Source organism: Streptomyces sp. NPDC107471 (assembly GCF_055582845.1).
Map to the genome: position 1 here is coordinate 802575 of NZ_JBVJPC010000001.1, position 57671 is coordinate 860245.

The 57671-nt window shown below is 70.9% G+C and carries 51 protein-coding genes and 1 tRNA gene (2 of these 52 cut by a window edge); 33 read left to right on the plus strand and 19 right to left on the minus strand.

The window, feature by feature from the left end:
* Both ACZ66S_RS03525 and ACZ66S_RS03530 read right to left on the minus strand, forming a co-directional pair.
* Positions 1-1146, minus strand: partial view of an acyl-CoA dehydrogenase family protein gene (locus ACZ66S_RS03525; RefSeq protein WP_469899349.1) — the 5' portion only. 12 nt of this gene lie to the left of the window's left edge; the window shows 1146 of its 1158 coding nt (coding positions 1-1146); it begins with the start codon at positions 1144-1146; its stop codon lies beyond the left edge, outside the window.
* A 96-nt stretch (positions 1147-1242) separates the two neighbouring features.
* Positions 1243-1836, minus strand: coding sequence for an SACE_7040 family transcriptional regulator (locus ACZ66S_RS03530; RefSeq protein ID WP_469899351.1), 594 nt, complete (start codon positions 1834-1836; stop codon positions 1243-1245).
* Between the two features lie 97 nt (positions 1837-1933).
* Between ACZ66S_RS03530 and ACZ66S_RS03535 the strand changes: the two genes are divergently transcribed.
* The 12 genes from ACZ66S_RS03535 (at position 1934) to ACZ66S_RS03590 (ending at position 17515) form a co-directional block, all read left to right on the plus strand.
* Positions 1934-3550 carry a carboxyl transferase domain-containing protein gene (locus tag ACZ66S_RS03535; protein WP_469899353.1) on the plus strand — a complete coding sequence of 539 codons (1617 nt, stop codon included), beginning with the start codon at positions 1934-1936 and terminating at the stop codon, positions 3548-3550.
* Positions 3551-3556: 6 nt separating this feature from the next.
* On the plus strand, positions 3557-5476 hold the full coding sequence (locus ACZ66S_RS03540) for an acetyl/propionyl/methylcrotonyl-CoA carboxylase subunit alpha (protein WP_469899355.1): 1920 nt from the start codon (positions 3557-3559) through the stop codon (positions 5474-5476).
* Positions 5473-6393 (plus strand): hydroxymethylglutaryl-CoA lyase, encoded by a 921-nt coding sequence (locus tag ACZ66S_RS03545; RefSeq protein WP_469899356.1) that lies wholly within the window; start codon positions 5473-5475, stop codon positions 6391-6393. The genes ACZ66S_RS03540 and ACZ66S_RS03545 overlap by 4 nt, the downstream gene beginning before the upstream one ends.
* Positions 6394-6400: 7 nt before the next feature.
* The gene (locus tag ACZ66S_RS03550; protein ID WP_469899358.1) at positions 6401-7561 is read left to right on the plus strand and encodes an acyl-CoA dehydrogenase family protein; all 1161 of its coding nucleotides are present in this window, start codon (positions 6401-6403) and stop codon (positions 7559-7561) included.
* A gap of 130 nt (positions 7562-7691) precedes the next feature.
* Complete coding sequence (locus ACZ66S_RS03555) at positions 7692-8738, plus strand: ABC transporter substrate-binding protein (protein ID WP_469899360.1); 1047 nt, start codon at positions 7692-7694, stop codon at positions 8736-8738.
* Positions 8739-8772: 34 nt separating this feature from the next.
* Positions 8773-9639 carry a siderophore-interacting protein gene (locus tag ACZ66S_RS03560; RefSeq protein WP_469899362.1) on the plus strand — a complete coding sequence of 289 codons (867 nt, stop codon included), beginning with the start codon at positions 8773-8775 and terminating at the stop codon, positions 9637-9639.
* Between the two features lie 143 nt (positions 9640-9782).
* Positions 9783-11249, plus strand: coding sequence for a lysine decarboxylase DesA (desA, locus tag ACZ66S_RS03565; RefSeq protein ID WP_469899363.1), 1467 nt, complete (start codon positions 9783-9785; stop codon positions 11247-11249).
* Entirely contained in the window at positions 11233-12510 is a 1278-nt protein-coding gene (locus ACZ66S_RS03570; RefSeq protein WP_469899364.1) for a lysine N(6)-hydroxylase/L-ornithine N(5)-oxygenase family protein, read from the plus strand. The genes desA and ACZ66S_RS03570 overlap by 17 nt, the downstream gene beginning before the upstream one ends.
* A complete protein-coding gene (locus tag ACZ66S_RS03575) occupies positions 12507-13040 on the plus strand; it encodes a GNAT family N-acetyltransferase (protein ID WP_469899366.1) in 534 nt (177 codons plus the stop codon). The genes ACZ66S_RS03570 and ACZ66S_RS03575 overlap by 4 nt, the downstream gene beginning before the upstream one ends.
* Entirely contained in the window at positions 13037-14809 is a 1773-nt protein-coding gene (locus ACZ66S_RS03580; RefSeq protein ID WP_469899367.1) for an IucA/IucC family protein, read from the plus strand. Before ACZ66S_RS03575 ends, ACZ66S_RS03580 begins: the two co-directional genes overlap by 4 nt.
* 139 nt (positions 14810-14948) lie before the next feature.
* A complete protein-coding gene (locus tag ACZ66S_RS03585; protein WP_469899368.1) occupies positions 14949-16598 on the plus strand; it encodes an RICIN domain-containing protein in 1650 nt (549 codons plus the stop codon).
* Between the two features lie 23 nt (positions 16599-16621).
* Positions 16622-17515 carry a DUF4429 domain-containing protein gene (locus ACZ66S_RS03590; protein ID WP_469899370.1) on the plus strand — a complete coding sequence of 298 codons (894 nt, stop codon included), beginning with the start codon at positions 16622-16624 and terminating at the stop codon, positions 17513-17515.
* Between the two features lie 17 nt (positions 17516-17532).
* Here ACZ66S_RS03590 and ACZ66S_RS03595 read toward each other — a convergent pair whose 3' ends face one another.
* Entirely contained in the window at positions 17533-19095 is a 1563-nt protein-coding gene (locus ACZ66S_RS03595) for a purple acid phosphatase family protein (RefSeq protein ID WP_469899371.1), read from the minus strand.
* A 165-nt stretch (positions 19096-19260) separates the two neighbouring features.
* On the opposite strand from ACZ66S_RS03595, the gene ACZ66S_RS03600 reads away from it, so the two are divergent.
* Together ACZ66S_RS03600 and glmS are read left to right on the plus strand one after the other, a co-directional pair.
* The gene (locus tag ACZ66S_RS03600) at positions 19261-19518 is read left to right on the plus strand and encodes a hypothetical protein (protein WP_469899372.1); all 258 of its coding nucleotides are present in this window, start codon (positions 19261-19263) and stop codon (positions 19516-19518) included.
* A 13-nt stretch (positions 19519-19531) separates the two neighbouring features.
* A complete protein-coding gene (glmS, locus tag ACZ66S_RS03605) occupies positions 19532-21349 on the plus strand; it encodes a glutamine--fructose-6-phosphate transaminase (isomerizing) (protein WP_469899373.1) in 1818 nt (605 codons plus the stop codon).
* 144 nt (positions 21350-21493) lie between these two features.
* On the opposite strand, the gene ACZ66S_RS03610 is transcribed toward glmS, so the two are convergent.
* Positions 21494-22060: a GPR1/FUN34/YaaH family transporter gene (locus ACZ66S_RS03610; RefSeq protein ID WP_469899374.1), complete on the minus strand. Its 567-nt coding sequence runs from the start codon at positions 22058-22060 to the stop codon at positions 21494-21496.
* 116 nt (positions 22061-22176) lie between these two features.
* The gene (locus ACZ66S_RS03615; RefSeq protein WP_020123262.1) at positions 22177-22704 is read right to left on the minus strand and encodes a universal stress protein; all 528 of its coding nucleotides are present in this window, start codon (positions 22702-22704) and stop codon (positions 22177-22179) included.
* A gap of 335 nt (positions 22705-23039) precedes the next feature.
* On the opposite strand from ACZ66S_RS03615, the gene ACZ66S_RS03620 reads away from it, so the two are divergent.
* From ACZ66S_RS03620 to ACZ66S_RS03635, 4 genes are all read left to right on the plus strand, one after another.
* Positions 23040-23345, plus strand: coding sequence for a hypothetical protein (locus ACZ66S_RS03620; protein WP_469899376.1), 306 nt, complete (start codon positions 23040-23042; stop codon positions 23343-23345).
* Positions 23346-23722: 377 nt separating this feature from the next.
* Complete coding sequence (locus tag ACZ66S_RS03625; protein WP_365449952.1) at positions 23723-24949, plus strand: GlxA family transcriptional regulator; 1227 nt, start codon at positions 23723-23725, stop codon at positions 24947-24949.
* Positions 24950-25052: 103 nt separating this feature from the next.
* Positions 25053-25655, plus strand: coding sequence for an oligoribonuclease (orn, locus tag ACZ66S_RS03630; RefSeq protein WP_356099243.1), 603 nt, complete (start codon positions 25053-25055; stop codon positions 25653-25655).
* A gap of 76 nt (positions 25656-25731) precedes the next feature.
* Positions 25732-25807: transfer RNA gene (locus ACZ66S_RS03635), tRNA-His, on the plus strand.
* A gap of 49 nt (positions 25808-25856) precedes the next feature.
* Here the strand turns inward: ACZ66S_RS03635 and ACZ66S_RS03640 are convergent.
* Positions 25857-26732: a LysR family transcriptional regulator gene (locus tag ACZ66S_RS03640; protein WP_469899378.1), complete on the minus strand. Its 876-nt coding sequence runs from the start codon at positions 26730-26732 to the stop codon at positions 25857-25859.
* 176 nt (positions 26733-26908) lie between these two features.
* Between ACZ66S_RS03640 and ACZ66S_RS03645 the strand changes: the two genes are divergently transcribed.
* Positions 26909-27805, plus strand: a complete 897-nt coding sequence (locus ACZ66S_RS03645) for an SDR family oxidoreductase (protein ID WP_469899379.1) — start codon at positions 26909-26911, stop codon at positions 27803-27805.
* Between the two features lie 133 nt (positions 27806-27938).
* Here the strand turns inward: ACZ66S_RS03645 and ACZ66S_RS03650 are convergent, their stop codons facing one another.
* Positions 27939-28994, minus strand: a complete 1056-nt coding sequence (locus ACZ66S_RS03650; RefSeq protein WP_469899380.1) for a LacI family DNA-binding transcriptional regulator — start codon at positions 28992-28994, stop codon at positions 27939-27941.
* Between the two features lie 355 nt (positions 28995-29349).
* Here ACZ66S_RS03650 and ACZ66S_RS03655 point away from each other — a divergent pair, with 355 nt between their 5' ends.
* From ACZ66S_RS03655 to ACZ66S_RS03670, 4 genes are all read left to right on the plus strand, one after another.
* Positions 29350-30675, plus strand: a complete 1326-nt coding sequence (locus ACZ66S_RS03655) for an ABC transporter substrate-binding protein (RefSeq protein ID WP_469899382.1) — start codon at positions 29350-29352, stop codon at positions 30673-30675.
* Positions 30672-31700: a carbohydrate ABC transporter permease gene (locus tag ACZ66S_RS03660; RefSeq protein WP_469899384.1), complete on the plus strand. Its 1029-nt coding sequence runs from the start codon at positions 30672-30674 to the stop codon at positions 31698-31700. Before ACZ66S_RS03655 ends, ACZ66S_RS03660 begins: the two co-directional genes overlap by 4 nt.
* Positions 31697-32590 carry a carbohydrate ABC transporter permease gene (locus ACZ66S_RS03665; protein WP_469899385.1) on the plus strand — a complete coding sequence of 298 codons (894 nt, stop codon included), beginning with the start codon at positions 31697-31699 and terminating at the stop codon, positions 32588-32590. The genes ACZ66S_RS03660 and ACZ66S_RS03665 overlap by 4 nt, the downstream gene beginning before the upstream one ends.
* A 120-nt stretch (positions 32591-32710) precedes the next feature.
* Positions 32711-34150 carry a GH1 family beta-glucosidase gene (locus ACZ66S_RS03670; protein WP_469899386.1) on the plus strand — a complete coding sequence of 480 codons (1440 nt, stop codon included), beginning with the start codon at positions 32711-32713 and terminating at the stop codon, positions 34148-34150.
* 76 nt (positions 34151-34226) lie between these two features.
* Here ACZ66S_RS03670 and ACZ66S_RS03675 read toward each other — a convergent pair whose 3' ends face one another.
* Together ACZ66S_RS03675 and ACZ66S_RS03680 are read right to left on the minus strand one after the other, a co-directional pair.
* Positions 34227-34646, minus strand: a complete 420-nt coding sequence (locus ACZ66S_RS03675; RefSeq protein ID WP_469899387.1) for a PIN domain-containing protein — start codon at positions 34644-34646, stop codon at positions 34227-34229.
* Complete coding sequence (locus tag ACZ66S_RS03680; protein ID WP_469899388.1) at positions 34643-34852, minus strand: type II toxin-antitoxin system VapB family antitoxin; 210 nt, start codon at positions 34850-34852, stop codon at positions 34643-34645. Before ACZ66S_RS03680 ends, ACZ66S_RS03675 begins: the two co-directional genes overlap by 4 nt.
* A 142-nt stretch (positions 34853-34994) precedes the next feature.
* Between ACZ66S_RS03680 and ACZ66S_RS03685 the strand changes: the two genes are divergently transcribed.
* Positions 34995-35324 carry a trypco2 family protein gene (locus ACZ66S_RS03685; protein ID WP_469899389.1) on the plus strand — a complete coding sequence of 110 codons (330 nt, stop codon included), beginning with the start codon at positions 34995-34997 and terminating at the stop codon, positions 35322-35324.
* Between the two features lie 20 nt (positions 35325-35344).
* Positions 35345-39112 carry a tetratricopeptide repeat protein gene (locus ACZ66S_RS03690; RefSeq protein WP_469899390.1) on the plus strand — a complete coding sequence of 1256 codons (3768 nt, stop codon included), beginning with the start codon at positions 35345-35347 and terminating at the stop codon, positions 39110-39112.
* Between the two features lie 111 nt (positions 39113-39223).
* Here ACZ66S_RS03690 and ACZ66S_RS03695 read toward each other — a convergent pair whose 3' ends face one another.
* From ACZ66S_RS03695 to ACZ66S_RS03725, 7 genes are all read right to left on the minus strand, one after another.
* The gene (locus ACZ66S_RS03695) at positions 39224-40537 is read right to left on the minus strand and encodes a glycoside hydrolase family 36 protein (RefSeq protein WP_469899392.1); all 1314 of its coding nucleotides are present in this window, start codon (positions 40535-40537) and stop codon (positions 39224-39226) included.
* Positions 40538-40563: 26 nt separating this feature from the next.
* Positions 40564-41451 (minus strand): carbohydrate ABC transporter permease, encoded by an 888-nt coding sequence (locus ACZ66S_RS03700; protein ID WP_469899394.1) that lies wholly within the window; start codon positions 41449-41451, stop codon positions 40564-40566.
* A complete protein-coding gene (locus ACZ66S_RS03705; RefSeq protein ID WP_469899395.1) occupies positions 41448-42425 on the minus strand; it encodes a carbohydrate ABC transporter permease in 978 nt (325 codons plus the stop codon). The genes ACZ66S_RS03700 and ACZ66S_RS03705 overlap by 4 nt, the downstream gene beginning before the upstream one ends.
* A gap of 13 nt (positions 42426-42438) precedes the next feature.
* Entirely contained in the window at positions 42439-43743 is a 1305-nt protein-coding gene (locus ACZ66S_RS03710) for an ABC transporter substrate-binding protein (RefSeq protein WP_469899397.1), read from the minus strand.
* Between the two features lie 204 nt (positions 43744-43947).
* A complete protein-coding gene (locus ACZ66S_RS03715) occupies positions 43948-45348 on the minus strand; it encodes a glycoside hydrolase family 18 protein (RefSeq protein ID WP_469899398.1) in 1401 nt (466 codons plus the stop codon).
* A gap of 74 nt (positions 45349-45422) precedes the next feature.
* Positions 45423-46820: a sensor histidine kinase gene (locus ACZ66S_RS03720; protein ID WP_469899399.1), complete on the minus strand. Its 1398-nt coding sequence runs from the start codon at positions 46818-46820 to the stop codon at positions 45423-45425.
* On the minus strand, positions 46817-47521 hold the full coding sequence (locus ACZ66S_RS03725; protein ID WP_469899401.1) for a response regulator transcription factor: 705 nt from the start codon (positions 47519-47521) through the stop codon (positions 46817-46819). The genes ACZ66S_RS03720 and ACZ66S_RS03725 overlap by 4 nt, the downstream gene beginning before the upstream one ends.
* Positions 47522-47619: 98 nt before the next feature.
* Between ACZ66S_RS03725 and ACZ66S_RS03730 the strand changes: the two genes are divergently transcribed.
* On the plus strand, positions 47620-48126 hold the full coding sequence (locus ACZ66S_RS03730; protein ID WP_469899403.1) for a hypothetical protein: 507 nt from the start codon (positions 47620-47622) through the stop codon (positions 48124-48126).
* 1 nt (position 48127) lies between these two features.
* On the opposite strand, the gene ACZ66S_RS03735 is transcribed toward ACZ66S_RS03730, so the two are convergent.
* Together ACZ66S_RS03735 and ACZ66S_RS03740 are read right to left on the minus strand one after the other, a co-directional pair.
* A complete protein-coding gene (locus ACZ66S_RS03735) occupies positions 48128-48979 on the minus strand; it encodes a spermidine synthase (protein ID WP_469899404.1) in 852 nt (283 codons plus the stop codon).
* Positions 48980-49063: 84 nt separating this feature from the next.
* A complete protein-coding gene (locus tag ACZ66S_RS03740) occupies positions 49064-49444 on the minus strand; it encodes a hypothetical protein (RefSeq protein ID WP_469899406.1) in 381 nt (126 codons plus the stop codon).
* Positions 49445-49709: 265 nt separating this feature from the next.
* Here ACZ66S_RS03740 and ACZ66S_RS03745 point away from each other — a divergent pair, with 265 nt between their 5' ends.
* Positions 49710-51116, plus strand: coding sequence for a tetratricopeptide repeat protein (locus ACZ66S_RS03745; protein WP_469899407.1), 1407 nt, complete (start codon positions 49710-49712; stop codon positions 51114-51116).
* Between the two features lie 152 nt (positions 51117-51268).
* Here ACZ66S_RS03745 and ACZ66S_RS03750 read toward each other — a convergent pair whose 3' ends face one another.
* A complete protein-coding gene (locus ACZ66S_RS03750; protein WP_469899409.1) occupies positions 51269-51862 on the minus strand; it encodes a histidine phosphatase family protein in 594 nt (197 codons plus the stop codon).
* Between the two features lie 209 nt (positions 51863-52071).
* On the opposite strand from ACZ66S_RS03750, the gene ACZ66S_RS03755 reads away from it, so the two are divergent.
* From ACZ66S_RS03755 to ACZ66S_RS03780, 6 genes are all read left to right on the plus strand, one after another.
* On the plus strand, positions 52072-53025 hold the full coding sequence (locus tag ACZ66S_RS03755) for a phosphatase PAP2 family protein (RefSeq protein ID WP_469899411.1): 954 nt from the start codon (positions 52072-52074) through the stop codon (positions 53023-53025).
* Positions 52976-54097, plus strand: a complete 1122-nt coding sequence (locus ACZ66S_RS03760) for a hypothetical protein (protein WP_469899413.1) — start codon at positions 52976-52978, stop codon at positions 54095-54097. The genes ACZ66S_RS03755 and ACZ66S_RS03760 overlap by 50 nt, the downstream gene beginning before the upstream one ends.
* Positions 54088-55680: a hypothetical protein gene (locus ACZ66S_RS03765; RefSeq protein WP_469899415.1), complete on the plus strand. Its 1593-nt coding sequence runs from the start codon at positions 54088-54090 to the stop codon at positions 55678-55680. Before ACZ66S_RS03760 ends, ACZ66S_RS03765 begins: the two co-directional genes overlap by 10 nt.
* On the plus strand, positions 55677-57032 hold the full coding sequence (locus tag ACZ66S_RS03770) for an AAA domain-containing protein (protein WP_469899416.1): 1356 nt from the start codon (positions 55677-55679) through the stop codon (positions 57030-57032). Before ACZ66S_RS03765 ends, ACZ66S_RS03770 begins: the two co-directional genes overlap by 4 nt.
* A gap of 111 nt (positions 57033-57143) precedes the next feature.
* Entirely contained in the window at positions 57144-57512 is a 369-nt protein-coding gene (locus ACZ66S_RS03775) for a hypothetical protein (protein ID WP_469899418.1), read from the plus strand.
* Between the two features lie 148 nt (positions 57513-57660).
* On the plus strand, positions 57661-57671 hold the start of the coding sequence (locus ACZ66S_RS03780; RefSeq protein WP_469899420.1) for a bifunctional DNA primase/polymerase. The gene runs 577 nt beyond the window's last position; 11 of the gene's 588 nt are visible here — the first part of the coding sequence; it begins with the start codon at positions 57661-57663; the stop codon falls past the right edge of the window.

The following is a 57671-nucleotide window of genomic DNA, read 5'->3' on the forward strand; positions in this document are numbered from 1 at the left end:
GTCCTTCGCGATGATCGTCTTCATGATCTCGCTGGTGCCGCCGTAGATGCGGTTGACGCGGTTGTCCGCGTACAGGCGGGCGATCGGGTACTCGTTCATGAAGCCGTAGCCGCCGTGCAACTGGAGGCAGCGGTCGATGACGCGGTGCGCGACCTCGGTGCAGAACAGCTTGGCGCTGGCGGCCTCGGCCGGGGTCAGCTCACCGGCGTCCAGGGCCTCCAGAGCGCGGTCGGCGACGGCCTCGGCGGCGTCCACCTCGGCCTGGCAGGCGGCCAGTTCGAACTTGGTGTTCTGGAAGGAGGCGACGGGCTTGCCGAAGACCGTGCGGTCCTGCACGTACTCCTTGGCGAACCGGACGGCGGCCTTGGCCTGGGCGTAGGCGCCGAAGGCGATGCCCCAGCGCTCGGAGGCCAGGTTGTGGCCGAGGTAGTAGAAGCCCTTGTTCTCCTCGCCGAGGAGGTCCTCGACGGGGACCTTGACGTCGACGAACGCCAGCTCGGCGGTGTCGGAGGTCTTCAGGCCGAGCTTGTCCAGCTTGCGGCCGATGGAGTAGCCCTCGGACCTGGTGTCCACGGCGAACAGGGAGATGCCGTGGCGGCGGTCCTCGGCGGTGGGCGCGGAGGTGCGGGCGCAGACGATCACGCGGTCGGCGTGCACGCCACCGGTGATGAAGGTCTTGGAGCCGTTGAGGACGTAGTGCGTGCCGTCCTCGGAGAGCTTGGCGGTGGTCTTCATGCCCGCGAGGTCGGAGCCGGTGCCCGGCTCGGTCATCGCGAGGGCCCACATCTCCTCACCGGTGACGAACTTCGGCAGGAAGCGCTTCTTCTGCTCGTCGGTGGCGAGCATCTTGATGTACGGCAGGCCGAGCAGGACGTGCACACCGGAGCCGCCGAACTGCACGCCCGCGCGTGCGGTCTCCTCGTACATGACGGCCTCGAACTTGTACGAGTCGATGCCGGCGCCGCCGTACTCCTCGTCCACGCGGATGCCGAAGATGCCGAGCTCGGCGAGCTTGTAGTAGAAGTCGCGCGGGGCCTGGCCGGCCTGGAACCACTCGTCGTAGACCGGGACGACCTCGGCCTCGATGAAGGCGCGCAGGGTCTCCCGGAACGCCTCGTGGTCCTCGTTGAACACAGTACGGCGCACCGCCGCCACCTCCAGGTACGTGTCTAAGCGCTTGCTCAGATCATCAAGGTACCGGCGGGTAGGGAGAGGCGTCCAGAGCTGCTCCCGTAACGCTCGTCACGCCGCCGCGGCCGCGAACGCCCCCCTGGCCATGCGGTGCAGCAGCTCCGCCGTGGCGCCGCGGCCCGGGAGGGAGCCGGGGCGGCCGAGGTGCGGGGTGGAGTTCAGGAGGCCGAAGACGGAGTGCACGGCCGAGCGGGCCGCGGGTTCGGCGAGGCCGGGGTAGACCTCGCGCACGCTCTCCACCCACAGCTCGACGTACTGCCGCTGGAGCTGGCGCACGAGCTTGCGGTCGCTGTCGCGCAGGCGGTCCAGCTCGCGGTCGTGCAGGGTGATGAGGGGGCGGTCGTCCAGCGCGAAGTCGATGTGGCCTTCGATCAGGGAGTCGAGCAGCGCCTCGGGGTCGCCGCCGTCCGACTCGGCGACCCGCCGCTTCCCGCCGGTCAGGAGCTGGCCGCTGATGCCCACCAACAGCTCGGCGAGCATCGCGTCCTTGCCCGCGAAGTGCCGGTAGAGCCCGGGACCGCTGATGCCGACCGCCGCGCCTATCTCGTCCACGCCCACGCCGTGGAACCCACGCTCGGCGAACAGCCGCGCGGCCTCCCTGAGAATCTGCTCGCGGCGGCTGGGGGCGTCGGTTCTGGTGGCCATGGAAGCAATTCTAGACAGGGAGGTTAGCGGTCGTTAACCTGAGGGAAATGGTTAACGCTCATTAACAGGCGATCACTGGGTGAGGGGACCGCGGGACATGGATCAGGCACCCGAGCTGACGAGCGCGGCAGACCCCGCGTCGGCGGCCTGGAAGGCCAACGAGGAGGCCCACCGGGCCCTCGTGGACGAGCTGCGGGACAAGCTCGCCGCCGCCGGGCTGGGCGGCGGGGAGAAGGCGCGCGCGCGGCACACCGCGCGCGGGAAGCTGTTGCCCCGGGAGCGGGTCGACACCCTCCTCGACCCGGGCTCGCCCTTCCTGGAGCTGGCCCCGCTCGCCGCCGACGGGATGTACGACGGGCAGGCCCCGGCCGCCGGCGTGATCGCCGGGATCGGGCGGGTGAGCGGGCGCGAGTGCGTGGTCGTCGCCAACGACGCCACCGTCAAGGGCGGCACGTACTACCCGATGACGGTGAAGAAGCACCTGCGGGCCCAGGAGGTGGCGCTCGACAACCGGCTGCCCTGCATCTACCTCGTGGACTCCGGCGGCGCCTTCCTGCCCATGCAGGACGAGGTCTTCCCGGACCGCGAGCACTTCGGGCGGATCTTCTACAACCAGGCCCGGATGTCCGGCGCGGGCATCCCGCAGATCGCCGCGGTGCTCGGCTCGTGCACGGCCGGGGGCGCCTACGTCCCCGCCATGAGCGACGAGGCGGTCATCGTCCGCAACCAGGGCACGATCTTCCTCGGCGGCCCGCCCCTGGTGAAGGCCGCCACCGGCGAGGTCGTCACCGCGGAGGAGCTCGGCGGCGGCGAGGTGCACTCCCGGATCTCCGGTGTCACCGACCACCTCGCCGAGGACGACGCCCACGCGCTGCGGATCGTGCGGAACATCGCCGCGACCCTGCCCGCGCGCGGACCGCTGCCGTGGTCCGTCGAGCCCGCGGTGGAGCCCAAGGTGGACCCCCACGGCCTGTACGGCGCGGTGCCGGTGGACTCCCGCACCCCCTACGACGTCCGCGAGATCATCGCGCGCATCACCGACGGCTCCCGTTTCGCCGAGTTCAAGGCCGAGTTCGGGCAGACCCTGGTCACCGGCTTCGCCCGGATCCACGGCCACCCCGTCGGCATCGTCGCCAACAACGGCATCCTGTTCTCCGAGTCCGCCCAGAAGGGCGCCCACTTCATCGAGCTGTGCGACCAGCGCGGCATCCCGCTGCTGTTCCTCCAGAACATCTCGGGCTTCATGGTCGGCAAGGACTACGAGGCCGGCGGCATCGCCAAGCACGGCGCCAAGATGGTCACCGCGGTCGCCTGCACGCGCGTGCCCAAGCTGACGGTCGTCGTCGGCGGTTCGTACGGCGCCGGGAACTACTCGATGTGCGGCCGGGCCTACTCCCCCCGCTTCCTGTGGATGTGGCCCAACGCCAAGATCTCCGTCATGGGCGGCGAGCAGGCCGCCTCCGTCCTCGCGACCGTCAAGCGGGACCAGTTGGAGCAGCGCGGCGAGAACTGGTCGGCGGCGGACGAGGACGCCTTCAAGGACCCGATCCGCGCCCAGTACGAGCGCCAGGGCAACGCCTACTACGCCACCGCCCGGCTCTGGGACGACGGGGTCATCGACCCGCTCGACACCCGTCAGGTGCTCGGCCTGGCCCTGACCGCATGCGCCAACGCGCCGCTGGGCGACCCCCAGTTCGGCGTCTTCCGGATGTGAGGACCCATGTTTGACACAGTGCTTGTCGCCAACCGGGGCGAGATCGCGGTCCGCGTCATCCGCACGCTCAGGGCCCTGGGCGTGCGCTCCGTCGCCGTCTTCTCCGACGCCGACGCCGACGCCCGGCACGTCCGGGAGGCCGACACCGCCGTACGCCTCGGACCGGCGCCCGCCTCGGAGAGCTATCTGTCCGCCGAGCGGCTCCTGGAGGCGGCCGCCCGCACCGGCGCCCAGGCCGTCCACCCCGGCTACGGCTTCCTGGCGGAGAACGCGGCCTTCGCGCGCGCGTGCGCCGACGCCGGGCTGGTCTTCATCGGGCCGCCCGCCGACGCCATCGCCCTCATGGGCGACAAGATCCGCGCCAAGGAGACCGTGCAGGCGGCCGGAGTGCCCGTGGTCCCCGGCGGCCGGGACCCCGAACTCGCCGGGGCCGCGCGCGCGTTGGGCGCCCCGGTGCTGCTGAAGCCCAGCGCGGGCGGCGGCGGCAAGGGCATGCGACTGGTCCGGGACCTGACGGTCCTCGACGAGGAGATCGCCGCCGCCCGCCGCGAGGCCCGTGCCTCCTTCGGCGACGACACCCTGCTCGTGGAGCGGTGGGTCGACCGGCCCCGGCACATCGAGATCCAGGTGCTGGCGGACGGCCACGGCAACGTGATCCATCTCGGTGAGCGCGAGTGCTCCCTCCAGCGCCGCCACCAGAAGATCATCGAGGAGGCGCCCAGCGTCCTCCTGGACGAGGCCACGCGCGCGTCCATGGGCGAGGCGGCGGTCGAGGCGGCCCGCTCCTGCGGCTACCGGGGCGCGGGCACGGTGGAGTTCATCGTGCCGGGCGACGATCCGTCGTCGTACTACTTCATGGAGATGAACACCCGCCTCCAGGTGGAGCACCCGGTCACCGAGCTGATCACCGGCCTGGACCTGGTGGAGTGGCAGCTCCGGGTCGCGGCGGGCGAGCCGCTGCCGTACGGGCAGGAGGACGTCCGGCTGACCGGGCACGCGATCGAGGCCCGCGTCTGCGCGGAGGACCCTGCAAAGGGCTTCCTCCCGTCCGGCGGCACCGTGCTCCGGCTCCACGAACCCCAGGGCGACGGCGTCCGCACCGACTCCGGGCTCAGCGAGGGCACCGAGGTCGGCAGCCTGTACGACCCGATGCTGTCCAAGGTCATCGCGTACGGCCCCGACCGGGAGACCGCGCTCAGGAAGCTGAGGGCGGCCCTCGCGGAGACGGTGACGCTCGGCGTGCAGACCAACGCGGGGTTCCTGCGCCGGCTCCTCGCCCATCCGGACGTGGTGAAGGGCGAGTTGGACACCGGGCTCGTCGAGCGGGTGGTGGACGACCTGGTCCCCACGGACGTACCGGAGGAGGTGTACGAGGCGGCGGCTGCCGTACGGCTCGAAGCGCTGCGGCCACGGGAAGCGGGCTGGACCGACCCGTTCTCGGTGCCGAGCGGCTGGCGGCTGGGCGGCACCGGTTTCACGAAGGCCGTCGCCTTCCCCCTGCGGGTGCAGGACCCGGTCGAGCACACCCCCCGCGGCACCCACGCCGTCACCGCCGACAAGGTGACCGTCACCCTCGACGGCGTCCGCCACACCTTCCACCGGGTCGCCGACTGGGTGGGCCGCGACGGCGACGCCTGGCAGGTCCGCGACCACGACCCGGTGGCCGCGTCCCTCACCCGCGGCGGGCACGCGGGGGCCGACTCCCTCACCGCCCCCATGCCCGGCACGGTGACCGTCGTGAAGGTCGCGGTCGGGGACCAGGTGGCCGCCGGACAGAGCCTGCTCGTCGTCGAGGCGATGAAGATGGAGCACGTCATCTCCGCCCCGCACGCCGGCACCGTCGCCGAGCTGGACGTCGCGCCGGGCACGACGGTCGCCATGGACCAGGTGCTCGCGGTCATCACCCCGGTGGAGGAGGAGGAATGACGCTCCCCATGGTCGTACCGGAGGCGGGGCTCCCCGCCCGCGTCCGCATCCACGAGGTCGGAGCCCGCGACGGCCTGCAGAACGAGAAGTCGACGGTGCCGACCGAGGTCAAGGCGGAGTTCGTGCGCCGCCTGGCCGACGCGGGGCTCACCACGATCGAGGCCACCAGCTTCGTCCACCCGCGGTGGGTGCCCCAACTCGCCGACGCCGAGCAGCTCTTCCCGCAGGTCAGCGATCTTCCCGTGGACCTCCCGGTGCTCGTGCCGAACGAACGCGGCCTGGACCGCGCCCTCGCCCTGGGCGCGACCCGCGTCGCCGTGTTCGCGAGCGCCACCGAGTCCTTCGCCAAGGCCAACCTCAACCGCACGGTCGACGAGGCGCTGGCGATGTTCGACCCGGTCGTCGCGCGGGCCAAGGCGGCGGGTGTGCACGTCCGCGGCTATCTGTCGATGTGCTTCGGCGACCCGTGGGAGGGCGCGGTCCCGGTCCCCCAGGTCGTCAAGGTGTGCCGCGCCCTGCTCGACATGGGCTGCGACGAGCTGAGCCTCGGCGACACCATCGGGGTGGCGACCCCGGGCCACGTGCGCGCGCTGCTGACCGAACTCGACGTCCCCGTCGAGAAGGTGGGCGTGCACTTCCACGACACCTACGGCCAGGCGCTCGCCAACACCCACGCCGCCCTCCAGCACGGCGTCACCACCGTGGACGCCTCCGCGGGCGGCCTCGGCGGCTGCCCGTACGCCAAGTCCGCCACCGGCAACCTCGCCACCGAGGACCTGGTGTGGATGCTTCAGGGCCTCGGCATCGACACCGGTGTCGACCTCGGCCGTCTCGTCGCCACCAGCGCCTGGATGGCCGAACACCTGGGCCGACCCAGCCCGTCCCGCACCGTCCGCGCCCTCTCCCACCAGGAGTGACCCACCCATGGACCACCGCCTCTCCCCCGAGCTGGAAGAACTCCGCCGTACGGTCGAGGAGTTCGCCCATGACGTAGTGGCGCCGAAGATCGGCGAGTACTACGAGCACCACGAGTTCCCGTACGAGATCGTCCGCGAGATGGGCCGCATGGGCCTGTTCGGGCTGCCGTTCCCCGAGGAGTACGGCGGGATGGGCGGCGACTACCTGGCCCTCGGCCTCGTCCTTGAGGAACTCGCGCGCGTGGACTCGTCGGTGGCGATCACCCTGGAGGCCGGCGTCTCGCTCGGCGCCATGCCGCTGCACCTGTTCGGCACCGAGGAGCAGAAGCGCGAGTGGCTGCCCCGGCTGTGCTCGGGTGAGATCCTGGGCGCCTTCGGCCTCACCGAACCGGACGGCGGCAGCGACGCGGGGGCGACCCGTACGACGGCCCGGCTGGACCCGGACACCGACGAGTGGGTCATCAACGGCACCAAGTGCTTCATCACCAACTCCGGCACCGACATCACGGGGCTGGTCACCGTCACCGCGGTCACCGGCCGCAAGCCCGACGGCAAGCCGCTGATCTCCTCGATCATCGTCCCCTCGGGCACGCCGGGCTTCACGGTCGCCCCGCCGTACTCCAAGGTCGGCTGGAACGCCTCGGACACCCGGGAGCTGTCCTTCTCCGACGTCCGGGTCCCGGCGGCGAACCTGCTGGGCGAACAGGGCCGCGGCTACGCCCAGTTCCTGCGGATCCTCGACGAGGGCCGGATCGCCATCGCGGCGCTGGCGACCGGGCTCGCGCAGGGCTGTGTGGACGAGTCGGTGAAGTACGCGAAGGAGCGGGTGGCCTTCGGGCGGCCCATCGGCGCCAACCAGGCCATCCAGTTCAAGATCGCCGACATGGAGATGAAGGCCCACACGGCCCGCCTCGCCTGGCGGGACGCGGCCTCACGTCTGGTCGCCGGTGAGCCCTTCAAGAAGGAGGCGGCCCTGGCCAAGCTGTACTCCTCCACGGTCGCGGTGGACAACGCCCGTGACGCCACCCAGATCCACGGCGGGTACGGCTTCATGAACGAGTACCCGGTGGCCCGGATGTGGCGCGACTCCAAGATCCTGGAGATCGGCGAGGGCACCAGCGAGGTCCAGCGGATGCTGATCGCACGGGAGTTGGGGCTGGTGGGCTGACCCGCAGCGCACAGAGCGTCCACAGCTTCGACGGGGCGGCGCCCCGCCCTCTGGACATTCGATGAGGTTAGGCTAACCTACCTTCGAACTTGTCCGGCGGGCGCTCAGCCCCGTTCGAAAGCAGCCACACATGTCCAACGCAAGAGCCGCCCACCTCACCCGCCGTGGCATCCTCGCCGCGGGCGGCGCACTCGGCCTCGGCGCCGTGCTCGCGGCCTGCGGTGACGACGACTCCAGCAGCGAGGGCTCTGGCAAGGAGACCACGGCCGCGAAGTCCGGGGCGTGGACCTTCAAGGACGACCGCGGCACGACCGTCAAGCTCGACAAGGTCCCCACGAAGATCGTCGCCTTCGTCGGCGTCGCCGCCGCGCTGCACGACTACGGCATCGAGGTCAAGGGCGTCTTCGGACCCACCAAGACCAAGGACGGCAAGGCCGACGTCCAGGCCGGCGACATGGACGTCAGCAAGCTGACCGTCTTCGGCAACGTCTGGGACCAGTTCAACGTCGAGCAGTACGCGGCCTTCGCGCCCGAGGTCCTCATCAGCACGACCTTCGACAGCGCCGGCACCCTCTGGTACGTCCCCGCGGCCTCCGCCGCCAAGATCGCCCAACTGGCGCCGAGCGTGGCGGTCTCCGTGTACGACCGTCAGATCACCACGCCCCTCCAGCGGGTGTGGGAGCTGGCCGAGTCCCTGGGCGCCGACATGACGGCGGCGAAGGTCACCGACGCGAAGAAGCGGTTCGAGGCGGCGTCGGAGCGGCTGCGCACCGCGGCCAAGGCCCACCCCGACATCAAGGTGCTCGCCGGGTCCGCCGCCCAGGACGTCTTCTACGTCTCCGGCACCAACCTCTCCATCGACCTCGAGTACTTCAAGGCGCTCGGCGTGAACTTCGTGGAGCCGCCGGCCTCCGTGCTCAAGGCGAGCGGCGGCTGGTACGAGTCGCTGAGCTGGGAGAACGTCGACAAGTACAAGGCCGACATCATCATGATGGACGACCGTACGGCGACGATCCAGCCGGCCGACATCACCGAGGCCACCTGGAAGCAACTGCCCGCGGTGAAGGCGGGGCAGGTCATCGCCCGTTCTCCCGAGCCGATCCTGTCGTACGACAAGTGCGTGGCGATGGTGGAGAACCTCGCGAAGGCGATCGAGACCGCGAAGAAGGTCGGCTAACCCCTCACACCTTCCTGAGCATCAGGAGCCCTGTATGACCACGGCCGTAGCCGCCCCGTTCCGTTTCTTCTCCCTCCAGGTCGTGCGGACGAGGCGGCTCGGCCCGTCTCTCGTCCGGGTCGGCTTCGCCGGGGAGGATCTCCGGCACTTCTTCTCCGACGGGCACGACCAGTCGCTGTCCCTCTTCCTCCCCGCCGCGGGCCGGATCGAGCCCGGTGTCCCCGTCGAGCTCGGGGACGCGTGGTGGCAGGCCTGGCGGGAGCAGCCGGACGAGGTGCGGGCCGTGATGCGGTCGTACACCCTCCGGGGACTGCGGCGCGATCCGGACGAGATCGACATCGACTTCGTGCTGCACGAGCCTGCCGGACCCGCCTCCGCCTGGGCCTCGCGCGCCCGCGTCGGCGACCGGGTCCAGTTGCTCGGGCCCGCCGTCGCCGACAACCGGGCGATCCGGTTCCGGCCGCCCGGGGACACCGATCTGGTGCTGCTGTGGGGGGACGAGACCGCCCTTCCCGCCGTCTCGGCGATCCTCGAAGCCCTCCCCGCCGGGCAGCGCGCCCGTGTCTGGCTGGAGGTGCGGGACGCCGGGAACATCCAGGACCTCGCGACCGAGGCCGACGCGGAGATCACCTGGCTGGTGACCGGCGGGAGCGGCGTCGCGCTCCCCCACGGCCCCGAAGGCGCGGGAGACGCCCCCGCCCCCATGGCGCTCGACACCCTTCGGGCCGCCCAACTCCCCCCGGCCGAGCGGCCGTACGTGTGGATCGCGGGCGAGTCAGGGTGTGTGAGGCGGCTGCGGCGGCACTTCGTCCACGAGCGCGGGATCGACCGCCGCCGGGTCACCTTCGTCGGCTACTGGCGCCAGGGCCTGACCGAGGAACAGCTCCGGGCCGCGGAGTAACTCCCGCCGACGTGACGGCGGTCACGGGTGGGGCAGGTTTCGCCTCAAGTTAATTAGGTTAGGCTTACCTAAGTTGAAGCCCCGGGTATCCGCCCCGCTCCTGCCCCGTCCCGTACGGATCGTCCCCACCGGAGGACCCCCACATGCGCTCGCACCTGCTCAACGACACGACCGCGGAGAGCTACCGCCGCTCCGTGACCGAAGGAATCGAGCGGGTGGCGGCCAAACTCGCCACCACCACACGGCCGTTCACCGGCGTCTCCGTCGACGCCCTTTCCCCCCGCATCGACGAGATCGACCTCGACAAGCCCCTGCTGGACACGGCGGCGGTGCTCGACGAGCTGGAGGACGTCTACCTCCGGGACGCGGTCTACTTCCACCACCCCCGCTACCTCGCCCACCTCAACTGCCCGGTCGTCATCCCGGCCGTGCTCGGTGAGGCCATCCTCTCCGCGGTCAACTCCTCCCTGGACACCTGGGACCAGTCGGCCGGCGGCACCCTCATCGAGCGCAAACTGATCGACTGGACGACCGCGCGCATCGGCCTGGGGCCGGTCGCCGACGGCGTGTTCACCTCGGGCGGCACGCAGTCCAACCTCCAGGCCCTGCTCCTCGCCCGCGAGGAGGCGAAGCCCGGGCGGGACGGGTGGGAGGGCCCCGCCTCCTTCGCCGACCTGCGCATCTTCGCCTCCGAGGTCAGCCATTTCAGCGTCAGGAAGTCGGCCAAACTGCTCGGTCTGAGCCAGGACGCCGTGGTCTCGGTCCCCGTCGACCACGACAAGCGGATGCAGACCGTCGCCCTCGCCCGTGAGCTGGAGCGCTGCCGTCGCGAGGGCCTGGTCCCGATGGCCGTCGTCGCCACCGCCGGCACCACCGACTTCGGCTCCATCGACCCGCTGCCCGAGATCGCCGAACTGTGCGAGCAGTACGGCACCTGGATGCACGTCGACGCCGCCTACGGCTGCGGACTGCTCGCCTCGGTCAAGTACCGGGACCGCATCGACGGCATCGAGCGCGCCGACTCGGTCACCGTGGACTACCACAAGTCCTTCTTCCAGCCGGTGAGTTCGTCCGCCGTGCTGGTCCGCGACGCGGCCACGCTGCGGCACGCCACCTACCACGCGGAGTACCTCAACCCGCGCCGCATGGTGCAGGAACGTATCCCTAACCAGGTGGACAAGTCCCTGCAGACCACCCGGCGCTTCGACGCCCTCAAGCTGTGGATGACCCTGCGCGTGATGGGCGCCGACGGCATCGGGCAGCTCTTCGACGAGGTCTGCGACCTGGCCGTCGAGGGCTGGCGACTGCTCGCCGCCGATCCCCGCTTCGACGTCGTGGTCGAGCCCTCGCTCTCCACGCTCGTCTTCCGCTACATCCCGTCCTCGGTCACCGACCCGGCCGAGATCGACCGGGCCAACCTGTACGCCCGCAAGGCCCTGTTCGCCTCCGGCGACGCGGTGGTCGCGGGCACCAAGGTGCAAGGCCGCCACTACCTGAAGTTCACCCTTCTCAACCCCGAGACGACGGTCGAGGACATGTCCGTCGTCCTCGACCTGATCGCCGGCCACGCCGAGCAGTACCTGGGAGAGTCCCTTGACCGCGCGTCCTGAAAACCCCGCCAAGACCCACGACTTCGTGGGCATCGGGCTCGGGCCCTTCAACCTCGGCCTGGCCTGTCTGACCGAGCCCATCGCCGAACTCGACGGCGTCTTCCTGGAGTCGAAGCCCGACTTCGAGTGGCACGCCGGCATGTTCCTGGACGGCGCCCACCTCCAGACCCCGTTCATGTCGGACCTGGTCACGCTCGCCGACCCGACCTCGCCGTACTCCTTCCTCAACTACCTGAAGGAGAAGGGCCGGCTGTACTCGTTCTACATCCGCGAGAACTTCTATCCGCTGCGGGTGGAGTACGACGACTACTGCCGCTGGGCCGCAAACAAACTGAGCTGCGTCCGCTTCGGCACGACGGTGACCGAGGTCCGCCACGAGGACGAGCTGTACGTCGTGACGACGGCAGACGGGGACGTCCTGCGCGCCCGCCACCTGGTCCTCGGCACCGGCACCCCGCCGTACGTCCCGGAGGCCTGCCGGGGGCTGGGCGGCGACTTCATCCACAACTCCCGCTACCTGCAGCACCGGGCGGAGCTGGTGAAGAAGGAGTCCATCACCCTGGTCGGCTCGGGCCAGTCCGCCGCCGAGATCTACTACGACCTCCTCTCGGAGATCGACGTCCACGGCTACCGGCTCAACTGGGTGACCCGCTCGCCGCGCTTCTTCCCCCTCGAATACACCAAGCTCACGCTGGAGATGACCTCCCCGGAGTACATCGACTACTACCGCGAGCTCCCCGAGGCCACCCGCTACCGGCTCACCGCCGAGCAGAAGGGCCTGTTCAAGGGCATCGACGGCGACCTCATCAACGAGATCTTCGACCTGCTCTACCGGAAGAACCTCGGCGGCCCGGTCCCCACCCGGCTGCTCACCAACTCCTCGCTCGACAGCGCCCGCTACGAGAACGGCACGTACACGCTGTCCTTCCGCCAGGAGGAGCAGGAGAAGGACTTCGAGATCGAGTCGCAGGGCCTGGTCCTCGCGACCGGCTACAAGTACGCCGAGCCGGAGTTCCTGGCACCGGTCAAGGACCGCCTGGTGTACGACTCGCACGGCAACTTCGACGTGTCCCGCACCTACGCGATCGACGTGACGGGCAGAGGTGTCTTCCTGCAGAACGCCGGCGTGCACACCCACAGCATCACCAGCCCCGACCTGGGCATGGGCGCCTACCGCAATAGCTGCATCATCCGGGAGCTGCTCGGCACCGAGTACTACCCGGTCGAGAAGACCATCGCGTTCCAGGAGTTCTCCGTATGACCTTCACCTTCCGCCCCCTCGACCCGCTGAAGGACGCCGAGCTGCTGCACGGGTGGGTCACCCACCCCAAGGCCGCGTTCTGGATGATGCAGGACGCGAAGCTGGAGGACGTCGAGCGGGCCTACATGGACATCGCGGCCGACGAGCACCACCACGCGCTGCTGGGCCTGGACCAGGACGGCGAGCCCGCGTTCCTGATGGAGAAGTACGACCCCGCCCACCGCGAGCTGGTGGGACTGTACGAGCCCCGGCCCGGTGACATCGGCATGCACTTCTTGACCCCGGCGACCGACCGGCCCGTCCACGGCTTCACCCGGTCCGTCATCACCGCCGTGATGGCCCACCTCTTCGCGGACCCGGCCGTCGAGCGGGTGGTGGTGGAACCGGACGTCTCCAACAAGGCCGTCCACGCCCTGAACGAGGCGGTCGGGTTCGTGCCCGAGCGCGAGATCCAGAAGCCGGAGAAGAGGGCCCTGTTGAGCTTCTGCACCCGGGAACAGTTCCGGCTCGCGACGGGAGCGGCCGCATGAGCCTCGCCGACACCGTGGCCCACCTCTCCCCCGAGCGCTGGGAGGTGGCCAACCGCCTGCTGATCCGCAAGGGCCTCGCCGAGTTCGCGCACGAGCGGCTGATCGAGCCCGAGGAGACCGACAAGGACCAGTACGTCGTCCGCAGCGACGACGGCAAGACCCGCTACGACTTCACGGCCGTGCGCCGGGCCCTGGACCACTGGCAGGTCGACGCCGACTCCATCACCCGGCACCGGGACGGCGCCGAACTCCCCCTCGCCGCGCTGGACTTCTTCATCGAACTGAAGGACACCCTCGGCCTGAGCGACGAGATCCTGCCGGTCTACCTGGAGGAGATCTCCTCCACCCTCTCCGGCACCTGCTACAAGCTCACCAAGCCGCGCGTCCCGGTCGCCGAGCTCGCCAAGAGCTCCTTCCAGGACATCGAGACCGGCATGACCGAGGGCCACCCCTGCTTCGTGGCCAACAACGGCCGGCTCGGCTTCGGCATCCACGAGTACCTCGCGTACGCCCCCGAGACCGCGAGCCCGGTCCGCCTGGTCTGGCTCGCCGCCCACCGCTCCCGCGCCGCGTTCACGGCCGGGGTCGGCATCGAGTACGAGACCTTCGTACGCCAGGAGCTGGGCGAGGACACCGTCGAGCGCTTCCACGGCGTCCTGCGCGGCAAGGGCCTCGACCCGGCCGACTACCTCCTCATCCCCGTCCACCCCTGGCAGTGGTGGAACAAGCTCACCGTCACCTTCGCCGCCGAGGTCGCCCGCGACCTGCTGGTCTGCCTCGGCGAGGGCGACGACGAGTACCTGGCCCAGCAGTCCATCCGGACCTTCTTCAACAGGTCGCACCCGGAGAAGCACTACGTGAAGACGGCCCTGTCCGTCCTCAACATGGGCTTCATGCGCGGACTGTCGGCCGCGTACATGGAGGCGACCCCGGCCATCAACGACTGGCTCGCCCAGCTCATCGAGGGCGACCCGGTGCTGAAGTCGACGGGCCTGACGATCATCCGCGAGCGGGCCGCCGTCGGCTACCGGCACCTGGAGTACGAGGCCGCCACGGACCGCTACTCGCCGTACCGCAAGATGCTGGCCGCGCTGTGGCGCGAGAGCCCCGTCCCGTCCCTCCAGGACGGCGAGTCGCTCGCGACGATGGCCTCCCTGGTCCACGTCGACCACGAGGGCCGGTCCTTCGCGGGCGCCCTCGTCGAGCAGTCGGGGCTGACCCCGACCGACTGGCTGCGCCGCTACCTGCGCGCCTACTACACCCCCCTCCTGCACAGCTTCTACGCCTACGACCTGGTGTTCATGCCGCACGGCGAGAACGTCGTCCTGGTCCTGAAGGACGGCGTGGTCGAGCGGGCGATCTACAAGGACATCGCCGAGGAGATCGCGGTCATGGACCCGGAGGCGGTGCTGCCGCCGACGGTCGAGCGGCTGCGGGTGGAGGTCCCCGACGACAAGAAACTGCTGTCGATCTTCACGGACGTCTTCGACTGCTTCTTCCGCTTCCTCGCCGCGAACCTCGCCGCCGAGGGGGTTCTGGAGGAGGAGGACTTCTGGCGCACGGTCGCCGAGGTCACCCGCGACTACCAGAACTCGGTGCCCGAACTGGCCGACAAGTTCGCCCAGTACGACATGTTCGCGCCCGAGTTCGCCCTGTCCTGCCTCAACCGCCTCCAGTTGCGCAACAACCGGCAGATGGTGGACCTGGCCGACCCGTCCGGCGCGCTCCAGCTCGTCGGCACGCTGAACAACCCCATCGCCGGCCTCTGAGCACGACTCCGAAAGCCAGGCGCGGCCCGGGAGTACGGTCCTCCCGGGCCCCGTCTGTTTCCGGCTCTTCTCGTGCCTCTTGAGCACACCGCGTGCACAGTCTCGTCATAGTGAGTGCCACTACGGTCCACATCTTGCCGTGACCGCGCTCCTTGGGGGAGACGAGACGATGATGTCCGAGCACACGCCACAGCAAGCCCCGCACGATACGGCGACCGGCTTCCCGGCGCAGGACGCGGCGGCCGTACGCGCCTACGCGGGCGCGTTCTGCGGCAGGCCGGCCGCGGCGGCGGACCTCGCCACGGCGGTGCTGACCGGCCGGCCGGGACCCGCGGCCCGCACGGACCTCCTCGCCGACGTGCGGCGGACGGCGTTCGGGTGGCTGCGGGACGACCGCGCCGGACATCTGCGCCCCGGGTTCCGGGACTGGGCCCGGTGGGCGGGCGGGACCTTCGGCACGCAGGACACCCTGCGCCGCGTCGAGCACGACGCGCTGCTGCTGCGGGCCTTCGCAGAGCTGGCCGAGCAGTCGCGGGCCGCCCTGTGGCTGTGCCTCGCGGAGGACGAACCAGCCCTCGCCGCCCATGTGTTGAGCACCTCGGAGGAGTTCGCGGCGGCCATGGCCGAGTCGGCCCGCTCCCGCCTCGCCGACACCTTCCTGCGGCTGCGCGCCGAGCACACCGCGGACGCCCGCTGCGTGCACTACGGCGGCATGCTCGGCGCCATCGCCCGCGGCACGCACCGCGAGACCCCGGCCGACCTCGAACAGCACCTGGAGACCTGCGAGTTCTGCGCCCACGACATCGCGTTGCTGCGCACGCTCACCTCGGGCGGTACGCGGGAGTTACGGCCCCTGCTCGTCGACCGGCTCCTGGTGTGGGGCGGGCCCGCCTACCGCTCGGCGAGGGCCGGGCGCGCCGACGGACCCGTTCCGGCCCCGGTGGAGCGGACCTCGCGGTCCGGGCCCGGTGCCTGGGCCAGAGCGGCGTTACGGGGCGGGGCGGCGTTACGCGGCGGGGCGGGACCCGGGACCGGACCGGACACGGGCCCGCGACCCCCCGAGGCCGGATCGCCCGCCACCCCCTCGGACCCTCCGGCGCCCCGGAGCGCCACCGACGCCTCTGACGTCGCACCGGCCCCGCGCCGTCCCGTGGTCGCCCTGGCCGTCGCCGTCGTGGTGACGGCCGTCGCCACCGGCGTCACGCTGAACCTGCTGTCCGACACCGGGTCGGGAGCCGCCGTGAACTCCTACGTCCCGCCGCCCGCCGGGCCCACGCCGGCCCCGTCGGTCTCCTCCTCGGCCTCCCGGGGCACGGGCACCGTGCTCGCCACCGTCCCGCTGAAGAGCGCGGCCGCGACCGGGAGCTGTGTGCGCGCCGCCGCCGGTGACTCCCCGGACGACGTCCCCGCGCCGGCCGTCTGCGACGGGGGCGCGGAACAGCGGTGGCGGGTCGTCGACATCGGGGGCGGGGCCGTCGGCCTGCAGCACGTGGCGTCGGCGTTCTGCCTGGACATCGCGGGCTACCGGGCCGTGGGGGACCCGATGCAGATGCGGCCGTGCGCCTACCGGCTGGGCGACACCGCCCCCTACCCGGAGGACCAGGCGTTCCTCCTCCGGGCCCGCCCGGACCGCACCTTCACGCTGCTCTGCCAGGACAACCCGGCCATCGCCGTGGGGGTCACGAACGGCGAGGTCCGCATGCTGTCGGCCGAGGCCGCCGGCCGGGCGGTGCGCTTCGCCCTGGACGAAGCCCTGGACAAGGCACTGGACAAGGCACCGGGCGGCTGAGCCCCCGGTGCCAGAATTCCCCCATGGCGGAAATCCTGCAGAAGGACGGCACATGGATCTTCGACGGCGACGCTCTGCGGCTGACTCCGGGAAGGGACAAGAACGTCGGCCTGCTCCGGAAGTCGCTGGGTGAACTCGTCGTCCCGCTGGGCGCGGTGGCCGGCGTCTTCTTCGAACAGGGCAGGAAGAGCGGCCGGTTGAGGCTGCGGCTGCGCGACGGCGCCGACCCCCTGCTGCACGCGACCGGCGGCCGGCTGACCGAGCCGCACGACCCGTACCAGCTCACCGTCGAGTCGGACCGCTACGGCGTCGCCGAGTACTTCGTGGACGAGGTCCGCAACGCCCTGCTCCTGGACCAGGTGCCGGCCGGCCCCGTGGACGGATACCTGCTGCCCGGCCCGGCCGTGCCGCTCGCGGTCTCCGCGGGTGACGGCACCGCGTCCTTCGACGGCGAGCACATACGTCTGGAGTGGAACTGGAAGACGGAGGACGCCAAGGCCTCCGCCGGCCCCCGCACCCTCGCCCTGGCCGACGTCGTCGCCGTGGAGTGGCAGCCCGCGGTCGGCCTGGAGAACGGCCACCTGCGCTTCACCGTCCGGCACGCCCCGACCAAGGCGCCGGCGAAGTACGACCCCAACGCGGTGGAGCTGTGGGGCTTCAGGAAGGACCCGCTGATGGCGTTGGTCGCGGCGGCGGTCCAGGCCAGGCTCCCCCACCCGGCCCGGGCCGCCGCCGTCGACGTACGGAAGACGCTCACCGCGCGACCGGAGACGCCCTCTCCCCCGGTCGCCCCCGCCGAGGACGGTCACGACGCCCTCCTGCGCCGGCTGCGCGAACTCGGTGAGCTGCACCGCACGGGTGTCCTCACGGACGAGGAGTTCACCCTGGCCAAGCAGGCGGTCCTCAAGCGGATGTGACAGGCGCGCGGGGGACGCTACTTGGCCCTGCGCGCCACGGTGAAGTGGTCGATGCGGTCGCCGGTCTCGGCGATGCCCGACACCTTCAGCCGGGCGTAGTGGCCCTTCGCCGCGGGCTCCACGTCGACGCGCAGGAAGGAGTAGTTGAGGTAGCGCACCCGGGACCAGGCGACCGTCTCGTCGACCTTGCCGTCCTTGGTGTTGACGAAGGAGGAGACGGACTCCCGCTCGTTCAGGTGCCCCTCGTAGGAGTCGGGCGCGGAGAACGCGTACAGGCTGCGGCCCGCGGCGCCCGCCGTGACGTAGACGACGCCCTCGGTCTCGGGGTACGCGGTCCCGCCGATCGGGAGCTTCTTGGCCACCTTGTCGCCCTTGATGACGTCGGTGCGCTCGTACTGGTGGTTGTGGCCGTTGATGACCAGGTCCACCTTGTACTTCTCGAACAGCGGCACCCACTCCTGGCGCACGCCGCCTTCCGAGGCGTGCGCCGTGGAGGTGCAGTAGGCGCAGTGGTGGAAGAACACGATGACGAAGTCGATGTCCTTCGCGGCCCGGTACTTCCGGAGCTGCCCCTCGAACCAGGTGGTCTGGGTGCCGCCGGAGAGGCCGAGGTTGGCCGGGATCTCGTAGGAGACGTCGTTCGGGTCCAGCGAGATGATCGCCGTGTTGCCGTAGACGAAGGAGTAGACGCCCGGCAGGTGCTTCTTGTCGGGTCCGTTGTCGGGGAGCGTGAAGCGGGCCTCCTCGCCGCCGTAGCCGTTGGGCGAGTACCAGGCCTCCATGTCGTGGTTGCCGTACGACACCATCCACGGCACGGACTTGGCGACGGACTCGGTCTGGGCGAGGAACTGGTCCCACACCCGCGAGTCGAAGCCGGTGTCGGCGGTCTTGCCCGCGCCGGACGGGTCGGCGTAGGCGATGTCGCCGGCGTGCAGGTGGAAGGCCGGGTTCTGGCCGAGGAGCAGGCTGTCGTTGGCCAGGCCGTGGTAGCTGACGCCCTGGTCGCCGAAAGCGGTGAAGGTGAACGCCTTCTTGTGCGCGGGCGCGGTGGTGAAGGTGCCCAGGGTGCCGGTCAGGTGCGGCTCGGCGGGGTCGAAGCCCTGGTGGCCGACGCCGTAGTAGTAGGTCTGGCCGGGGCGCAGGTGGGTCAGCTTCGCGTGCAGGTAGTACTGCGTGTGGTCGCCGCTGGCGCCGACGCCGGCCGGCGTGTACAGGGTGCGCACCTCGGCCTCGATCTTGCGGGAGAGGTCCCAGGGGCGGGCGCCGATCCGGATGAAGGGCTTCTTGACCGCGACCGGCACCTGCCAGGAGACGGTCATCTCGGTGCGTGCGTCGTTGCCGTAGGCGAGGTGGCGGCCGAAGGGGGCGACGAGGGCGCCGTCGACGCTCTCGGCACTGGCGAAGGTCCGGGTCGGGGTGGCGGCCTGGGCGACGGCGCCCGGCACGAACGCGCCACCGGCGACGGCGCCCAGCGTGACGGCGCCGCCTCTGATCATCGTGCGCCGGGAGAATGTGGCGCGCAGGTACTCGTGCTGCTCGGCCATGCTCATGCGCTCGGCGAGCTGCTCGGGTACTCCCATGCGAGGAATGTCCATGGCGTCTGAAACTCGTCGCCATGAGCAACGAGGTGTGGGACACAGGATGGACAGCGCACGAACAGACGTTCATAAGAACATCAACAGGCTCCTGCCCGATATCGGGCAGGATTCTTGCGAAAAGGCTGCCGGTACCCCAGGATCTACCGGGTGCACGACGAACTCGTTGATCATCTGACGCGGTCCACGCCCCTGAACCGGGGCGAGGCACTGCGCGTGATCCAGGACGTGCTCGCCTTCTTCGACGAGACGACCGAGGACTACGTCCGTCGCCGCCACCGCGAACTCCAGACCCAGGGCCTGGTGAACACGGAGATCTTCGGACGGATCGAGGCGGAACTGAAATATCGAGCGGTGTCACCGCCGGAGCTGACGCTCAGGCAGTTGCGCCGCATGGTCTACGGCTAGGGGACACAGCTACATGTGCGGAATTGTCGGATACATCGGGAAGCGTGATGTCGCCCCCCTGCTCCTGGAGGGCCTGCAGCGCCTCGAGTACCGCGGCTACGACTCGGCGGGCATCGTCGTCACCTCGCCGAAGACGGCCGGGCTGCGGATGGTCAAGGCCAAGGGCCGCGTCCGCGACCTGGAGGCCAAGGTCCCGGCCCGCTTCAAGGGCACCACCGGCATCGCCCACACCCGCTGGGCCACCCACGGCGCCCCCTCCGACGTGAACGCCCACCCGCACCTGGACGCCGAGGGCAAGGTCGCCGTCGTCCACAACGGCATCATCGACAACGCCTCCGACCTGCGCCGCAAGCTGGAGGCGGACGGCGTCGAGTTCCTCTCCGACACCGACACCGAGGTCCTCGTCCACCTCATCGCGCGCTCCCAGGCGGAGAAGCTGGAGGACAAGGTCCGCGACACCCTGCGGGTGATCGAGGGCACCTACGGCATCGCCGTGATGCACGCCGACTTCAGCGACCGCATCGTCGTGGCCCGCAACGGCTCCCCGGTCGTCCTCGGCATCGGCGAGAAGGAGATGTTCGTCGCCTCCGACATCGCCGCGCTGGTCGCCCACACCCGGCAGATCGTGACGCTGGACGACGGCGAGATGGCCACCCTCAAGGCCGACGACTTCCGCACCTACACCACCGAGGGCACCCGCACGACGGCCGAGCCCACCACCGTCGAGTGGGAGGCCGCCTCCTACGACATGGGCGGCCACGACACGTACATGCACAAGGAGATCCACGAGCAGGCCGACGCCGTGGACCGCGTCCTGCGCGGCCGCATCGACGACCGCTTCTCCACCGTGCACCTCGGCGGCCTCAACCTGGACGCCCGCGAGGCCCGCCAGATCCGCCGCGTGAAGATCCTCGGCTGCGGCACCTCCTACCACGCGGGCATGATCGGCGCCCAGATGATCGAGGAGCTGGCCCGCATCCCCGCGGACGCCGAGCCCGCCTCGGAGTTCCGCTACCGCAACGCGGTCGTCGACCCCGACACCCTGTACGTCGCCGTCTCCCAGTCCGGTGAGACCTACGACGTCCTCGCGGCCGTCCAGGAGCTCAAGCGCAAGGGCGCGCGGGTGCTCGGCGTCGTCAACGTGGTCGGCTCGGCGATCGCCCGCGAGGCGGACGGCGGCATCTACGTGCACGCGGGTCCCGAGGTCTGCGTGGTCTCCACGAAGTGCTTCACCAACACCACGGTCGCCTTCGCGCTGCTCGCCCTGCACCTGGGCCGCACCCGCGACCTGTCGGTCCGCGACGGCAAGCGGATCATCGAGGGCCTGCGCAGGCTGCCCGCGCAGATCACCGAGATGCTGGAGCAGGAGGAGCACATCAGGAAGCTGGCCGAGCAGTACGCCGAGGCCCGCTCCATGCTCTTCATCGGCCGCGTCCGGGGCTACCCCGTGGCGCGTGAGGCCTCCCTGAAGCTCAAGGAGGTCTCCTACATCCACGCCGAGGCCTACCCCGCCTCCGAGCTCAAGCACGGCCCGCTGGCCCTCATCGAGCCGGCCCTGCCCACGGTCGCGATCGTCCCCGACGACGACCTGCTGGAGAAGAACCGCGCCGCCCTGGAGGAGATCAAGGCCCGCAGCGGCCGGATCCTGGCGGTCGCCCACCAGCACCAGGAGAAGGCCGACGAGACCATCGTGGTCCCGAAGAACGAGGACGAGCTGGACCCGATCCTGATGGGGATCCCGCTCCAACTCCTGGCGTACCACACGGCCCTGGCCCTGGGCCGCGACATCGACAAGCCGCGGAACCTCGCCAAGTCGGTGACGGTCGAGTAGGACACTCAGGGGCGCGGGGAACTGCGCGAGCAACCCCCACTGCCCGCAGAGGCCGAACAACGAGGACGGACCCCACGTGATGCCACCCGGCACCGGGGGTCCGTCTCGTCGCCGGGGAGCCGCCCAACCCCCCAGCCCGCGCAGCTAGCCGGTGGCCGTCACGCCCCGGCCGGCCGCACGCCTCGACAGCACCGTCGGCCAGTGCGCGAGCAGCGCGGTCGCCGCGTACCAGGAGACCGCCCCCGCCGCCACGGCGAACCAGCCCCCGACCTTCGCGAGACCGTCGTTGTCGGCGAACACCCCGATCGCGAGCAGCACGAGGGACACGAAGAACAACCCGTAGGTGGCCTGGCCGAGTTGGTCGCCGCCCGCGAGGGCCAGCGAGAGCGCCACCAGGGCGAACAGCAGCAGGAACAGACCGGCCGCGTTCTCGGAGACCTGGCTGTCCGCCGACACGGCCCATGTGAACCACAGGGCCCCGAGCGCCGCGAACGCCGTACCGGAGACGGCGTCGCCGTCGCGGAAGGCCAGCAGGCCGGTGACGAAGAGGGCAACGCCCCCCACGTACTGGGCGATTGACAGGGCGTCAGCGGCTGTCACGCCGTCGATCACGGCGGTGTGGCCGAGGCCGAACGCCAACAGGGTGATTCCCAGGGCCAGTCGGCCGACGGCTGTGGTGGTCGCGATTCCCGCGGAGACGTCTTTGTCCACGGCGGGCTCCCTTCGTGCGGGTGCGGTGGTGCGATGACCCCTATATGCCCTTCACAAGGGCACAAACACCTCTACGCACGAGTAGCTTCGCCCATCCCACCAGGGAGAACGGCGAGTTACGGAATGACGATGACGGGCCGCTTCGCCCGCTTGGCGAGCCGTCCCGCGACGGAGCCGAAGATGCGGCCGACGATCCCGTGGGTGGAGCCGACGACGATCGCGTCCGCCTCGTACTCCCGCCCGACCTCCTCCAGCTCGTGGCAGATGTCGCCGCCGCGCTCGACGAGGATCCAGGGGACCTCGGCCAGGTAGTCCGCGCAGGCGAGCTCGAGGCCGAGCACCTCGGTGCGGTGGTCCGGCACGTCGACGAAGACCGGTGGCTCGCAGCCGGCCCACACGGTGGTGGGCAGCCGGTTGGCGACGTGCACGATGATCAGGCCCGAGCCGGAGCGATGGGCCATGCCGATCGCGTACGCCAGGGCGCGCTCGCTGGATGTGGAGCCGTCGAAGCCGACCACGACGCCGTGCTTGAAGGCGGGGTCGCAGGAGTGGCGTGGCTCTTCCGCCGCCAGGGGCTCGGCCGCCGTCGGATCGGCGACGGGCCGCTTGCGGTCCGCTGGTTCGAAGAATTCGTGACCGGCCATGGCTGTCTCGGCGTTGTGATCCTTGTGTGGGAGGGACGACCGTGTGCGGCGGAGCTGTGTCCGGGAATCATCTTCCCAACCCCATACCCCCAAGGGTACGGCGGCACGCCTCCTTAGCCCAGAGCCCGCCCTCGGTCCGTGGGGGTTCCAGGGAGCATGCACGAGCAGGCGCCCGTAACGCAATGGTTGCTGCGCTGTACAGGCGGTTTGCACAGGATGCGGGCGGCCTCCCCGCCCCCGGACCACCGGACGGCCCCTCGACACAGTGACCGAAGGGTCGAACAGGCGTTGAACCCATGACCCACGCCGCAGGGAGACGCCCCAGGGAGAACGCGATGACCGGACACCGACCGCCCTCCGAGGACTCCAGCACGGAGGTGGTCCGCTGGGCCGTCTTCAGTTGCGTCCTCGTCCCCGTGGTGCTCGTCTGGTACGGCACCTCGCTGGCCGGCGCGACGGGCACCGCCCTCGGCCTCGCCGCCGTCACGGCCGTCTGCCGTATCCTCCTGCGCCAGTCGGAGCGCGGCGCCGCCCGTCTGCACGCCGAGGAGGGGGCGCCCCGTCGTGGCCGTCGCCACAGGAGCGGGACCGGGACCCGTCGAGGCGGTCGTCACACCGGGGGAAATACACCGGTCGGCTGACCGGTTTCCATGCACCGCGACGATTCTTTTCAGCCAACTTCCGCGTTGGGCGTGTCCCTTGGTCCAAGCACCCCCCAACCCCCGTTCCACCTGCACGAATAGGGTGTCCGAGGCCCTGTGCACCCTACGTGGATTAGCCACCGCCACAAGGCGCACTTCCCTGCACGGCCCACGAGTGCAACGCTTCGTGATCGAATGCTTTACGCCAAGTTGCCATGTCGACAATGTGCCGGATGACGAACTGGTCACGCCGACACCACGGGACACAGTAGATTCGATCTTGACGTCTTACGGCGGGGGACTCGTGCAGGACCGAGGGGAAACGTGCAGGAGCGACACAACCGAGGAGCCGCGACCACCGAGGGGGGCTTAGCAGTATGAGCCACGACTCCACCGCCGCGCCGGAAGCCGCGGCCCGGAAGCTTTCCGGGCGCCGCCGCAAGGAGATCGTCGCGGTGCTGCTGTTCAGCGGCGGCCCCATCTTCGAGAGTTCCATACCTTTGTCGGTGTTCGGGATTGACCGCCAGGACGCCGGCGTGCCGCGCTACCGACTACTGGTGTGCGGCGGCGAGGAAGGCCCACTGCGGACCACAGGGGGCCTGGAACTCACCGCACCGCATGGCCTGGAAGCGATCTCACGCGCGGGCACGGTCGTCGTACCGGCCTGGCGCTCGATCACTTCGCCGCCACCGGAGGAGGCGCTCGACGCGCTGCGCCGGGCGCACGAGGAAGGCGCCCGCATCGTCGGACTGTGCACCGGTGCCTTCGTGCTGGCGGCGGCGGGCCTGCTGGACGGCCGCCCCGCGACCACACACTGGATGTACGCGCCGACGCTGGCCAAGCGCTATCCGTCGGTGCACGTCGATCCACGGGAACTCTTCGTGGACGACGGCGACGTACTGACCTCGGCCGGTACCGCGGCCGGAATCGACCTCTGTCTCCACATCGTGCGGACGGACCACGGCAACGAGGCGGCCGGCGCGCTGGCCCGCCGCCTGGTGGTCCCGCCGCGCCGCTCGGGCGGTCAGGAGCGCTACCTCGACAGGTCTTTACCAGAGGAGATCGGCGCCGACCCGCTCGCCGAGGTCGTCGCCTGGGCGCTGGAGCACCTCCACGAGCAGTTCGACGTGGAGACGCTGGCGGCCCGCGCGTACATGAGCCGTCGTACGTTCGACCGCCGGTTCCGCTCGCTGACGGGTTCGGCCCCGCTCCAGTGGCTGATCACCCAGCGGGTGCTGCAGGCGCAGCGGCTGCTGGAGACGTCGGACTACTCGGTGGACGAGGTCGCCGGGCGCTGCGGCTTCCGCTCGCCGGTGGCGCTGCGCGGGCACTTCCGCCGGCAGCTCGGCTCGTCGCCGGCCGCCTACCGGGCCGCGTACCGGGCCCGCCGTCCGCAGGGCGACAAGCCGGTGGACAGCGACGGTCCGGTGGGGGGCCCGACGGGTCCCGCGCCGAGCGCGCCGGTGCCGCTGCACCCCGAGGGCGGTCCGGTGCCGCTCCAGACCCGCCGCACCCCGGCCCCCGTGGGTCCGCCCTCGGAGAACGGCCGCGAGCTGTACGTCGGCGGCCGGGCGAGCCTGCCGGGGCAGCGCAGCGGCACGTGACGTCCTGACGCCGGGCGTGGTCCGTGAGGGCCCGCCCGGCGTTCCGGTGCCCGGCACCGACGCGGGGCGCCACAAAGAGGGACGTCAGCCGTAGGGTGTTCGCATGAACGATCGCATGGTGTGGATCGACTGCGAGATGACCGGCCTCTCGCTGTCCGACGACGCGCTCATCGAGGTTGCCGCCCTCGTCACCGACTCCGAGCTCAACGTGCTCGGCGACGGTGTGGACATCGTCATCCGCCCGCCGGACCAGGCGCTGGAGACGATGCCGGAGGTGGTGCGTCAGATGCACACCGCGTCCGGGCTGCTCGAGGAGCTGTCCGGCGGCACGACCCTCGCCGACGCCGAGGAGCAGGTCCTCGCCTACGTCCGCGAGCACGTCAAGGAACCCGGCAAGGCCCCGCTGTGCGGCAACTCCGTCGGCACCGACCGCGGTTTCCTGCTGCGGGACATGCCCACCCTGGAGGACTACCTCCACTACCGGATCGTGGACGTCAGCTCCGTCAAGGAGCTCGCCCGGCGCTGGTACCCGCGGGCCTACTTCAACAGCCCGGACAAGAACGGCAATCACCGCGCCCTCGCCGACATCCGCGAGTCCATCGCGGAGCTGCGCTACTACCGCGAGGCGATCTTCGTCCCGCAGCCCGGACCCGACTCGGACACCGCGAAGACGATCGCCGCGAAGCACGTCCTGCCTGCGCGGTAAAGCCGGGCGCGAGCACCCCTTCCGACCCTGTACACTTTTTCTCGGCCGGTCGGAGAGATCCGAACAGCCGAACATGGTGGGTGTAGCTCAGTTGGTAGAGCACCTGGTTGTGGTCCAGGTGGCCGCGGGTTCAAGTCCCGTCACTCACCCCAATCACCTCAGCCGGTGACCTTGGAGACAAGGTCACCGGCTGAGGTCGTTTCAGGGACCGGGCGCCTTGAGGAAGGTCCGCGCGGCCTTGCGGAAGGCCGCGACCAGCCGGCTCCGCTCCTCGGCGCGGGTCGCGAGCACCACATGGGCCGGCTCGACACCGTGCATCGGGACCGCGGTGACATCGGGGCGGAGCGTTCCGGCCCGGGGCAACGCCGTGATGGCCAGGGCCTGTCCGGAGGCGACGAGTTCGAACTTGTCCTCCAGGGCGTCGGCGAGGGGCCCGTCGGGTGCCGGGCGGCCGTCGGGGCGGGGGTCAACGCGCCAGTACGCGTTCCACGCCGGGTCGGCCACCCGGACCAGCGGCTCGTCGGCGATGTCGTCGAGGTGGACGGACTCCCGGCCCGCGAGCCGGTGGCCGACGGGCAGCACCAGCACCCGGGGCTCCTCGTAGAGGACGGTCACCTGCGCCCCGTCGGTCGGGTACGGCAGCCGGGTCACCAGGACGTCGACCTTGAGCTCGGGCAGGACCGTGGTCCGCTCGGTCCAGTCGACGTGCGCGGTCCTGACGTCGGCGTCCGGGAAGCGCTCCCGCAGCGCGCGCACCGCCGGGGTGACGATGATCCCCGCCGTGTACCCCACGGTGATCCGGCTCGGCTCGGCGGCCGCCCGGGCAAGGCTCGCCGCCTGGGTCGCCGCACGCAGCAGGGCCTTCGCCCGGGGCAGGAAGACCTCCCCCGCCTCGGTGAGCCGGCTCCCCTGCGGGGTCCGCTCCAGCAGCCGGGCGCCTAGCTGCTGCTCCAGCCGCCGGATCTGCCGGCTGAGGGACGGCTGTGTGATGTGCAGCGCTTCGGAGGCCCGCCCGAAGTGCCGGTGCTCGGCGACGGCCGTGAAGTACCGGACCAGCCGGAGGTCGAGGTCGGTCATGCCTAAAGCGTACGTCCGCCGTCACCGCCATTCCCGGACCGCAATGGCTTCCACCTGCGGTGATGCCTGTTCCGTATTGCGTCATACGAAACAGGCTTTGGACGGTCGCGGGGCCGCCTTCGCACGCTGAGAAGGCATGCGACTCATGCGTTCACTCGTCACAGCGAAGGATCACCATGCGTGTATTCGTCACCGGTGCGACCGGCTTCGTCGGTTCCGCCGTCACCCGTGAGCTGCTCGGGGCCGGGCACGAGGTCGTGGGCCTGGCCCGTTCGGACCGGGCCGTGCAGGCGCTGAGGGCCGTGGGGGCGGAGGCGCACCGCGGGGACCTGACCGACCTCGACAGTCTGCGCCGGGGTGCCGAGGCCGCCGACGGCGTCGCCCACCTGGCCTTCATCCACGACTTCGGCAACCTCACCGCCTCGGGCGAGGCCGACCTCAGGGCGATCGGGGCGATCGGCGAGGTGCTCGAAGGCACCGGCAAGCCCCTCGTGGTCACCTCGGGACTGCTGACCGCGCCCGGACGCCTCGGCACCGAGGAGGACCCCGCCGACCCGGACTCCCCCGGCCGGCACCGGCTCGCCTCGGAGACCGCGACGCTCGCGCTCGCCGAACGCGGGGTGAGCTCGTCGGTGCTGCGGCTGCCCCCGAGCGTGCACGGCGAGGGCGACGCCGGTTTCGTGCCCATGTTCATCAATCTCGCCCGCGACAAGGGCGTCTCGGCCATGGTCGGCGACGGCTCCAACCACTGGGCCGCCGTCCACCGGCTCGACGCGGCCCGGCTGTTCCGGCTGGCCCTGGAGGCGGCACCGGCGGGCGTACGGCTGCACGCGATCGGCGACGAGGAGGTGCCGTTCCGCGAGATCGCCGAGACGGTGGGGCGGGGGCTCGGCGTGCCGGTCACGAGCGTGACCCCCGAGGAGGCGACGGACCACTTCGGCTGGCTCGGCCACTTCGCCGCCATCGACATGCGGGCCTCGGGCGCGCTCACCCGGAAACTGCTGGACTGGCGGCCGGAGCACCCCGCCCTGATCCCGGACCTGGAGGCCGGCCACTACTTCGGGAAGGCGTGAGCCCCTGCCCGGCGCGCACCGCGCGACCGTGGCGCGGAAGGCCGTAGCGCGGAAGGCCCTCCCGCCGCAGCGGCATCAAGAGGTTGAACGCAGGGATCACCGGCGGCGGCCCCGGTGCCGGTGAGCGCCGGGGTCAGGAGGACGCTCGCTCCACCAGCTCCGTGGCCAGGACCACCTGCCTGCGCTCCAGTTCCCGGGACACCGCCGGGCGGCGGTCGGCGATCTCCGAGAGGAGGAGGTCGATCATGTGGCGGCCCATCTCCTCGATGGGCTGGCGGACGCTTGAGAGGGGCGGGTCCATGTGGCGGGCTATCGCCGAGTCGTCGTAGCCGACCAGGGCCACGTCCGAAGGGATGGCGCGGCCCTCCTCGCGCAGGACCTGGCGGGCGCCCGCCGCCATGACGTCCGAGCCGGCGAAGACCGCGTCCAGGTCGGGGCGGCGGGCCAGCAGGTTCGTCATCGCCCGGCGCCCGCCCTCCTCGGTGAAGTCACCGGGCTCGATCAGCCGCTCGTCCACCTCGTGGCCCGCGTCGCGCAGGGCGTCGCGGTAGCCGTCGACGCGCCGCTGGGCGCCGTACACGTCGAGGCGGCCGGTGATGTGCGCGATCGCGCTGCGACCGCCGGCGAGCAGGTGCTCCACCGCCGAGCGGCCGCCGCCGTAGTTGTCGGAGTCCACCGACGGGAGGGTCTCGGCGGCCGAGCGCGGGCCGCTGATCACCGCCGGGATCTCTAGCTGGGACAGCAGGTCGGGCAGCGGGTCGTCGGCGTGGACGGACACCAGCAGGACGCCGTCGACCCGGTGCGCGGCCAGGTACTGGGCCAGCCTGCGGCGTTCGCGGTCGCTGCCCGCGAAGATCAGCAGGAGCTGCATCTCGGTTTCCGAGATCTCGGCGCCGACGCCCTTGAGCATGTCCGAGAAGTACGGCTCGGCGAAGAACCGGGTCTCGGGCTCGGGCACGACCAGCGCGATCGCGTTCGTGCGGTTGGCCGCGAGGGCGCGCGCGGCCGTGTTCGGGACGTACCCGAGTTCCGCCACCGCCGCCTCGACCGCCGCCCGCGTGGCGTCGCTGACCCGGGGCGAGCCGTTGATCACCCGGGAAACGGTCCCCCGGCCGACGCCGGCGCGCGCGGCGACCTCTTCGAGGGTGGGCCGGCCACCGCTCCGGCTCCGCGCTCCGTGGCTTGCCATGGGCTCCGCCCTTCCCACCGTGTCTCTAAGCTGGCCTGGAATTTAACAGTCCCGCGTGTGGACGTGACTGTCGCGGGGGTCACCGCCCCCGCACCGCAGGGCCACGTGCGCGAGCGGTGGCGGTGTCGAGCGGGTCCAGTTAACGGGCTGATAACTGAACGCATCTCCCCTCGCCGACTCCCTTGACACCCTCGCTCCGACCCGCGAACCTTCAACACATCACCGATGGGAGCGCTCCCACGGTACCTGACACATAAATTTCCCGCACGTTCCCCGCCCGAGCCGCAGCAAGAACTAACGGGTCCAACAACGCAGTTGGCCGGGGGGTCGGCACGTCAGGCAACAGGAGGACGCAATGCGCACGACTACCCGCCGGTCCCACCGGCTGTTGGCCCTGGCGGCCGTCGCCGCACTGACAACCGGAGTGCTGGCAGGCTGTGCCGGCGACTCGGACGACGGCGACTCGTCGGGCTCGGGCAACAACGCCGGAGGCGGCAAGACCACGCTGACCATCGGCACCTTCGGGGTCTTCGGCTACAAGCAGGCCGGTCTGTACGACGAGTACATGAAGTCACACCCCGACATCACCATCAAGGAGAACGTCACCACCCGTACCGACGTCTACTGGCCGAAGGTCCTCACCCGGCTCCAGGCCGGCTCCGGCACCGACGACATCCAGGCCATCGAGGTCGGCAACATCACCGAGGCCGTGCAGACGCAGGGCTCCAAGTTCGTCGACCTCGGCAAGGACGTCGACAAGTCGCAGTGGCTGGACTGGAAGAACGCCCAGGCCACCACCCCGGACGGCAAGCTCATCGGGCTCGGCACCGACATCGGCCCGATGGCGATCTGCTACCGCAAGGACCTGTTCGAGAAGGCCGGTCTGGAGACCGACCGCACCAAGCTCGCCGCGCAGTGGAAGGGCGACTGGAACAAGTACGTCGACCTCGGCAAGCAGTACATGAAGAAGGCGCCCAGCGGCACCAAGTTCGTGGACTCCGCCTCCTCGGTCTACAACGCGGTCCTCAACGGTGAGAGCGAGCGCTACTACGACAAGAGCGGCAAGGTCGTCTGGGACAAGTCCAACGGTGTGAAGAACGCCTGGGACGTCGCGATGTCCGTGGCCACCAGCAACATGTCGGCGAAGCTCAAGCAGTTCGACAAGCCGTGGGACCAGGGCTACGCGAACGCCTCCTTCGCGACCGTCGCCTGCCCCGCCTGGATGATCGGCTACATCCAGGAGAAGTCCGGTGACGCCGGCAAGGGCAAGTGGGACGTGGCCGCCGCGCCGACCGCGGGCAACTGGGGCGGCTCGTTCATCGGCGTGCCGACGGCGGGCAAGCACCAGAAGGAGGCCGTCGAGCTCGCGAAGTGGCTGACCGCGCCCGAGCAGCAGGCCAAGGTCTTCGCCAAGCAGGCCAGCTTCCCGTCGACCCCGTCGGCGTACTCCTCCCTGCAGCCGGCCCCCGCCACCACGGAGTTCTTCAGCAACGCCCCGATCACGCAGATCTTCTCCGACTCGGCGAAGACGATCCCGGCGCAGGTCTTCGGCGTCAAGGACCAGCCGATCAACACCGCGCTGACCGACATCGGCATCCTCCAGGTCGAGCAGAAGGGCAAGTCCCCGGAGCAGGGCTGGGACGCTGCCACGAACGAGATCAAGGACGTGCTCGGCCAGTGACAAGCCCCAAGCAGGCACTCGCGCATCCCGCGTCGAGCGTCGAGGCCGCGCCCGGCTCCCAGCCGGGCGCGGCCCGGGGCGCTGACGGTCGCGGTACGCCGCCCGAGGGCAAAAGCCCCTGGCGCAGCAGGCTGTACCGCTGGGACATGAAGGCGTCTCCGTACGTGTTCATCGCCCCCTTCTTCGTCATCTTCGGGGCGTTCTCCCTGGTCCCGCTGCTGTACACGGCCTGGTACTCGCTGCACGACGTGCAGTTGTCCTCGCTGGACACCCAGACCTGGGCGGGCCTGGACAACTACAAGAACCTGCTCAGCTCGGACTTCTTCTGGAACGCCCTCAAGAACACCTTCACCATCGGTCTGATCTCGACCGTGCCGCAGCTCATGGCGGCGATCGGGCTCGCCCACCTGCTCAACTACAAGCTGCGCGGCTCGACCGTGTGGCGGGTCGTGATGCTCACCCCGTACGCCACCTCGGTGGCGGCGGCGACCCTCGTCTTCACGCTGCTGTACTCGTGGGACGGCGGCATGGTCAACTGGCTGCTCGACTTCGTAGGCATCGACCCCATCAACTGGCGTGAGTCCGACTGGGGTTCGCAGTTCGCGGTCTCCTCGATCGTGATCTGGCGGTGGACCGGCTACAACGCGCTGATCTACCTGGCGGCGATGCAGGCCATCCCGGCCGACCTGTACGAGTCGGCGGCGATCGACGGGGCCAACCGCTGGCAGCAGTTCCTCCACGTGACGGTCCCGCAGCTCCGGCCCACCATCCTGTTCACGGTGGTCGTCTCCACCATCGGCGCGACCCAGCTCTTCGGCGAGCCCCTGCTGTTCGGCGGGGTGAGCGGTTCCAAGGGCGGCTCCGAGCACCAGTACCAGACGCTCGGCCTGTACATGTACGACCAGGGCTGGATCATCGGCAACCTCGGCAAGGCGTCCGCGATCGCCTGGTCGATGTTCCTGATCCTGTTGATCATCGCCGCGATCAATCTGCTGGTCACCCGACGGCTGAGGAAGTCCCAATGACCACCAGTGAACTGACGTTGCCGCAGTCCCGCAACGAGGGGCGCCGGTCCCGGCGGGTCATGGGCGCGGGCAAGCAGCTCCACGCGGGCCCGATGACGTACGTCGTCCTCGCGGTCTTCGCGCTCGTCTCGCTGGCACCCCTGGTGTGGACGGCGATCGCGGCCTCGCGCACCGACCGCAGGCTCGCCGAGACACCGCCGCCGCTGTGGTTCGGCGGGAACCTGTTCAAGAACATGCAGACCGCGTGGGACGAGGCCGGACTCGGCACCGCCATGCTGAACAGCGTGATCGTGGCGGGCGCCATCACGATCAGCACCGTGCTGTTCTCCACGCTCGCCGGATTCGCCTTCGCCAAGCTGCGGTTCAGGTTCTCGGGGTTCCTGCTGCTGCTGACGATCGGCACCATGATGATCCCGCCGCAGCTCGCGGTCGTACCGCTGTACCTGTGGATGGCGGACCTCGGCTGGTCGAACCAGCTCCAGACGGTGATCCTGCCGACCCTGGTGACGGCCTTCGGCACCTTCTTCATGCGGCAGTACCTGGTGCAGGCGCTGCCGACCGAGCTGATCGAGGCGGCCCGGGTGGACGGGGCCAGCAGCATCCGGGTGGTGTGGCACGTGGTCTTCCCGGCGGCCCGCCCCGCGATGGCCGTGCTCGGGCTGCTGACCTTCGTGTTCGCCTGGAACGACTTCCTGTGGCCGATCATCGCCCTGAACCAGCAGAACCCGACGGTGCAGGTCGCCCTCAACTCGCTCGGCACGGGCTATGTCCCCGACCAGGCCGTGATCATGGCGGGCGCGCTGCTCGGCACGCTGCCGCTGCTGATCGCCTTCCTCCTGTTCGGCAAGCAGATCGTGGGCGGCATCATGCAGGGCGCGATCAAGGGCTGACGCCGTCGTACGGCTTCTCCCGCACCTCTCCCGGGACCGGGCCGCCTCCGCCGCGGCCCCTGTCCCTCCCCCCCTCCCCCTTCATCCGTCGGTCCGACGACCTCCAATGGGAGCGCTTCCATGCCAGAGCCCGAATCGCCGGCGACCCCGGTGACCTTTCCCCCCGCCTTCCTGTGGGGAGCCGCGACCTCCGCCTACCAGATCGAGGGCGCGGTGCGCGAGGACGGCCGTACGCCCTCCATCTGGGACACCTTCAGCCACACCCCGGGCAAGACGGCCGGTGGCGACCACGGTGACATCGCTGTCGACCACTACCACCGCTACCGCGACGACGTGGCGCTCATGGCCGACCTGGGCCTGACGGCGTACCGCTTCTCGATCTCCTGGTCCCGGGTGCAGCCGACCGGCCGCGGCCCCGCGGTCCAGCGGGGCCTGGACTTCTACCGCAAGCTCGTGGACGAGCTCCTCGCGCACGGCATCAAGCCGGCCGTGACGCTCTACCACTGGGACCTGCCCCAGGAGCTGGAGGACGCGGGCGGCTGGCCGGAGCGCGACACGGCGTACCGGTTCGCGGAGTACGCGCAGATCGTCGGGGAGGCGCTCGGCGACCGGGTGGAGCACTGGATCACCCTCAACGAGCCCTGGTGCGCGGCCTTCCTGGGCTACGCCTCCGGGGTGCACGCGCCGGGCCGTACCGACCCCGCGGCCTCGCTGAAGGCGGCGCACACCCTGAACCTGGCGCACGGACTGGGCACTTCGGCCCTGCGCGCCTCGATGCCGGCCCGCAACTCGGTGGCGATCAGCCTCAACTCCTCGGTCGTGCGGCCCCTGTCGCAGGACCCGGCGGACCTGGCGGCGGCGCAGAAGATAGACGACCTGGCCAACGGCGTCTTCCACGGGCCGATCCTGCACGGGGCGTACCCGCAGACCCTGTTCACGGCCACGGAGCTGCTCACCGACTGGTCCTTCGTCGAGGACGGCGACCTCGCCCTGATCCACCAGCCGCTCGACGCGCTGGGCCTCAACTACTACACGCCCGCGCTGGTCTCGGCCGCCGACCCGGAGGCCAGTACCCCGCGCGCCGACGGCCACGGCAGCAGCGACCACTCCCCCTGGCCCGGCGCGGACGACGTCACCTTCCACCAGACGCCGGGCGAGCGCACCGAGATGGGCTGGACGATCGACCCGACGGGCCTGCACGATCTGATCATGCGCTACTCGCGCGAGGCACCGGGCCTGCCGATCTACATCACGGAGAACGGCGCGGCCTACGACGACAAGCCCGACCCCGACGGCCGGGTCCACGATCCCGACCGGATCGCCTACCTGCACGGCCACCTCGCCGCCGTCCGCCGCGCGATCGCCGACGGCGCGGACGTGCGCGGCTACTACCTGTGGTCCCTGCTGGACAACTTCGAGTGGGCGTACGGCTACGAGAAGCGGTTCGGCGCGGTCTACGTCGACTACACCACGCTGGAACGGACACCCAAGTCCAGTGCCCTGTGGTACGGCCGGGCGGCCCGCTCGGGCTCGCTCCCGGAGGTCCACAGCATCCCGTGACCACTGCGGAGCCGGGGGACGGGGAAGGGGCGCGGCAGCCGAGGGGGCTGCCGCGCCCTACCGCGTACCGGCGGGTTCAGAGAGTGCCCGGCGCCGCGAGCCACTGGGTGGGCTGGCCGGTGACGGTGGCGATGGTCTCGAAGTCGTTGTCGTAGTGGAGCACGATCAGGCCCTGGAGTTCGGCCGTCGCTGCGACGAGAAGATCCACGGCTCCGGCGGAACGGTGCCGCCCCTTCTCCGTGAGCTCCCGCTGCACGTCCCACGCGCGGCTCACGGCCCGGTCGTGCAGCGGCGTCCAGCCGAACAGTGCATCCAGGTCCCGGACCAGTTCGGACCGGTCCTCGGCGTTTTTGGCGCTGTAAAGGAACTCGACCTCGGTCAGCGGACAGCGCGAGATCAGCCCCTCTTCCAGAGGCTTCTCCCACAGGGAGCGGGCGGGGCGCTTCAAGATGCGGACCAGGGCGCTGGTGTCGATGAGGTAGACGGCCGTACTCATCGACGGTAGGTCTCCTTGGCGAGCAACTCGTCGAAGTCCCCGGCATCGGCGCGCGCCGCGAGCCTGGCCAGCGCCAGCGCCCTCTTCTTGCGCTCGACCGCCTCCTTGAGAGCAACGTTGACCGTGTCCTTCTTGGTTTTGGTACCAAACGCTATGGCCGCCTCGGCCAGCAGTTCCTCGTCGATGTCGATCAGCGTCTTGGCCACGGGACCACTCCTGGATATCCGAATTGCATTCCAGTATATCCAGCAGTTCGGGGAGGGGCGTAGCAAAGGTACGCCTTTGGACTGGTTTCTTCCGTACATGACGGGAGAAGTAGGAGGCGACAGTCGACGACCCGGGGGGCCGATGACGGACAGCCATGACTTGGAGCGCGGGCGGCTCGACCTGGCGGACGCGATCGCGACGCTGAGACAACAGATCGCCGAGGCCCAGAGCCGCCCTTCAAACCCCTCGGGCCCTGGCGACCGGGGGGTGCTGTTCACGCTGGGGGAGATCACTCTGGAACTCGGCCTGGAACTGACCGGTGCCCACGGGATCGACGGTGGACTGCGCTGGAGCGTGATCAGCCTCGGCGGCAAGAAGGAGAGCGGTCACAGGGCGACCCACACGGTGACGGTGAAGCTGCAACCTCATCAACCTGACAGTGGCGACATCAAGGTGCGCGACACGGAGTAACCGCCCCAGGGGGAGGCGTCGTGGCAAACGACCGACTGGTGCGGATCTTCGTCGAGGTTCCCGGAGGGGGCCCACGGAGCTTCGGCTCGGGCTACCTGCTCGCGCCCAGGCTGGCGCTCACGGCTGCCCATGTGCTCGGGGAGGCCGACCGTGACGCGGCAACTGTGTGGCTGGCTCCGGCCGGCGGACCGGAGTGTCCCGCGACAGTGCGCTGGCACATCCTGGACGAGACCATCGACGCGGCTCTGGTCGAGATCAACGACGGCAACGGCTGGCAGCCCCCGGATTCGCTGGTCGAGCCGTCGGTTCGGCCACTGCAGAGATTCGGCCTCGTGATGGGCAGCCGTCCCTGTCCCGTCATCCTGGCAGGCTTTCCGCGCATGCAGAGGGATCCGGACGGCGGGCGCCTGGACGAACAGCTCAACGGCTCCATCACGCGAGGCAAAGGGTCCCTGGCCGGGCACTACGAGGTCTCCAGTACCGATCCCCTCCTCCCCGTCCACCGGCCCGCACTCGCGAACGGCACTCGCTGGTCCGGCATTTCGGGGGCCGCCGTACTCCACGACGGCGGCAAGGGCGGGTACTTGCTGTGCGGTGTCGTCAGCCACGACCGCCGGGCCGAGGGGGGTACCCGCCTCATCGCCACCCCCAGCGACTGTCTCCTCGCCGACGACGGTTTCCGCGCGGTGGTGGCCGAGCACACCGGCTGGGAGCCACTCCTCGAGCCGGCCGAAGCAGCAACCCTGTTCGCCCCGGCCGCGTCCACACGCAATCTGAAGTCACCGGCCGCCCTGCTGCGCGCCGATGCCGAGGCCGTCGCCTTCCACGGCCGCGACAGTGAACTCACCCGGCTGATCACCTGGTGCCAGGACGGACCGTCCGCAGTGGCGGTGGAGGTCCTGACCGGGCCGGGCGGGCAGGGCAAGAGCCGCCTCGCCCGCCGTCTGACCGAACTCCTCAGGCATCGAGGCTGGGTGACCGGGCACCTTCGATCCGACCTCACCGATCGCGACACACCGGACTTCACCGCTCTGGCCACAGCACTGCCCCTCCTGATCGTCGTGGACTACGCGGAGACACGTCCCCACCTGGTGCGCCGCCTCATAAGCAACTTCCCCCTCTCCCGTCACCGGGTACGGCTGCTCCTGGTCGCCCGGTCCGACGGGCCCTGGCGCACCGACCCGCTCAGCGAGGCGCCGGACGTGCGACAGGAACTCACCCACGCCCCGGGCATCAAACTCACCGCGCTCATCCCCCGTAGCCGCCCCCTTGCAGAACGGCACAGCGCGTTCCTCCGTGCGGCTCACGACCTCGCCCGCATTCTGCCCCGCATCCCGACGCTGCCCGAGTACGACTGGGCAGGACAGTCCGGGCAGCTCCAAGCACCTCATGACCTGACCCACCCCCGATACGACAATGCCCTCACCCTGCAGATGACCGCCTTGGTCGCCCTGCTTCAGCTCGGGCCCCGCCCTGCCGAGGTACCCGCCGGCACCCCGCCGGAGGAGATCCTCCTGCTCCATGAGAAGCGGTTCTGGAAGGACAGCGCCGAGACGCCCGCCTTCGAACTGCCCCTGTCCACCCGGGCCCTGGAGGCCGTCGTCGCGGTGGTCGTGCTGTGCGGAGCGGCCGACGAGGACGAGGCCGCCAAGGTGATCGGAGTGCTTCCCGACCTGCCCGGCCACAAGATCATGGACACTGTGGCCTGGCTGGCCGGCCTCTACCCACCCGATCCCAGCCGGTGCTGGGGTTCCCTCCAGCCGGACCGCATCGCCGAGTATCAGGCCTCCTCTGCCCTTTTGCGTGGGTACGTTCCGCTCCCGGCCCTCTTCGAGAAGTCCGCGCCTGCGCAACAGGCTCAGATCATCGTCGTCTTGGCCCGCGCGGCCATCACCCACTACAACTCCGGTCGCATCGAGGTGAGTCGGCAGGTCATGGGCGCTCTGGACTCGGCTCTGGACAGCGCACGCGTCACCTACGACGCGGCCTATGGCGCGGTCACCGCACTGCCCCTGTCGTCTCGAGTCATCGCCCCGCTCGTTCTGCGGCTGCGCCGGGGTCTGGCAAAGGCCGACCTGGAACTGGCTGACGAGCATCCCGCTCACGAACCTGTGCTGGCCACATCGCTCGACAACCTCGCAACCCAGTTGGGGCACGTGGGGCACAGAGCCGAAGCTCTCGCCGTCATCGAACGGGCGATAGAGATCCGGCGGCGGCATGTGGTGGACGGGGCGGACGGCGAGGAACACCGACTCGCGGTCTCGCTCTCCAACTACGGCATCCAACTGAGCGAACTGGGACGCAGGACGGAGGCACTGGCAGCGACCGGCGAGGCGTCGGCCGTCTGGCGCCGACTGGCCCAGGCTTCCACGCTCTACCAACCCCATCTCGCCGATTCGCTGTCCCACCTCGGCATCAGGCTGGCGGAGACGGGAGGCCTCGACGAGGGTCTCTCCGTCGGGCAGGAGGGAGTGCGCATCTGGCGCAGGCTCGCCGCCCGCAACCCGACGGCCTTCGCGTCCGCCCTGGCCGGCGCACTCTCCAATCTCGGCTTCCGGTTCTCGGACACCATGCGTCTGGACGAAGCGCTGACAGCCACCGAGGAATCCGTACGACTCTTGCGCCCCCTCGCGGCCCACGACCCCGACTCGTTCGAAGCCCAGCTCGCCGGCTCACTGTCCAACCTCGGGGTAGATCTGAAGAACCTGGGGCGTTGGGGCGAGGCGCTGGCCGCCGAGGAGGAGGCGGTGGAGATCAGACGCCGGCTCGTGGCCGAGAACCCGGCCGCCTACGAGCCCGACCTGGCACGCTCCCTGTCCAACCTGGACGAACAGCTAGCCCACGTGGGCCGTGTCCGTGAAGCCTTGGCCGCCGAGGAGGAGGCGGTGAACATCTTGCGCCGACTCGCACACCGCGACTTCACCGCCCACGGCCCCGGCTTGGGCAGGGGGCTCCACCGACTCGGCGTTCGGCTGTCGGGGGTGGGGCTCACCGATGCAGCCCTGCGCCGGGCCGAGGAGGCACTGGCGGTCTGGCGCCGGCTCGCCACGGACAACCCGGTCGTCTTCCGGGACGAGGTAGCGCGATCCCTGACCGCGGTCGGAGCTCATCTGATCAACGTGGGACGCGCGGAGGAGGGGCTGGACCTCACCGAACAGTCGGTGGCGATGTGGCGACCGCTGGCTACCGGCAATCGCGCATTCGAAGCCGACCTCGCCACGGCACTGACCAACCTCGGCACGCAGAGGGCCGAAGTCTTCGGCGGAGGCGAGGGCCGGACTGCCACCGAGGAAGCAGTGGCGATCTGGCGCCGACTGGCCGCCGAATACGCCGCCACCTACGCACCCGACCTGGCGCGCACACTGTCCCATCTCGCCCTGGATCTGTCACAGGCGCAGCGAGAGGGGGCGGCCTTCGTCTGTGCGTGGGAGGCGGCAGAAATAGGGCACCTTCTGGCGGCAGCCGACCCCGCAACCTACACGTACGACCCCGCCCGCTCACGGCGCCTACGGACCGAGCTGATGACGCTGGACGTCAACGAGCTCAAGGACGCGCTCAGGACCACGGGCCAGATCGTGGAGTTCTATCGCGGAAGGGTTGGCGAAAGCACTGTGGTGCTGCTGTGCCTGCACACCGTGCTGGGCCTCCAGGAAATTCTGCTTCGCAGAATCGGACTCAGGGAAGAGGCGGACCTGGTCCTCAGATGGCTCCGCGAGAACCCGGCCGACTCCGGTGCCGCATCGCCCCGGCCGGGTGATCGGCGTCCCACCCCCCAAACTCCCGGGTGATCCGCAGGGCCGCTTCCCGGCCGGGCTTCGGGACTGCCCTGACTCGGTGCGAGGAGCCCCCGCGAGCGGACGCCCTCAAGCCGCTGCTCAAGGCAATGACTCTCTGGACCATCAAAGGTCTTCTCCGCCCAGCAACCGGCGGGTGGTCTCCACGCCCCACTGGTCCAGGGACAGCAGGCGGTCGCTCGATGCTGTCAGGCCGCCGGTCGACGCCACGTGGGCGGCCCAGCGTTCGCGGGTCTCCACGGCGGGGCGGGCCATCAGGCAGTCGGGGTCGTTGACCCAGAGCCGGCCGTGCTGCCACTGGCGGGCGGCGCCGGTGAACTCGGCCGGGTCCTGGCCCGGTTGGCTGTAGTCGCCGGCCTCGGGGCGACGGTGCGGGGCCGTGTCGGGGCTGACCCGCATCGCGTCGAACAGGCCGACGGAGGGCAGGACGGGAGCCCCGCAGCCCAGCAGGTAGGCGTCCTCGCCGATGGCCTCGCGGATCAGCTCGATCCCGGAGCGGTACGCGGTGAGCGCGTCCGCGGCGGAGTGCCGTACGCCGTCCAGCGCGCCCGCGTAGAGGAAGTCGGTCTTGAAGTAGTCGTAGCCCTCGGCGACCAGGGTCCTGAAGACCGTCGTCAGGTACTCGGCCGCCGCGGGGTGGGTGGTGTCCAGGACGCACAGGTCGTGGCCCCAGTTGCGGCCGGCGTGCAGGAAGCCTCCGTCGAGGTCCTCGACCAGCCAGTCGGGGTGCTCGGCGGCCAGGTCGCCGGCCGGGTCGACCAGGAAGGGGGCCGTCCAGATGCCGGCCCGGCGGCCGCGTGCCCGGATCGCGTCGGCGATGCCCGCGCGGGAGCGGAAGCGGCCGGAGAGGGTGAGCCAGTCGCCGAGGGCCTTCTGGTAGCCGTCGTCGATCTGGACGACGTCCACGGGCAGGTCGAGGGTCTCCATCGCACGCAGGTTCTCGTGGATGTCGTCCTCGGTGACGTCGGTGAAGTACTCGTACCAGGAGCACCAGACGGTGGGCGCCGGACGCGGGGCCGCGACCCCGAGCCCGGCGGCCCACTCGCCCAGTACCGACTGGATGTCCGTGCCGGTGAACTCCTGCACCGCGCCGTCGGCCTCGACGTGCGCGGTGGCGCCGGCCACGGTCAGGCGGATCGACGGCACCGCACGCGTGGGTTCCGCCGCCGCCCACAGCTGTACCGGCGATCCGTCGCCCGGGTCGAGCGCCAGCAGCCCCTCGCCCTGGAAGGCGCCCTCGGGCACGGTGACGCCCGGCCGGTAGCAGACCGCCGCCCAGTTGTCGTTGGTCGGGCGGTACGGCTTGTCACCGAGGGCGTACGTGCCGCTGGGGCTCCAGGACTGCCAGCCCTCCTCGTGGACGCGGGCCCTGCGCGGGTCCACGGGCACCGAGGCGAGCGGGGTGAAGGGGTGGGGCACGGTGGTTCTCTCTCGGGTGCGGGCGGTCAGCCCTTGTTGGCGCCTAGGGTCAGTCCGCTGACGAACTGGCGCTGGAGCGCGAAGTAGACGATCAGGGTCGGGATGGCGGTGAGCAGGGCGCCGGCGGCGACCAGGTTGGGGTCGGTGAAGTACTGGCCGGAGAGGTTGTTCAGCGCCGAGGTGATCGGCATGTTCTCACCGGTGGAGATCAGGACGATGGCCCAGAAGAAGTCGTTGTAGATCCAGATGGACAGCAACGTCGCCAGGGCGGCCATCGCGGGCTTGCACAGCGGCAGCACGATCTGCCAGTACATCCGCCATACCGAGGCTCCGTCGACCAGGGCGGCCTCGGTCAGCTCGTGGGGCAGCATCCGCATGTAGTTGGACAGCACGAAGGCGCAGAAGCCGGACTGGAACGCCACGTGGATCAGGACCAGGCCGAGCGCGGAGTCGTACAGCTTGCCGCTCATCGTGATGCCGGGCAGGTCGATGAGCAGGTACATGCGGTACAGCGGGGTGATGATGACCTGCTGCGGCAGCAGGTTGCCCGCGGTGAAGACCAGCAGCAGGAAGATGTTGAGCCGGAAGTCGAAGCGGGAGACGTAGAACGCCACCATCGAGGAGACCAGCAGGGTCAGCAGCACGGCCGGGATCGCGATGATCAGCGTGTTCCCGAAGTAGTGCAGCATGTCGGACTGCTGGAAGGCGTTGGTGAAGTTGTCCAGGCTCAGCTTGTCCGGCCAGGAGACGTAGCCCTTGGTGCTGGTCTCGCCGTAGGGGCGCAGGGCCGCGAAGACCGCCCACAGCAGCGGGGCGAGCCAGGCCAGCGAGGTGACGACCAGGAACACGTGCAGCAGGATCCGGGCCGGGCGGACCGGGGTGCGCTGCTTGGCCGGCGCGGTCAGGGTGCTCATGCGCGCCGCTCCTTCCGGAAGGTCGCGATCAGGTACGGGATGATGACGACCAGCGAGATGACCAGCAGGACCACGGCGATCGCGGAGCCGTACCCGATCCGGCTGGACTCGCCGATGATGTTGTTGGTGATCAGGATCGACAGCAGCTCGGTGCCCTGGGCGCCCTTGTTGAAGACGAACACCAGGTCGAAGGCGCGCAGCGCCTCGATGATCGTGACGACCAGGACGACGGTGTTGGTGGGGCGCAGGGTGGGGAAGATGACGTTCTTGAACGTCTGCCACTCGTTCGCCCCGTCCAGGGCGGAGGCCTCCCTGAGGGAGGGGTCCACGCCCTTGAGGCCGGCCAGGTAGAGGATCATCATGTAGCCGGTGTGCCGCCAGGACGCGGCGATCAGCACGGCCCACAGGTTGAGCTTGGGGTCGCCGATCCAGTCGATGTAGTGGCCGGGCTTGTTGGCCCCGATCAGGCTGTTGATCAGCCCCGTGTCGGGGTTGTAGACGAGCTGCCACACGAACCCGGTGACCGCCAGCGAGACCACGACCGGCAGGAAGAACGCGGTCTGGTAGACGCGGGAGAACCGGATGTTCTTGTCGAGCTGCACGGCCAGGAACAGGCCGAGGGGCGTGGGAATCAGGATGAGCACCACGAACCAGATGACGTTGTGCTCGACGGCGGGCCAGAACTGCGGGTTGTCGGTGAAGAGCTGACGGAAGTTGTCCAGCCCCACCCACTTGATGGAGTCGAAGCCGATGCCGTCCCAGCTCGTGAAGGCCAGGGCGATCGAGGCCAGGGCGGTGACCCAGACCAGGGCCACGTGCAGGACCGTGGGGACGCCCGCCATGAAGGCGAGCGTGATCCGGTCGCGACGGGTCAGCAGGCGCTTGTGGCCACGCGGGACCCGCTTGACAGGGGCAGCGCCCGAAGGCGGCACGGCGGCCGCCTCCGGGCTCTTCTCGGTGATGTCGGTAGTCATTCAGCCGCTCAGCTCAGGAGGACGCGAAGATCGTCTTCTTCTGGCGTTCGATCGACGACAGCAGACTGTCGACGCCCTTGGGGTTCTGCAGGAACTTCTGCAGCGACGGCTGCATCACCGTGGAGGTGAAGTCCGGACGCGAGTCACGGTCCATGAACTGGGTGAGGCTCTTGGCGCCGGAGATCATCTCGTACGCCTTCTTCTGCAGCGGCGTGTAGGAGGAGGTGTCGGCCTTGCTGGAGGCGGCCACCACGCTGGAGTCGGCCTTCAGGTAGATCTGCTCCGCCTCCGGGGTGCCCAGGTACTCCAGGAGCTTGGTGACGCCGGCCTTGTTCTTGGGCGCCTTGGAGACCATGAAGCCGTCGGTGGGCGCCTCCACGGTGTCCTGCCCGTACGCCGGGTTGATCTCCGGGAAGGCGAAGAAGTCCAGGTCGTCCAGGTCGGCCTTGTTGGTGAACTGCTGCGCCACGAAGGAGCCCAGCAGGTACATGCCCGCCTTCTTGGACACCAGCGTCTGTGCCGCGTCCTGCCAGGTACGGCCCATGAAGCCGTCCTGGTGGTAGGGCAGCAGCTCGGCCCAGTGGTCGAAGGCCGCCTTGACCTTCGCGTCCGTCCACGCCGCCTTGCCCGCCATCAGCTCGACGTGGAAGTCGTAGCCGTTGAGGCGGAAGTTGATCTGGTCGAAGGTGCCCATCGCCGGCCAGGCGTCCTTGTCACCGAACGCGATCGGGACCAGGCCGTCCTTCTTCATCTGCTTGCACAGCGCGACCAGCTCGTCCCACGTGGTGGGGACCTCGTAGCCGTGCTGCGCGAAGACGCTCTTGCGGTAGAAGATCGCCCACGGGTACGTGTACAGCGGCACGAAGTAGTACTTGCCGTCGGCGCCCTTGGACAGCTTCTGCATCGCGTCCGGGAAGTTGGCGCCGATCTTCTGCCACACGTCGTCTATCGGCGAGGCGAGCTTCTTCGCGGCGAAGAACTGCATCCGGTAGCCGGCGAACCAGTTGAACACGTCGTCCGGCGTGCCCTGGAGGTAGGAGTTGATCTGCTCCTGGAAGGTGTTGTGGTCCTTGGTGTTCACGTCGACCGTGATCCCGGACTGCTTCTTGAACGCCGCGTAGATCTCCGCGAACGCCTTCTTCGGCACCGCGTCCGACGCGTTCGACCCCAACGTCACGGTCTTGGGGTCGCTCGAGCTGCCACTGCCGCCACAGGCCGACAGCAACGGAATACCCGCCCCCAACAGGGCGGCCCCTCCCACCCCCTTGAGCACACCACGACGGCTGGGCGAGGGCAGGGAAGACGAGAAGTCACGCATGGACGGCTCCTGAAGGCAGGGGTCCGGTCATGGAGGGGTTCGGAGACCGGTCTTAATCGACCAGAAACCAACTTGACCGAACACGGTGGCGCAATGACAGCGTTATGTCAGGTCATGCGTCAATAGCTTTCGAACTGATTTGTCGAAACGTGACCGACATCCCTGCCTCCCGGTGACCCAGGAGTCCCGCCGCCGACCCGCGGTTCAGTTGTAGGCGGCGAAGGCCTTGGAGAAGGCGAACGCGCCCTGCACGACCGAGCTGCAGGTCGCGTCGGCGGAGGGCTTGGCACCGCCGGGGCACTGCTTGTCCCGGGTGGCGGACCACATCGAGAGCCAGCCGAGCCCCTTCGCCTTGGCGAAGCTCACGAGCTGGCCCGCGTCCTCGACCGTGAAGATCTCCGAGGCCACGTCGTTGACCCCGATCATCGGCGTCACGGCGACCGCTTTCCAGGCCGCGCTGTCGGACAGCCCGAGGACCCCCTTGACCTGCGCCTGGGTGGCGGTGGCGGCCTGCTCGGCGTAGGTGCCCATGTCACCGCTGTACGAGGCCCCGTAGTCCATCGCCATGATGTTGACGGTGTCGATCCGCACGCCGTTGGACTTGGCGTTCGCGAGCAGGTTCACACCGTCCTGGGTGAGGCCCTCGGGCATCACGGGCAGCGTGAAGGAGACGTCCAGGTCCGGGTGGGCCTGTTGGATCCTGGCGATCGCCTGCGCCCGCCGGGTGTTCGCCGCCGTGTTCGGCAGCGCCCCGCCCTCCACGTCGAAGTCGACCTTGGTCAGGTCGTAGGCGTCCACGACCTTGCCGTACGCCGCCGCGAGCGCGTCCGCCGAGGAGCAGGTGGTGGCCAGCTCGGAGCCGGAGGCGCCGCCGAAGGAGACCCGGACGTCACCGCCCTTCGCCCGCAGAGCGCCGATCTGCGCGGCCACGGCGTCGCTCGTCAGCTCGCTGACCCCGCCCCACTTGGGGGTGCAGCCGCCGCCGTCGGTGACGAAGGCGAGATTGTAGTCCTTCACACCGGTGGCGTCGGCGGCGGCCAGGAGGTCGAAGGCGGGGTAGAGGGAGGTGTCGACGTAGGGGGCGAAGCCGTCGCCGCCCGAGGGGGCGGAGGTCGGGGTGGGCGCGGGAGTGGACGGGCCGGACGGAGTGGCGGTGGGGGTCGGGGCGGGTGTGCCGCTGCCGCCGGTGGCGCAGTCGCCGCCGTCGACGAGGCAGCCCGTGGGGTCGCCCGTGCCGTTGACCACGAAACCGACCGTCACCGACTCCCCCGGGGCCAGACCGTCGGTGTCCCACTGGGGCGGCTTCACCAGGACATGGCGCCCGCTCACACTGGACTCCCCGTTCCACAGGGACCCGAGCGTGGTTCCGCCCGGCAGGTCGAACTCCAGCTTCCAGTCCTTCTCCGCCGAGCCGCTGTTGTTGGTGACGACGTACTGCGCGGTGTAGCCCGTCGACCAGTCGCTCGTCCTCGTGTACGCGGCGCCGATCCCCGCCGCCTGGGCGGTACCGCCCAACAGGACCGCTCCGGTCCCCACCACGGCGGCGGCGACCACCCCGCCGATCACCTTGTTCCTGCTGTTCAGTCTGCGCCGATGCATGCTCATGGCGAGGCACGCTAGCGACCTGGAATCGGGCAAATGACCTGATCAGGACGGGCGTTGGGGATCTTAGGGCGCGCTTAAGGAAGGGATCGGGGTCGGTTAAAGGTCGAGACCAGTCGGCCGGTGCGGCGCCGGCGCACCCGGTGTCCCCGGCGCACCGGTTCGCGTCCGTCGAGCTGGATCCAGATCCGCACCTCGGTGCCGCCCAGCACCGACGACCCGATGCGCACGTCCCCGCCCGTCGCCTCGGCGAGCCGCCGCACGATGTCCAGGCCGAGCCCGGTCGAGCCGGTGCTGCCGGACCCCCGCCCCCGCGCCATGGCGGCCTCGGGGTCGCGGATGCCGGGGCCGGCGTCGGAGACGAGCACGATCACCGCGTCCTCGCCGTTGTGCACGTCGACCGCGAAGGCGGTGCCCTCCGGGGTGTGCCGGAAGACGTTGCCGAGCAGGGCGTCCAGGGCGGCCGCGAGGTCGGCCCGGGCCACGGGGATGCGCACCGGCCGCTCGGTGCCGGCCACCCGCCACTTGCGGCCCTCGTCCTCGGCGAGCGCCGACCAGAAGCCCATCCGCTCCCGGACCACCTCGGCCGCGTCGCACCCGGCGCCGGGCCCGGCGGCCGCGGTCTGCGGCTTGGCCTCCCGGGCGGTGCGGATGATGGTGTCGACCTCGCGCTCGAGCTGGGTGACCGCCGCCCGGGTCTGCTCGGCGGCCGGGCCGTCCCCGAGCGAGGCCGCGTTCAGCCGCAGCACGGTCAGCGGGGTGCGCAGCCGGTGGGACAGGTCGGCCGCCAGTTCCCTTTCGTTCGCCAGCAGTTGGACGACCTGGTCGGCCATGGAGTTGAACGCGACGGCCGCCAGCCTGAGTTCGTTCGGCCCCTCCTCCGGTACCCGGGCGCCCAGTTGCCCCTCGCCCAGCTCGTGGGCGCCCTCGACGAGCCGCTGCGCGGGCTGCACCATCCGCACGCCGAGCCGGTCGGCGACCGCGACCGAGCCGACGACGAGCGCGATGCCGACGCCCGCGAGGACCGCCCAGGCGGTCGCGACGCCGTTGCTCACCTCGGACTCGGGGACGTAGACCTCGACGACGGCGATCTCGCCGGAGCTGAGCGCGACCGGCTGGAGCAGGGTGGAGCCGCCGGGCACCTCGGTGGTGGAGGCACGGCCCAGCCGGCGCACGGTCGCGATGTCGCCGGCGGCGGCCCGCTCCCGTCCGATGTCCACGGCCCGCTGCCCCGCCCCCGCCGGTATGTGGACGGCCATCCCGGAGTCCGAGCCCGCGGAGGCGACGACCCGCTCCAACTGGTCGCGGTCGGTGGTGATGGACAGGGCGGGGGCGACGGCGGCCGCCTCCCGCTCGGCGTTGGAGAACGCGCGGTCCCGGGCCATCTCCTTGATGACGAGGCCGAGCGGGACGGCGAAGGCGACCACGACCATGGTGGTGACCGCCAGACAGACCTTGACCAGTGCCCACCTCACAGCGGCAGCCCCCCGCCCGGCGGTTCCAGCTTCACGCCCACGCCCCGCAGGGTGTGCAGATAGCGGGGCCGCGCGGCCGTCTCGCCCAACTTGCGCCGCAGCCACGACAGATGGACGTCGATCGTCTGGTCGTCGCCGTAGGACTGCTGCCAGACCTCCGCGAGGAGTTCCTTGCGGGGGACGACCACTCCGGGCCGGGCGGCCAGGAAGGCGAGCAGGTCGAACTCGCGGCGGGTGAGGTCGAGCCGGACGCCGTCCAGTTCGGCCTGGCGGCGCAGCGGGTCGACGCTCAGACCGCCGACGCGCAGCACGGTCTCGGGCGGCGCGTCCCCGCCGGCGGCCCGGGACCGCCGCAGGACGGCGGACATCCGCGCGGAGAGGTGTTCGACCGAGAAGGGCTTGGTGAGGTAGTCGTCCGCCCCGGCGTTCAACAGGCGGACGATCTCCGTCTCGTCGTCCCGCGCGGTGGCGATGATGACCGGGACGTCGGTGATCCCGCGCAGCATCTTCAGGGCCTCGGACCCGTCCAGATCGGGCAGACCGAGGTCCAGGATCACCACGTCGAAACGGAAATGGGCGACCTCGCGCAGCGCCTCCAGCGCCGTCCCGACGCTGCGCACGGTGTGGGCCGCGTCGGTCAGGTGCCGGATGAGCGCCGAGCGCACGAACTGGTCGTCCTCGACCACGAGCACACTTGCCATGCGCCGCACCGTACGCGATTCGGGCGAGCACGGTCGGGGCCTGTGGACAACTCAGTCCGGGTGCGGCCCGTGAGACGCGTGAGGCAGTATGGCGGGCGATGCGCAGAGGACTCGTACACGTACTGGCTTGGACGCTCGCCACGGGCGCGGCGGTCACGCTGTCGTGGTGGGGCGTCCACACGGTCATGGCGGGCACGGCCTACGACCCGCCGCGCGCCCTGCCCATCACGGCGGCCGAGGCGACCACGCAGGAGTCGAAGCCGCTGGCGTCACCGACGCCGACGCCGAGCGGGCGGGCGACCCCGTCGAAGAGCCCCGTGCCGACGCCGAGGGCCACGTCCGCGGCCCCGACCCCTTCGCGGAGCCCCTCGCCCACCGCCTCCGGCCAGGTCAGGAGCTACGACACCGACGGCGGCCGCGCGGTCTTCGACCTCGGTGCGAAATCGGCGACGCTGGTGTCCGCGACGCCGGGCCCGGGGTGGTCGATGCAGGTGTGGAAGACGGAGTCCTGGATCCGGGTGGAGTTCGCCTCGGGCGCGGACCGGGTGTCGGTGTTCTGCACCTGGCACGACGGACCGCCACGGGTGGAGATCGGCACGTACTGAGTCAGCGGAACACGGAGGGCGGCGGCGCCGGTGAGGCCACCGCCGCGGCGTCCGTCACGGGTACGGCCCCGCCGGTGAAGTCGCGGAGCGCCCTGCCGTGTTCGACGCGGCCGGGGTGCGGGTCGGAGGCGGCGCGGCGGGTCAGTTCCGCGACCGGCAGGGGGGCGTCGGAGGCGACCAGCACGGCGTTGCCGAAGCGCTTGCCGCGCAGGACCGTCGGGTCGGCGACCAGGGCGAGTTCGGGGAAGCGGGCGGCGGCGGTGGCGATCTGCCCGCGGAGGTGGGCGAGCGGCGGCCCGTCGGCGAGGTTGGCGGCGTAGCACCCGCCCGGCCTGAGCGCCCTGCGGACCTCGTCGAGGAACTCGGTGGAGGTGAGGTGTGCGGGGGTGCGGGCGCCGCTGAACACGTCGGCGATGACGAGGTCGGCCCATCCGTCGGGGACCTTGGCGAGTCCCTGGCGGGCGTCGACGGACCGCACTCGTATCCGCGCGGTCGGCTCCAAGGGAAGCTTCTGCCGCACCAGTTGGACGAGGGCCGCGTCCCGCTCGATCACCTGCTGGGTGGAGCGGGGGCGGGTCGCGGCCAGGTACCGGGCGAGGGTGAGGGCGCCTCCGCCGAGGTGGACGGCGTGCACGGGCTTGTTGGCGGGCGCGACCAGGTCGATGACATGGCCGAGCCGGCGCTGGTACTCGAAGGACAGGTGCGTCGGGTCGTCCAGGTCGACGTGGGACTGCGGCGCCCCGTCGATGAGCAGCGTCCACGCGTGCGTGCGCTCGCGGTCGGGGATGAGCTCGGCCAGACCGCCGTCCACTGGTTCCACGACGGCTTCGGCGGATCTCCTGGACTTTCCCACTCCGCCATTATCCGCGGCGGGGGTGCCTTCCGCGTCCGCGGGCCGGCGGGGGCCGGTCGCACGGCCCTTCGGGGCGGGTCCGCGTCACTGGCAGTTGTCCGCGGCCTCGATCAGTCTCGCCGCCTCGTCCAGTGCCGCCCGCAGCACCGTCGGGTCCGTCGCCAGATCGGCGTCCCCCGGGGGCAGCAGCCAGTCCGAGCCTTCGACGGGAGGCTCCGGAGCCAGCCGCAGCCCGCGGCCGTCGGTCTCCGTGCAGGTGCTGCCGGGCACGTCCCACGCGGCCGCCGTCCCCGGTGGCACCAGGAACCCCAGTGTCTGGCCGCCGCCGTCGTGCAGCACCGGCCCGACCCCCTCCCCCACCCCCCGCCGCAGGATGTCGACGGCCTCCAGGCCGTGTCGCGTCGGCACCGTGACAACGTCGCACGACACCGGCGTACAAGGATCGACGCTCCGGCTGATCTCCATCGCGGCCTCCACCAAGGAACCCTCGTCCGACTCCGAGAGGTTCAACGCGCGCCGGCGTCAACGGCTACGGCGGAAGTCCGCCGCAAAGGATGGCAGTTCATGGCGGATCCCGGATGAGATATCCGGTTTGTAGCCAAACCCCGCATGACGACCCGGACACAACAGGTACGTTCTTGCCCGCCGGAAACAGGGCGTGACACTGACAAACCAGTCAACTCGCCTCACCTCCGGCATGGTTCGACGGTTCGCACGAGAGGACCCGGCCATGGCGTCGTCAATGGTGACCTCGTCCCAGTCCCCCACACCACCGCGGCCGAACCTCGCGTTCCGGCGCCTGCGCGGACAGCGCTCGCCGGCCGAGTTCGCCGCGGCGGTGCGGCGGGCCGCGCGCGAGATCGGCGAGAGCGTGAGCTGCGACGCGCGCTATGTGGGTCGCGTCGAGGCGGGCGAGATCCGCTGCCCCAACTACGCGTACGAACGGGTGTTCCTGCACATGTTCCCCGGCCGCACGCTCACCGACCTGGGCTTCGCCTCCCGCGCGTCCGTACGCGGACGCCGGGCGCGCACCACGGGTGAGACGCAGGGGACGTACGAACCGTATGACACGCAAGACACGCAGGACCCTGACGAGACGTACGACAACTACGAGGAGAGCGACGTGCTGCGTCGCGCATTCATGACCGGCGGGGGCGCCACCGTCGCCGCCGCCTCACTGGGCCCCATCGGCCTCGCCCTGGACGCCACGGCCGCCGGACGGCCGGTCCGTCGGGCCGGGACCGGGGAGGCGGGTGCCCTGGAGGAAGCCGTACGCAGGATCCGGTTGCTCGACGACCGGCACGGCGCGGATGGCCTGTACCAGCGCGCGGCGGCTCCGCTGCGCGCCGCCTACGCGCTCCTGGACGCCGGTGCGACCCGGCAGACCACCGCCGACCGGCTGCACTCGGGCGCGGGCGAACTCGCCATCTCGGTGGGCTGGCTCGCACACGACTCCGGGCGGTACGACGACGCCCGCTCGCACTACGCCGAAGCGCTCGCGACGGCCCGGGTGACCGGGGACGACGCCCTGGAGGCGCACGCCTTCTGCAACACCGCCTTCCTCGCGCGCGACTCGGGACGGCCCCGGGAGGCGGTGCGCGCCGCGCAGGCCGCGCAGCGGGTCGCCCGGCCCCTGAGTTCGTCCCGGCTCATGTCCCTGCTCGCGCTGCGCGAGGCGGGCGGCTGGGCGGGGCTCGCCGACCGCACCGGGTGCGAGCAGGCGCTGGCCCGCGCGCAGGCCTACTTCGAGCGCGGCCTCTCGGACGCCGACCCCGAGTGGATGAGCTTCTACGGCGAGGCCGAGCTGGAGGGCCTGGAGGCGCAGTGCTGGTCCACGCTGGGCGACTGGTGCCGGGCCGCCCGGCACGCGCGCCGGGCGGCGGATCTTCAGGACCCGCACTTCACCCGCAACATCGCGCTGTACACCGCCGAACTCGCCGACGACCTGGCCCGCGGCGGCCGCCCCGACGAGGGTGCGGCGGCGGGGCTGCGGGTGCTGGAACTGCTGGGCGAGGTCCAGTCGTCCCGCGTCCGGACCATGCTGGCGGCGACGGCGAGGGTGCTGCTGCCGCACCGACGGGCCTCGGGGGTCTCGGCGTTCCTGGAACGCCACGCCTCGCTGCCGCGGACCGCGTGAGGGGTTGTTCTTCGCCCGCGGGCCGGTGGGGGCTGGTCGCGCGGTTCCCCGCGCCCCCAAAAACAGTGGGTACAGCTCGGCAAGACGTGACTGCACCCACCCAGGGGCGCGGGGAACTGCGCGAGAAGCCCCACCGGCGCGCAGTCGAGCAACTACCCCAGATGCCCCAGGTCGTTCCAGCTCTCGATCGCCGGCTCCCCGTAAGCCCAGCCCAGCACCGAAAGGGACGTCGGGTTCAGCCGTATCCGTGCCGCGAAGGCAACCGGCAGTCCCAGCCATCGCGCCCCGATGGACCGCAGGATGTGCCCGTGGGCGAACACCAGGACATCCCGGTCCGCCGACCGCGCCCAGGCGACGACCTCGTCCGCGCGGGCGGTGATCTCCGCGAGCGACTCCCCCTCGGGGACGCCGTCCCGCCAGATCAGCCACCCCGGCCGCACCGCCTGGATCTCGTCCGGGGTCATGCCCTCGTAGGCGCCGTAGTCCCACTCCATGAGCGTGTCCCAGGTGGCCGCCCGCTCCCCGAACCCGGCGAGTTCACAGGTCTCCCGCGCGCGTGCCAGCGGGCTCGTACGGATCTCCACCCCCGCGAGGCCGTCGTACGGGGGCCGGTGCAGCCGCTCGCCGAGCAGCTTGGCGCCCTGCCTGCCCTCCTCCAGGAGCGGTACGTCGGTCCTGCCGGTGTGCTTTCCGGACAGCGACCACTCGGTCTGTCCGTGCCGGGCCAGCAGGATGCGCGGTGCCATGAAGAAACCTTTCCGGGGGAAAGCGGAGGCGGAACACCTCCATCATCGCGCACCCTGTGGGAGGGCAACCCGACGGGCGATCCCAGCGTCTTTGAGGGCCGAAGGCGCTGCGTGGGGGCACTCCACAAGGGCCCGCACATACGCCGTAAAGTGGCACGACCGGACGACGACCGCCGGAAGCCGCGCGAAACGAAGGGGGACAGGATCGGATGCCGCTGACCGAGACACCAGGCACCGAGGCGGTCCCGCGCACGCGGCTGCGCTGGTGGACCGAGCTGCCCCTGATCCTGCTGGTGTACGCCTGCTACAGCGCCGGACGGCTTCTCGCCAGGGGCGATGTCACGGGCGCCGTCGACCACGGCCTGGCGATCCTCAAGATCGAGAAGTTCCTGTTCCTGAACGCCGAGCACCCGCTCAACCGGCTCTTCACCGACCAGGCCTGGATCGGCGTACCGGCCGACTTCTGGTACGCCTCGCTGCACTACCTGGTCACGCCGGCCGTCCTGGTCTGGCTCTTCCGCTCCCGCGCCCTGCACTACCGCGCGGCCCGCACCTGGCTGATGACGTCCACCTTCATGGGCCTGATCGGCTTCACCCTGCTGCCGACCTGCCCGCCCCGTCTCCTCTCGGCGGGCCACGGCTTCGTCGACACCATGGCCCAGTACAGCTCGTACGGCTGGTGGGGCGGCGAGGCGAGCGCCCCGCGGGGCATGGGCGGCATGACGAACCAGTACGCGGCCATGCCGAGCCTGCACGTCGGCTGGGCGCTGTGGTGCGGTGTGATGCTGTGGCGCTACGGCAGGACGCGTACGACGAAGGCCGCGGCCGTCGCCTACCCGCTCATCACCACCATCGTGGTCATGGGCACCGCCAACCACTACTTCCTCGACGCGGTCGCGGGCGCGGCCGTGATGGGGCTCGGGTTCCTGCTCGCCCCGTACGTCAGCCGGGCGGCGGAGCGGGCCACGGCGGGCGTCCGCGCCCGGATAGCGACCGTATCCGTGGCCTCTCGCGACGCAGAGACCTCGATTGTCAGTGGCGGATGCCAGACTTCCGCGGGTGAGCACATTCCACGGCAGCGCGAGTCACGCTTCCCAGGCGGAGCCGAACCGAGTGCCGCTCCCACGGACGCGGGGGACGGCGCTCCGGCAGCGGCTCGCTGAGCTGCGCGGTCCCGAGGTACCGGCCAAGGCACTGGACGCGCGCGCCCTCGCGGCCCTGGCCGCCAACCCCGGGTGCCGGCGGCGCGCGATCCTCGACGGGGCCGGGGTGAACAAGACGGCGCTGGCGAGCGCGCTGGGCTCGCCGTCCGCCTTCGGGCAGTCGCAGTTCGCCCTGACCCGGGGCAACGCCTTCGAGGCGAAGGTCAAGGCGGACGGCGGCGCGGAGCTGCTGCGGCTGGTGCACGAGCGGCTGGACCGCGGCGCCGAGCCGCCCGACGGGGCCCAGGTGCCCGACCTCACCGCGATCGGCCCCGAGGGCCGTACCGCGCGCACCGCCCTCGCCCTGCGCGAAGCCACGGAGTCCGCGGGGTGGTCGCTCCTCGACCACCCCATGCTCGCGCTGGACGTCGCCGGCTCGGCCGCCTTCCTGGAGCCCGACGCGGTGGTCGTGCACCCGGACGGGAGCTGGACGGTCGTGGAGATCAAGTCCTTCCCGATGCTGGACGGTTCGGCCGACCCGTCCAAGGTGGGCGCGGCCGCCCGCCAGGCCGCGGTGTACGTCCTCGCGCTGGAGGAGGTCGCCGCCCGCCTGGACCCGGCGCCCAAGGTCCGCCACCGGGTCCTGCTGGTCTGCCCCAAGGACTTCTCCAACCTCCCCACCGCCTCCGCGGTCGACATCCGCAAGCAGCGCGCGGTCACCGCCCGCCAGTTGGCCCGTCTCACCCGCATCCAGGACATCGCCGACGCGCTGCCCGACGGCACCTGCTTCGCCCCCGACCTGCCCGTCGCCGAGCTGACCGCCGCGGTCGAGTCGGTCCCGGCGACCTACGCCCCCGAATGCCTGTCCGCGTGCGAACTGGCCTTCCACTGCCGGGACCGCTCCCGCGCGGCCGGCGCGGTGACCTCCCTGGGCCGTTCGGTGCGCGCGGAGCTCGGCGGCCTGACGACGGTCGAGGACGTCCTGGCGGCGGCCCGCGGCGAGGCCGGCGATCCCGACGACCCGGCGGTGGCGGCGCTGCGCAGAGCGGCCGAACTGCGCGCGGAGGCACTGGGGGTGACCGCGTGTCGCTGATCGCCACGCTCGCCCGTCTGGAGGCCGTCAGCACCGGCCGCGCCCAGCCCGCCGCGACCGTGCGGCACCGCCATCTCTCGGACCACCCGCTCGTCCTGGTCCCGCTGACCACCGCGGGCGAGGCCGGTGCCCCGCTCGGCGCGCTCGTGGGGACCGACCGGGACGCCCCGCACCTCCTCGTCGTACCGCAGCCCCGGGACCGTGACCTCAGGTTCGCGTTCCTGGCCGAGCTGGCGGACATCGTGCTGCCGTACGTCGACGCACACGCCGAAGCCGTGGAGGCCGCCGAGCGCAACGAGACCGATCCGGAGACCGGCAAGCGGGTCAAGGTCGAGGTCGAGCTGTGCGCGGACGCCCCGCAACTGATCCTGCCGAGCCGCGCGGGTGTCGACTTCGTACGGCTGCTCGGGCGCTCGATGCGGTTCCGGCGTACGGCGGAGCAGGACCCGGAGACGCCGTACCCGGCCCCGCCCCGGGTGCCGTTGCTGGGCCGGTGGCTGACCCACTTCGGGGAGCGGGCCCGGGTGCCGGGCTCCTCACTGCTGCTGGCGATGACGGACGTGCTGGCCCGGCACTGGTCGACCGGGCAGTCCACCCTGGAGGACCAGCACCTGGGCGCGCTGCTCGCGTGGATCGACCCGCCGCAGGGCCGCTCGGGCGCCGAGGCCGCCCTGGAGGCCGAGCTCGCCCGGGACGACCGCGGCCAGTTGCTGCACCCGCCCGCCGGCCCCGCCACCGACCCGGCGTTCGACAACAAGCTGCTCGCCCCGGCCCTCGAGCGCTACGACCGCGCGCGTACCGCGCTCGCCGCCGCCGAGGACGGTCTGGAGGCCGACGACCGGCTCGGCGCGCTCACCGCCGCCGAGCGGGAGATCCGCGCGCTCGTCGCGCACCACACCCGCCCCACCTGGGACGCGGTGTGGCGGGGCGTGGACCTGCTGCGGGCGCTGCCCGAGGGGGCGCATGTCGAGGAGCGGTGGACGCGCGACCGCTGGTCGTTCACCGGCCACCGCGACCGGGTCGTGGCGGGCGAGCCCCCGCAGCCGCGCCGCGACGACGCGGTCACCGCCGCCAACAAGCTCGCCGCGCGCGAGCGCGAACAGGCCCGTCTGGAGGCGCAGGAGGCGCTCGACGACCCGCTGGTGATGGCGGGGCGGCGGCTGGCCGGGGAGGCGTTCGCGGGGGAGGTCGTCGACGTGGAGATGACGTACAGCGAGGGCAAGCGGCCGAGCCCCCGCCCGCTGGTGACCGTGCGCACCGACGACCGGCCGCACCTGGGCGAGCGGGCCAAGGTGTACCGCTCGCTGGGCGGCAAGCCGCAGTCGGCCGAGTTCGTGGGCTGCGAGGAGGAGGGCGCGCTGATCGTGCTCAAGGTGCTCGACAAGATGGGCCGCGGCAAGGAGCCGGAGACCGGGTCCGTCCCCGAGAAGGGCGACCGGGTGTGCTTCACCCTCTTCGAGCACGAGCAGCGCGGCGGCGCCAAGCTGCCCGACCCGGAGAACACGCCGTGGACGCACGGCGGGCCGCCCGGTGAGGCCGTGCCGGAGACGGCCGATCCCGTGACCCCGGAGGACGTGCTGTGACCACCCCGGCCCCCAGGGGCCACCGGGCCTTCGACCCCGGTGCCGAGGCCACGCGGGCCACCGACGCGATCCTCCACGACACCCTGCACGGCACCCACCGCGGAGTCGTCGTCGACTCCCCGCCCGGCGCCGGCAAGTCCACCCTCGTCGTCCGCGCGGCGCTGGAACTGGCCGACGCGGGGCGCCCGTTGATGGTGGTCGCGCAGACCAACGCCCAGGTCGACGACCTGGTGCTCAGGCTCGCCGAGAAGAACCCCGAGCTGCCGGTGGGGCGGCTGCACAGCAGTGACGCCGACCCGTACGACAAGGCGCTGGACGACCTGCCCCAGGTCCGCAAGTCGGCGAAGGCCGGCGATCTGACCGGGCTGCCCGTGGTGATCTCCACGGCCGCCAAGTGGGGGCATGTGAAGGTCGACGAGCCCTGGGCGCACGCGATCGTCGACGAGGCGTACCAGATGCGCTCGGACTCGCTGCTGGCGGTGGCGGGACTGTTCGAGCGGGCGCTGTTCGTGGGCGACCCCGGCCAGCTCGATCCGTTCGCGATCGTGGGCAGCGAGCAGTGGGCGGGGCTGTCGTACGACCCCTCGGCCTCGGCGGTGACGACCCTGCTGGCCCACAACCCCGAGCTGCCGCAGCACCGGCTGCCGGTGTCCTGGCGGCTGCCCGCCTCGGCCGCGCCGCTGGTCTCGGACGCCTTCTACCCGTACACGCCCTTCCGCAGCGGCACCGGCCACGAGGACCGGCGGCTCACCTTCGGCGTCCCCTCGGACGGCTCAGGTCCGGACCGGGTGATCGACGCGGCGGCGGAGTCCGGCTGGGGCCTGCTGGAGCTGCCCGCCCGGCACACCCCGCGCACGGACCCGGAGGCAGTGCGGGCCGTGGCGACCGTCGTACGGCGTCTTCTCGACCGGGGCGGGGCGGCCACGTCGGAGCGCTCGCCGGACCCCGCGCCGCTGACGGCCGACCGGATCGCCGTGGGCACGGCCCACCGGGACCAGGCGGCGGCGGTCCGCGCGGCACTGACCGACCTCGGCGTCACGGACGTCACCGTCGACACGGCGAACCGTCTCCAGGGCCGCGAGTACGACGTCACGGTCGTCCTGCACCCGCTCTCCGGCCGCCCCGACGCCACCGCCTTCCACCTGGAGACGGGGCGGCTGTGCGTCCTGGCCTCGCGCCACCGCCACGCGTGCGTGGTGGTGTGCCGGGCGGGTGTGAGCGAGCTGCTGGACGACTACCCGTCCACGGAGCCGGTCCAGCTCGGCACCCTGGTGAAGTTCCCGGACGGCTGGGAGGCGAACCACGCGGTCCTGGCCCGTCTCGCGGAGCACCGGGTGCCGTGGCGTCCCTGACGGCCCGTACCGCCGCGGGCACCAGGCCCTCTTGCACGGGCGCGGGACAATGGACGACGGCCCTCCACCGACGGGCCGACGGTACGGACGACGTACGAGGAGGATGAAGACATGGCGGAGCCCACGCCGCGTCGGAACGAACCGCGGCTACGCCCCGCGCCCCTGCTGTTCGAGCCCGCCCAGGTGGCCGACGACCCGGAGCACTTCTTCGACCTGGAGTCGATCGACGACCCGCGCGCGCTGCTGAGCCGGTCCACCGAGCTGGCGCAGGCCTTCCGCGCGGCGGCGGACCGGGCCGTGGAGTTCCAGGCGATGGCGGCGGCCCAGTTGGCCGACCCCCGGCGCTTCGACCGGCTCACGACGGCGGACATCGCCGAGGGTGCCGAGTGGACCGAGGACTACGCGAAGAAGATGGTGGAGTTCGGCCGGGACCTGCTGCGCGGCGCGGAGGGCGGGGCGGGTCACGCGGACCCGGTCTGAGCGACGGCCTCCCGGGCGGGCCCGTGGCCGCCGACGATCCCGCTCTGGCATATGCCAGCCGGGCAAGATACTCCTCACCCCTCCCTCCTGTCCCGAATTCCCGCAACCCTGAGGAACCGAGCGCTCACGCCGGGTAGATGTAGACGGCATGAGCACTCG

Coding starts and splice junctions, on each gene's coding strand:
- ACZ66S_RS03750 (WP_469899409.1), bottom strand. CDS start 51,862: ATGGCACCGCGCATCCTGCTGGCCCGGCACGGACAGACCGAGTGGTCG.
- ACZ66S_RS03740 (WP_469899406.1), bottom strand. CDS start 49,444: ATGGAGATCAGCCGGAGCGTCGATCCTTGTACGCCGGTGTCGTGCGAC.
- ACZ66S_RS03545 (WP_469899356.1), top strand. CDS start 5,473: ATGACGCTCCCCATGGTCGTACCGGAGGCGGGGCTCCCCGCCCGCGTC.
- ACZ66S_RS03665 (WP_469899385.1), top strand. CDS start 31,697: ATGACCACCAGTGAACTGACGTTGCCGCAGTCCCGCAACGAGGGGCGC.
- ACZ66S_RS03685 (WP_469899389.1), top strand. CDS start 34,995: ATGACGGACAGCCATGACTTGGAGCGCGGGCGGCTCGACCTGGCGGAC.
- ACZ66S_RS03550 (WP_469899358.1), top strand. CDS start 6,401: ATGGACCACCGCCTCTCCCCCGAGCTGGAAGAACTCCGCCGTACGGTC.
- ACZ66S_RS03730 (WP_469899403.1), top strand. CDS start 47,620: ATGCGCAGAGGACTCGTACACGTACTGGCTTGGACGCTCGCCACGGGC.
- ACZ66S_RS03755 (WP_469899411.1), top strand. CDS start 52,072: ATGCCGCTGACCGAGACACCAGGCACCGAGGCGGTCCCGCGCACGCGG.
- ACZ66S_RS03675 (WP_469899387.1), bottom strand. CDS start 34,646: ATGAGTACGGCCGTCTACCTCATCGACACCAGCGCCCTGGTCCGCATC.
- ACZ66S_RS03715 (WP_469899398.1), bottom strand. CDS start 45,348: ATGAGCATGCATCGGCGCAGACTGAACAGCAGGAACAAGGTGATCGGC.
- ACZ66S_RS03670 (WP_469899386.1), top strand. CDS start 32,711: ATGCCAGAGCCCGAATCGCCGGCGACCCCGGTGACCTTTCCCCCCGCC.
- ACZ66S_RS03580 (WP_469899367.1), top strand. CDS start 13,037: ATGAGCCTCGCCGACACCGTGGCCCACCTCTCCCCCGAGCGCTGGGAG.
- ACZ66S_RS03745 (WP_469899407.1), top strand. CDS start 49,710: ATGGCGTCGTCAATGGTGACCTCGTCCCAGTCCCCCACACCACCGCGG.
- ACZ66S_RS03590 (WP_469899370.1), top strand. CDS start 16,622: ATGGCGGAAATCCTGCAGAAGGACGGCACATGGATCTTCGACGGCGAC.
- ACZ66S_RS03775 (WP_469899418.1), top strand. CDS start 57,144: ATGGCGGAGCCCACGCCGCGTCGGAACGAACCGCGGCTACGCCCCGCG.
- desA (WP_469899363.1), top strand. CDS start 9,783: ATGCGCTCGCACCTGCTCAACGACACGACCGCGGAGAGCTACCGCCGC.
- ACZ66S_RS03710 (WP_469899397.1), bottom strand. CDS start 43,743: ATGCGTGACTTCTCGTCTTCCCTGCCCTCGCCCAGCCGTCGTGGTGTG.
- ACZ66S_RS03705 (WP_469899395.1), bottom strand. CDS start 42,425: ATGACTACCGACATCACCGAGAAGAGCCCGGAGGCGGCCGCCGTGCCG.
- ACZ66S_RS03655 (WP_469899382.1), top strand. CDS start 29,350: ATGCGCACGACTACCCGCCGGTCCCACCGGCTGTTGGCCCTGGCGGCC.
- ACZ66S_RS03530 (WP_469899351.1), bottom strand. CDS start 1,836: ATGGCCACCAGAACCGACGCCCCCAGCCGCCGCGAGCAGATTCTCAGG.
- ACZ66S_RS03725 (WP_469899401.1), bottom strand. CDS start 47,521: ATGGCAAGTGTGCTCGTGGTCGAGGACGACCAGTTCGTGCGCTCGGCG.
- ACZ66S_RS03555 (WP_469899360.1), top strand. CDS start 7,692: ATGTCCAACGCAAGAGCCGCCCACCTCACCCGCCGTGGCATCCTCGCC.
- ACZ66S_RS03535 (WP_469899353.1), top strand. CDS start 1,934: ATGGATCAGGCACCCGAGCTGACGAGCGCGGCAGACCCCGCGTCGGCG.
- ACZ66S_RS03575 (WP_469899366.1), top strand. CDS start 12,507: ATGACCTTCACCTTCCGCCCCCTCGACCCGCTGAAGGACGCCGAGCTG.
- ACZ66S_RS03700 (WP_469899394.1), bottom strand. CDS start 41,451: ATGAGCACCCTGACCGCGCCGGCCAAGCAGCGCACCCCGGTCCGCCCG.
- ACZ66S_RS03540 (WP_469899355.1), top strand. CDS start 3,557: ATGTTTGACACAGTGCTTGTCGCCAACCGGGGCGAGATCGCGGTCCGC.
- ACZ66S_RS03650 (WP_469899380.1), bottom strand. CDS start 28,994: ATGGCAAGCCACGGAGCGCGGAGCCGGAGCGGTGGCCGGCCCACCCTC.
- ACZ66S_RS03615 (WP_020123262.1), bottom strand. CDS start 22,704: ATGGCCGGTCACGAATTCTTCGAACCAGCGGACCGCAAGCGGCCCGTC.
- ACZ66S_RS03645 (WP_469899379.1), top strand. CDS start 26,909: ATGCGTGTATTCGTCACCGGTGCGACCGGCTTCGTCGGTTCCGCCGTC.
- ACZ66S_RS03560 (WP_469899362.1), top strand. CDS start 8,773: ATGACCACGGCCGTAGCCGCCCCGTTCCGTTTCTTCTCCCTCCAGGTC.
- orn (WP_356099243.1), top strand. CDS start 25,053: ATGAACGATCGCATGGTGTGGATCGACTGCGAGATGACCGGCCTCTCG.
- ACZ66S_RS03640 (WP_469899378.1), bottom strand. CDS start 26,732: ATGACCGACCTCGACCTCCGGCTGGTCCGGTACTTCACGGCCGTCGCC.
- ACZ66S_RS03620 (WP_469899376.1), top strand. CDS start 23,040: ATGACCGGACACCGACCGCCCTCCGAGGACTCCAGCACGGAGGTGGTC.
- ACZ66S_RS03625 (WP_365449952.1), top strand. CDS start 23,723: ATGAGCCACGACTCCACCGCCGCGCCGGAAGCCGCGGCCCGGAAGCTT.
- ACZ66S_RS03595 (WP_469899371.1), bottom strand. CDS start 19,095: ATGGGAGTACCCGAGCAGCTCGCCGAGCGCATGAGCATGGCCGAGCAG.
- glmS (WP_469899373.1), top strand. CDS start 19,532: ATGTGCGGAATTGTCGGATACATCGGGAAGCGTGATGTCGCCCCCCTG.